The sequence below is a fragment of the Streptomyces canus genome, from assembly GCF_041435015.1.
GTDB classification, from domain to species: Bacteria; Actinomycetota; Actinomycetes; order Streptomycetales; family Streptomycetaceae; genus Streptomyces; species Streptomyces canus_G.
On record NZ_CP107989.1, the window covers coordinates 5,306,347 to 5,362,492 of the forward strand.

The following is a 56,146-nucleotide window of genomic DNA, read 5'->3' on the forward strand; positions in this document are numbered from 1 at the left end:
CGATGTGGCGGGCGATCATGAAGCTGCCGGCGCGGCAGCGGGCGATGGTCGTCCTCAGGTATTACGAGGACCTCAGCGAGGTGCAGACGGCCGAGGTGCTCGGGGTCTCGGTCGGGACCGTGAAGTCGGCGGTGTCCAGGGCGCTGGGCAAGCTCCGCGAGGACCCCGAGCTGGTGCTCGCCCGGTAGGGAACCGTTCGGGACGATCGGCCGTTGTGAGGGCATCGTGACGTGATCGATCGCCCGGCTCTAGTGACATACCGCGCGGTATGTGCGCAGAATCGGCGCAACCCTTACTACCGCGTAGGCAATGTCGCCCCGGGAGGACGCCGTGCTGAGCACGATGCAGGACGTACCGCTGCTGATCTCCAGGATCCTGACCCACGGGTCGTCGATCCACGGCACCTCACAGGTGACCACCTGGACCGGCGAACCGGAGCCGCACCGCCGCTCCTTCGCCGAGGTCGGCGCCCGCGCCGCCCAGCTGGCGCACGCCCTGCGCGAGGACCTCGGGGTCGCCGGGGACGAGCGGGTGGCGACCCTGATGTGGAACAACGCCGAGCATGTCGAGGCCTACTTCGCGATCCCCTCCATGGGCGCGGTCCTGCACACCCTCAACCTCCGCCTCCCGGCCGACCAGCTGGCCTTCATCGTGGGCCACGCGGCCGACCGGGTCGTCATCGCCAACGGCTCGCTGCTCCCCCTGCTCGCCCCGCTGCTCCCGCACCTCAAGACGGTCGAGCACGTGGTGGTCTCCGGCCCCGGTGACCGCACGGCTCTCGAGGGCTCCCACGCGCGCGTGCACGAGTACGAGGACCTGATCGCCGGCAAGCCCACCACCTATGACTGGCCCGAGCTGGACGAGCGCCAGGCCGCCGCCATGTGCTACACCTCCGGCACCACGGGCGACCCCAAGGGCGTGGTCTACAGCCACCGTTCGATCTATCTGCACTCCATGCAGGTCAACATGGCCCAGTCGATGGGCCTGACCGACCAGGACACCTCGCTCGTGGTCGTCCCCCAGTTCCACGTCAACGCCTGGGGTCTGCCGCACGCCACCTTCATGACCGGCGTCAACATGCTGATGCCGGACCGCTTCCTGCAGCCCGCGCCCCTCGCCGAGATGATCGAGCGCGAGCGGCCGACCCACGCGGCCGCGGTCCCCACCATCTGGCAGGGTCTGCTCGGCGAGCTCACCGCCAAGCCCCGTGACGTCTCCTCCCTCACCCAGGTCACCATCGGCGGCTCGGCCTGTCCGCCCTCCCTGATGGAGGCCTTCGACAAGCTGGGCATGCGGGTCTGCCACGCCTGGGGCATGACGGAGACCTCCCCGCTCGGCACCATTGCGCGCCCGCCGGCCCACGTGGCCGGCACGCCCGAGGAGTTCGCCTACCGCCTCACCCAGGGCCGCTTCCCGGCCGGCGTCGAGGCCCGCCTCAGCGGCCCCGGCGGCGAGCGCCTTCCCTGGGACGGCGAGTCCGCGGGCGAGCTGGAGGTCCGCGGCCCCTGGATCGCGGGCGCCTACTACAACGGCCCGGACGCCGAACCCCTGCGTCCCGCCGACAAGTTCAGCGAGGACGGCTGGCTGAAGACCGGCGACGTCGGCACCATCTCCGCCGACGGCTTCCTCACCCTCACCGACCGCGCCAAGGACGTCATCAAGTCCGGCGGCGAGTGGATCTCCTCGGTCGAGCTGGAGAACGCCCTGATGTCCCACCCGGACGTCACCGAGGCCGCCGTCGTCGCCGTCCCCGACGACAAGTGGGGCGAGCGCCCGCTGGCCACGGTCGTCCTCAAGGAGGGCTCCACCGCGGACTTCGCGTCCCTGCGCGCCTTCCTCGCGAGCGACGTCTGCAAGATCGCCAAGTGGCAGCTCCCGGAGCGCTGGTCGATCATCGAGGCGGTCCCGAAGACGAGCGTCGGGAAGTTCGACAAAAAGGTGATCCGCAAGCGCTACGCGGAGGGTGAGCTGGACGTCACCCAGCTCTGAGAGAGCGAGGGGTACGGGGAGCAGGACGCCGCAGCCGGGCCAGGCGTCCTGCTCCCCGTACAGAGCCGAGTGCCGTCACCCGGCAGCGGTTGCTGAGCAACCGTCACCCCACAACCCTCACCGCCGTACCGAAGTGGCGAGCCACCCCAACCCCAGCCACACTCCCGCCACGGCGCACACCCCGCCCCAGCCCCACCATCCGAAGGCCGACCCGGCGAGCGCGGACGCCGTCGCGCCGCCGGCGAACCCCGCCACGACATACGCCGTGTTGGCGGTGGCCGGGGTCGAGGTCGTCGTCAGGGCGACGGTCTGGTTGGCGACGTGGGAGGCGACCAGGGCCGCGTGGACGGCGATCGCCGCGACGAACAGGGCCCCCATGGCATGTCCGCCGAACCAGAACAGCGGCACGGACACGGCGGCGAGCAGATACGCCGACCGTACGACCTTGGCGGCGCCGAAGCGGTCCACGAACCCCCCGGCCAGGGGCGCCACGACGCTGGCCGCCAGCCCGAAGAGGCCGAAGAGCCCGGCGGTCGCGGTCGACAGGCCGTAGGACGAGCCGGTCAGCAGGAGGGCCAGTGAGGTCCACAGCGCGCTCCAGGCGCCGTACATCCCCGCCTGCCGCACGCACGCGCGCCACAGGTCGGGCGAGCGGCGGACGACGGACGGCAGGGCGGTGAGGCCCGAGAAGAGCGGGCCGGAGCGGTGGACTCGTTCGACCGGCAGGGCGTAGGCCGTCGCGAGGCCGAGGACGGCGGTCAGGGCGGCCGCGCCCACGAAGACCACCCGCCAGCCGTAGGCCTGACCGATCAGGCCGCCGAGCACACGGGCCGCGACGATACCGGTGAACAGGCCCGCGATGACGGCCGCGACATGGCGGGCCCGGCGGTCGGCGGGGGCGCGCTGGGCGACCAGCGGGACCAGCAGCTGGGGGACGACGGTCGCCGCGGAGGCGACGAGGACGGCGGCCGCGAGGGCGGTGGTGCCGGTGGCGAGCGCGGCGGCGGTCAGGGCCGCGGTGGTGACGAGCGAGAGGACGGCGACCAGGCGCCGTCGGTTCACCCTGTCGCCGAGCGGGGCGAAGACGAGCAGCCCGAAGGCGTAGCCGAACTGCGCGACCGAGGCGACCCAGGCCACCGCGGAGGGCGTCGAGCCGTAGTCGCGGGCGATGAGGGGGAGCAGCGGGGCCGCGAGGTAGATGTTGGCGGCCGTGACGGCGGTGCAGACGGCGATGAGGACGAGGAGGAGCGAGCCCGCGCGCCGGGCGGGGGCCTGCGTGGGCCGTCCTCGGGTGACGGTTGCTGTCGGCATGACCGGGGGACTCCTTCGAGCCAGGTCTCACAACTAACTGGTTGGTTGGAACAGTCCCAACAGTCTGGGTCGCTCGTCGATTCCCTGTCAACCAAATAGTTGGTTACTTGACCCACCCGCTCTACCCTGGCCCCATGGCAGCAGTAAGGGACCCCGAGGCCACCCGGGCCCGGATCTTCGAGGCGGCGGTCGCCGAGTTCGCCCGCTACGGCATCGCGGGCGCCCGCATCGACCGCATCGCGACCGAGGCCAAGGCCAACAAGCAGCTGATCTACGCCTACTTCGGCAACAAGGCGGAGCTGTTCACGAAGGTCCTCGGGAAGGTCATGCTCGACCTGGCCGCCGCCGTCCCCGTCGACCCGGACGACATCGAGGGCTGGATCGACCGCGTGATGGACTACCACGCCGCCCACCCCGAGGTGCTGCGCCTGCTCTTCTGGGAGGGAATGGAGTACGGCGCCGACGAGCTGCCCGACGAGACCGAGCGCCAGGAGCACTACCGGCACAAGATCGAGGCCCTCCAGGACGCCCAGGACCGAGGCGCCCTCAGCGACGCGATCCCGGCCCGCGACCTGCTGTTCCTGCTGATCGCCCTCGCCAACTGGGCCGTGGTCGTCCCCCAGATGAGGCGGATCGTCGTGGGCGCCGAGGAGAGCGACCATGAGCGGCTGCGGGCCTCGGTGCGGGAGGCGGCGCGGAGACTGGTCACGAAGTAGGGAGTCGTGCGGTGAGTGCGCACACTGCACCGCAACGACCGCCCGGCCATGTCCTCAGGCCGTACGCGGCCCCGCGGGCTACGCCGCGAGAGCCGATGACGGCGGAGATCACGAAGCCCCGCGCCGAGCCGGCGGAACAGCCGCCCGCGGCGGCCGTCGGCCACGCGACCGTCCGATGGCGGCCGGAACGCGACGTGGTTGTCCCCGCACCGCGACCGGGCCGACGACCGTCCTAGTTGGTGCCGATCCGCGCCAGCAGGTCCACGATCCGTGACTGCACCTCGGCGCTGGTCGACCGCTCGGCGAGGAACAGGACCGTCTCACCGGAGGCCAGCCGAGGCAGATCGGCCTGGTCCACGGCCGCGGTGTACACGACCAACGGGGTGCGATTCAGCTGCCCGTTCGCCCGCAGCCAGTCCACGATCCCGGCCCGCCGCCGGTGCACCTGCATGAGGTCCATCACCACGAGGTTCGGCCTGAGCTGCCCCGCGAGCGTCACGGCATCCGTGTCACTCGCGGCACGCGCCACCTGCATCCCCCGCCGCTCCAGCGTCGCGGTCAGCGCCAGCGCGATCTCCGCGTGCTCCTCGATCAGCAGCACGCGTGGGGGGTGCTGCTCGCTGTCCCGCGGCGCCAGCGCCTTCAGCAGTACGGCGGGATCGGCGCCGTACGCCGCCTCCCGCGAGGCCTGCCCGAGCCCGGCGGTCACCATGATCGGCACCTCGGACGCCACCGCCGCCTGCCGCAGCGACTGGAGCGCGGTCCGCGTGATCGGCCCGGTCAGCGGGTCCACGAACAGGGCGGCGGGGAAGGCCGCGATCTGCGCGTCGACCTCCTCGCGCGACTGCACGATGACCGGCCGGTACCCACGGTCGCTGAGCGCCTGCTGGGTCGTCACGTCCGGCGCGGGCCACACCAGCAGCCGCCGCGGGTTGTCCAGCGGCTCCGGGGGCAGTTCGTCGTCCATCGGCTGCGGCCGGGGGGTGTGCGGGATCTCGACGGCTCCGCCGGGACCGTCCAGCGGCTCGGGCCCCTCGGCGGCGTTCTCGTCGGGCGCCCCTATGGCGTACGACCGTCCGGCCGCCTCGGTGGCGTGCGCGAGCCGCGACTGTCCGGCCGGCGACGGCTGCGGGCTCTGCGCCGGTGCCGCTGCGGCCTGCTCGGCCGCCGGATGCGGACGTGCTCCCGGCTCCGGGGCCGCGGCGGCAGCGGGGTCGGGCCGGGTGCCGAGCTTGCGCCGCCGCCCCGAACCACCGGGCTGCTGCGGGGGAGGCGTGGCCGTCCCCGGCTGCTGCACCTGAGCCGCCTGCCGGGTGAACGGGACCCCCTGACCGAGGGTGCGCACGCTGATCGCCCGGCCCTGGGTGGAGTTGGGGTCGACGGGTGCGGCCGCGGCCTCGGCGGGCAGCGGCTGCGCGACCCGGGCCTGCAGGGGCGTGCCGGGCGCCGGAGTGGACTGACCGGTTTCGGGGGCCTGCGCGGGCTGGGGGGCGGGCTGGTTCGGGGGTACGGCGGTGGCGGCGCCGTTCGCCGGTACGGGGGTGACGGCGCCGGAGGCGTGGCTGGTGGGCCACGGCTGGGGAGCGGGCGTGGCCTGCGCCTGGTCCTGCGTCGGTGCCGGTGCCGGTGTCTGCGGCTGGGGCGTCTCGGCGGGGAGGGGCTGGTTGGGCGCGAGGCCGGGCTGGGCCGGGGCCGCCTGAAGGGGCGAGGCCGGGGCGGGGGCGGTCTGCGCGACCAGGCCGACCTGTCCGGTCGCGTTCTGCACGGGGACACCCGGGAACTGGGCCGACGACACCGCGCCCGGGGCGGCTGCTTGGACACCCTGTCCGGGCGCCTCGGCGGGCTGGGCCACGGCCCGTCGGCGGCGGCCCGTCGGGGCGTTGGTGGGGTGCGGCTGCGGCGGGGTGTGGTCGTCGGCCTGGTCGTGCGGCACGGCGTCATGCCGACCGTCGTCACCGTGACCGTCGGCGGGGACGGCGTGACCGGGGACCTGGGCGAGACCGTTGACCGGAACGGGGGCCGAGGCCTGGCCGGGGGGCTGCACCTGACCCGGGACCTGTGCCTGACCCGGGACCTGTGCCTGACCCGGGATCTGTGCCTGCCCCGGGACCTGGACCTGGCCGGGTACCCGTACCTCACCCGGGAGTTGTGCCGAGCCCGGGGCCTGACCTTGGCCGGGGACCTGAGTCTGACCCGGGGACTGAAGCTGTCCGGGGGCCTGTACCTGACCCGGTGCCTGGATCTGGCCGGATACCTGGATCTGCCCAGGTGCCTGCATCTGGCCCGGGAGCTGTCCTGAGCCCTGGCTCGGGACGTGTGCCGGGTCGGCGATCTGGTTCGGGAGCCGGCCTTGGCTCGGGACCTGAGGCTGGACTGGTGCCTGGATCTGCCCTGGTGCCTGCATCTGGCCCGGGAGCTGTGCTGAGCTCTGGCTCGGGTCGTGTGCCGGGTCGGCGATCTGGTTCGGGAGCTGGCCTTGGCTCGGGACCTGAGCTTGCCCCGGGACCTGCATCTGGCCCGGAATCTGCCCCGAGGCCGGCCCCGTCGTCTGTCCCTGTTCCTGTCCCTGCACCGGCGTCAGTCCCGCCGCGGCCGCGGCGGCGTCGGACGGTCGGTCCGCGTCGGCGGGCGGGAGCGCGAACACCGCGCGGGGGGCCGCCTCCTGCGCGGCCGCGCGCTCCGACGCGGCGGCGAGGGCGCGCCGTCGGCGCCCGTCCTGCTGCGGGGCGCCGGTGCCGGAGGAACCCTGCCCGGCGACCGGGAGCTCCCCCTGCGCCTGGCCCGGCTCGGCGGAGCCGCCCGCGGGCAACGCCGCCGGCAGCGCGTGCTGTTCGCCGCCGTCGCTCAGGGCCCGGCGCCCGGCCGGCACGGGCACGCCCTGCGGAGGCACGGTCCCGCCGAGACCGGTACCCGCGGCGGCGGACCCGGCGCCATGCTCGCCTGCCATCACCACGGCACCCTCGGACACACCGGCCTCGGCGGGCCGGGCACGGCGCCGACCCGTACCGCCGGGGCCGTCCCCGTCGTCGCCGGAGGCCTGCGCCGGCAGGGACACCGACTGCTCCCGCTCGGCCGCCGCCCGCCGCCTGCGCCGCCCGGTGGGCGCCACCGATTCGTCGGTCTCGGCCGGGACGTCGGCGTCCAGGAAGGCGTCGGTGGAGGAGCGCCGGGCCCGCCGCCGCCCGCCGCCCTCGGCAGGGGCGGTCTCCACGGGGACGGTTTCCAGGGGAGCGGCCTCCAGCGCGGCCGGACCGGGAGCCGCGACGGCCCCCGCCCCACCGCCGATGGGCACTTCGAGGACGTACGCGCTGCCGCTCATGCCCGGCACCTCGTGCGTCTGCAGCACGCCGCCGTGGGCGCGCACGATCCCGCGCACGATCGGCTCGTGCACCGGGTCTCCCCCGGCGTACGGCCCGCGCACCTCGATCCGTACGCCCTCGCCGCGCTGCGCGGCCGCCACCACGACCGTGTTGTCCATGTAACCGCCTGCGGACACGGGAGAGTTCCCGGTCGCGTCGACCCCGGCCACGTCCGCGATGAGATGCGCGAGCGCCGTCGCGAGGCGCTGGGCGTCGACCTCGGCCTCGATGGGCGGCGCGTGCACGGCGAACTGGACGCGCCCCGGCCCGATGAGTTCGACCGCGCCGTCCACGCCGGCGGCGACGACCGCGTCGAGCATGACGTTCGTACGGACGATGTCGTCGGTGCCCGCGTCGAGTCGCTGGTAGCCGAGGACGTTGTCGATGAGGTTGGTGATGCGGGAGTAGCCGGCCGAGAGGTGGTGCAGGACCTGGTTGGCCTCGGGCCACAGCTGGCCGGCGTCGTCGGCGGCGAGGGCGGCCAGTTCGCGGCGCAGTTCGTCGAGGGGGCCCCGCAGGGAGCGGCCGAGGAGGGTGAGGAGCTGGTCGTGGCGCCCGGCGAGCGCCTCGTAGCGGTCCTTCTCGCGCTCCCCGAGCGCGGCGTACCGCTCCTCACCGGAGGCGATGTCCTCGTCGTGCTGCTCCTGGAGCTCCTCCAGTTCGGTGATGTGCTTCTGGCGCAGCGCGGTGAGTTCGGAGGCGTGCTCCTCCTCGATCCGCTCCAGCTCCGCCGCGTGGGCCTTCTCGGCGGCGGTCTTCTCGTCGGCGAGCGAGTCGTAGGGCCGCCGGTCGGTGAAGGTGAGCACGGCGCCGACGAGCTGGTCGCCGTCGCGCACCGGCGCGGTCGTCAGGTCCACCGGGACCTTCTGGTCCTTCTTCGACCACAGCACCTGTCCGCGCACCCGGTGCTTGCGCCCGGAGCGCAGGGTGTCGGCGAGGGGGGACTCCTCGTACGGGAAAGGGGTGCCGTCGGCGCGGGAGTGCAGGATGAGGTCGTGGAGCTCGCGGCCGCCGAGGTCACTGGCCCGGTAACCCAGTATCTGGGCGGCGGCCGGGTTGACGAGCACGATCCGTCCGTCGGTGTCGGTGCCTACGACGCCCTCCGAGGCGGCCCGCAGGATCATCTCGGTCTGCCGCTGCGACCGTGCCAGCTCGGCCTCGGTGTCCACGGTCCCGGTGAGGTCGCGTACGACGAGCATGAGCAGCTCGTCGCCGCTGTAGCCGTAACCGTCGTAGGCCTGCTGGCCGTTCTCCAGATTGGCGCTGGTGACCTCGACGGGGAACTCGGTGCCGTCGGTCCGCCGGGCGACCATCCGCGTCGGCTTGGTGCGCCCGCGCGGGTCCATGTGGTCGGGGCGCCGCATGGAGCCCGGAATGAGCCGCGAGTCGAAGTGCGGCAGCAGATCGAGCAGCCCGCGCCCGACCAGCGCGGTGCCCGGCGCCTCGAACGCCTCCAGCGCGATGGTGTTGGCGTTGACGACGGTCCCATTGGCGTTGACCAGCACCAACGCATCGGGAAGCGCGTCGAGTATGGCTGCGAGGCGAGCAGCACCTCGGGATGGCCTGCTGCTCACGAGACGCTTCCTCCCTGTTACCGCACCTTGCCGACCGCTCGGGCCATCTTGCCAAGGGGCCCGCGACGTGTCACGCGAGGGAGTCTAAGCGCTGCCGTTGTGCCGGGGTGCTGGATGAGAGGGAGGTCGCACGACGAAGTGAAGTAGAACGTGTGACCGCCCCTCGGGGGCTAGGTGTCCATGCTGGGGAGGAGCGGCACGAACCGGTCCCAGCGCGCGATGTCGCACCCGTCGCTCCGGTCGAACCAGGTGTCCACGGGGCGCCCGGCCCAGGTGCCCGTGACGTGGGCGGTGGCGGGGCCGCCGTAGAGCATGGTGCAGAGGCTGCCCTCGGGGACGGGGGCGAAGGTGTCCTTCCCCCACCGCGTGTTCCGCTCCAGGACGGCGCAGGCGCCGGCGGGGTCGGGGTGGGTGCCGTGCGTGGGGTGACAGCCGACCTCGAAGGTCCCGTCGGCTCCGCTTCCCGCGTCCCGGACGGTGACGGTGAGATGGTCCCCGCCGTCGGTGTACGCCGACGCGGGGCTGGGGGCCAGGGCGGCGAGGAACAGGGGGAGGGGGCTTAACCGTGCGAGCCGGCCGAGCCGGGTGACGTATGACATGCCCTGACTAACGCCGGACGGCGCCGTACGTTGCGCGGAAGCACTTTGCCCTGCGCCCCGCCCGCCTAGTACCGTGGGAACCGATTGGTGGCACGACCTTCGACTGTGTCATCATCTGCACGCACCACTCGCGCTCGCGCGGGCGGCTGTGCTGGAGGCGTCGCCTAGTCCGGTCTATGGCGCCGCACTGCTAATGCGGTTTGGGACTTCAATCCCATCGAGGGTTCAAATCCCTCCGCCTCCGCGCAAGATCACCGAAGCCCCGGTCCGAGCGACCGGGGCTTCGTCGTTGTCCCCCCGCTCTGAGGGGTGTTTTCGCAGGCCACAAGGGCTACGGCAAACGGATTTCACATGCGAGCGGCAGTCATGTAATGTTCTTCCTGTCGCCGCGAGCGGCCCGGAAGGGCAAGGAACGGCGAGAAAACAGAACAAGCACTCGTAGCTTAACGGATAGAGCATCTGACTACGGATCAGAAGGTTGCAGGTTCGAATCCTGCCGAGTGCACACAGATCAAAGGCCCCGCCGGTTGAACCGGCGGGGCCTTTGACATCAACGCCGTGTACGTCGCTGCGTCCTCAGAAGCCTGAGCAGGTAGCCGCCGCTGACGGTCCTGACGCCGTGGAGGTCTTCGGGGGGCCGTGGTCCACAGTCACGGAACAAGTGGCGGTTCCTCCCGATCCGCTGAGGCTGATGAGCAGCGATCCCCCCTTCATGAAGCCCTTCGTCTTCACGACCTTCCGCCACGGCAAGGTCTTGGTGGTCTCGGACCTTGAAGAGATGCCGTCGTCGTTCCATACGGAGTACGCGATAGTCACGTCTCGCGCATTGCCGGTGACCGTGTACTCGACCTCGACTGTCTTCGAGACCTCGTGCGAAACGCCAGCGAGGACGGCCGCGCACCCGCCCGCCACCAAAAGGACGAGCACGAGCAGCACCCACGGCCACTTGCGTCTCTTCTTCCTCGGCGGTGCTCCGTACGGCGGCGAGGCACCGTACGGCGGCTGGCTCCATCCCTGCGGCTGGCGCTGCTGCGCGCCCTGTCCCCACTGTTGCTGTGATGGATCAGGACGGGGCGGCTGCCCGGGGGTGGGTTCGCTCATGACCTCAGCGTCTGGCACGCCCTTCGCGTGCGCGACTCAGGGACTCCACTCGTGGGTTCCGTCGGCCCGGCAGCCGAGTGCTAGCAGGCCGTCACTCACCGCCCTGTGCGACCGGATTGCCTGAGTCCTCGTCTGAGTCGTCTTACGTCTGTGGGCTTGAGGGCGTCCAGGTCGATGACCCGCAGCCGGCCGGCCGCGGGCACATCGTGGCGAGCGCGGTGGGCTCCCATCCCGTCCACCATCGGCCCAGGCAGAGCCGAGCAGATGCGGCCCCTGGCGTCCAGGTCGTTCGTACAGTGGCGCGCTCCACCTGGACGCCATGAACCACGCCCGCTCCACGGTGTGTGGGTCGACGGCGGACGGGATCGGAGCAGGGGGGAGTGAGGGGTTGAGGCGTGGGGTGCACCTTCGATCCAAGGTCGATAGACAACTCGCCTTTGGTCCGCCATGCTGCCCGAGTGATCACGCGCCCACGTTGGCTGCGTTGAGTAGGGGTAGGGATCGTGGAGCAATCGCACGTCGTAGCCAGACAGCCGGAGCCTATTCGCTATCGGTACACGCTTCTCCAGTCCGTAATGCCTGCTCTGCCGCTTCTTGTCATCGTCTGGGGTGCGAAAATCTGGGACTGGATGACTGGGATGCCCGTCGGGGCTGAGATGACCGAGTCGTTTGGCATGTGGGGCGGCATGCTGCTCGTGCTCTTGATCGCCGGGCGGTATTTCGGCGTCACTCTCACGGAGTCGACAGCCAACGTGCACAGCCTCCGCCGCCGGACCATCCGGTGGTCAGACGTCCAGGCCATCTGCATCGAGGGCTTCCAGGGGGCCCAAGTCGTTGTGATCTACGAAGCGGGTGGCCGTCGCACTCGCCTACGGGCACCCATCACGGGCTTCTTCTGCTGGGATCGCGGGTTCGAGGACAAGTTCCAGACCATCGGCAGGTGGTGGCAGGAGCAGCGCGGTCCGGACTGGGCGCCGGTCCTGCTCCCGGGAGTGCCCTTGAGTGGCCCGGCGCCTCTTGACGGGAATCCGTTCGCCTCCCCCACCCAGTAGTCGGCGTACGGCTGTAGACGCAGGTTGGAGCGGCGGCCGGAGTCAGCAGTCCGCATGTCAAGGCGGCGTCTGTACCTGACATCAGCTACTGACACCAACAAGCGCGCACTCTCGCGGTCAACATCGGACCTACACGATTGATCATTGGGCAAGTCCACCGGGAGAAGCGGCGATCGAGAGCCCTTTCGATCGACCTGATAAGGATGAGGCCAGACCTCAAAACCTGTGCCCGTGACGGCCGCCGTCCTCAAGCGATGGATGGCGGCCTACCCATCTGCCCAGTCACTCAGGGTCCACCGACGTCCTGCCTATGACAGCTGCCTCAGCTCCCACGGCAGCGAAGTGCCTACGAACCACGGCAAGGGCGATCCATCCAGGCAGCAGCACGAGTGCGCCAGCCGCCGGCCACATGTCACCCGCCAACAAGCCAAAAGCCGTCACAGAAGCACCGAGCATGGCTACGGCAGCAGCGGCCGACTCGGCCCGAAGCTGTCGAGGGGAGCGTCTGCTGGCCGATGGCTTGACGAACTGACGCCCGAAGAAGACCTGCACGCCGTTCACGACGGCCAGCAGAGCGGCAAGAGCGCCGAAGACGCTGAGGGCGAGGACGAAGGCGAAGGGTATGGCGTGAAGCTACACATTCAGAGTTCGCACCCCGCGCTCGGGTAAGGACGCACGCCAGGTCCAAGATTCACCGACTCCCGGTCGCGGCCGTGACCTCGTGCCAAATGCCTGCCAGATCCCGTGGGGAATCACGGGGAACAGCGGGGAGCACATAGGGAAGACGCACCAGCACCGTCTGCAAATCGACGCAGGTCAACCCAGTAACCGTTGCCAAGAAACCCGAGCTTCCCAAGCTCATTGCGCAGGTCCTGCTGTGTCGCGGTATCGACAAGAGGAACCGTGTTGCTGAGGATCCTGGGGTGACTGATGACGAACTCGTCCTGGCGGTCCGTTCGCATGTGGCCGACCGGGGGCTGCCCAGGCCCGCATCTGCTGAGGACGTCACGGCCTTCGAGCGGGTAGTAGGTAATCCGATGCCCGACTTGTTGAAGCGGATGTATCTCGAAGTCGCCAACGGTGGCTTCGGACCCTGGCGGGTGGTCTCGCTGACCGAGGCCGACGACTGGTTCAGCGACTGCGCGGACATCACCATGGCCTTCCACGCGTTCGGCGGTCCCGATGGGGACGCCCTCCCGTCGGGACTCGTCCCGCTGATGGACCGAGGCTGCGCGAAGTGGACACTGATCGACTTCCGTACGTCCGACGGCCAGATGTGGGACTGGGACCCCAACCTGTGCTGCATCCGGCACGCTCCTGGACCGCTCGGACAATCACTCGCGCAGTGGCTCACCGACTGGTTGCGCGGCGAGGCGCACGAGGGCCCCTATCCGCACCGCGTGCCGGCCGACTCCGCATGTCACAACCCATGAGGCTGAAGGCGGCCCCGTCTCATTTTCCGTCTCATTCATCGGCGTTCACAGCCGTAGAGGCAAGACCACAAGCCCCGTAACGCATGGGCAAGCGCGATGGCAGAGAGCCGAGTTACTCCCCGACATGGCGCCGGGTGGTGTGCGTCTCGATGAGGCGGACCGCCATGTCATGGCGTGATGGGAAAGCAAGGTGGAGCGGGGTGAGCCCGTCCTGGGAAGGACGCTCGAGGTCGGCACCATATGCCAACAGGACTGCGGTGCAGGCAGCTTCGAGGGGTTCTCCTGTCTGGACGGCTCCGTCAGCCTCACCGTCGATCGCATGGAGCAGTGGAGTCCAACCGCTGTAACCATCGAACTCACCCGGATCGGCACCCGCGTCCAGGAGGCGCGTCAGCTCCGCCAAGGCGTCCGAGCCCGGGCTGTACAGCAGCGAAGTACAGCAACCCCAGCATCCCACCACGCACGACTGACCGATGTCCGTAGAGCTACGGGTCAGAAGGTTGCAGGTTCGAATCCTGACGAGTGCACACAGGGCAAAGGCCCCGGATCGCTCCGGGGCCTTTGGCGTTCCGGGGGGGGGTACAGCGGCGAAGTACAAGAGGACGGACCCGGCCCCGTCCAAGAGGAGAGGGCCGACCGGCTGACCGCCTCCGCCTACTTGAGCGCCACGCCACCCGCGTTGTGGTAGGCGATCGTCTTGTTGATCAGGTTCCCGCCGTCGGTCTCGACCGATGTCTGTTCGCCATGCCCCGCGCCGAACAGCAGGCCGGCGATATGGGCGTTCGCCACCTGGTCCATGTGACCGAGGAGCCAATCCACCTTGTCGTCCTTGTAATGGTTGAGGGTGTTGTTCTGCGCCATGTTGCCCACGGGGATCTGCCACAGGACCACCGGCTTGCCCACGGACTCGGCCATCGTCTTGTAGAACCCCATCTGGGCAGCGGCCTTCTGGTCGGTCCAGAAGGTGTCCAGGCCACCGTGCTCCGGCTTTGCGTACCAGCCGGCGTCGCGGTCCGACACATCGGCGACCAGGAAGTCGGCGTTCTGCGCACCGAGGTTCGCGTAGTCCTTGGCGCATCCCTGCATGTTGCTCTGCCAGTCCCAGCAGGAGAGGTGGAAGCCCACGGTGGTGTTCGGTGCGTATGTGTGCGCCATCGAGATCAGGCACCGGGAGAGTCCGGCGGCGCTGTCCTCCTGTGATCCGCAATCCGTCGGATTCGCGGCAGAGACCTTCGCGGCAACCGTGTGCGGATCGCCGAGCGATCGGACGTAGCCCCAGAAGTCGGGCTCGAGGTCGATCATGTTCTGCGCGTTGCCGATCTTCTGGAGGAAGAAGCGGTAGTCGTTCATGTACCGGGTGAGCAGGTCGACCCTGTTGATGGCCTCGACCTCGCCCGGACCGTCGCCCTGACCTGCCAGATCCCCGAGGTCGCGCAGTGAGTACCAGGTCCAGAAGAACTTCTGCGGGCGCGGGCTTCCCTTGTAGGTCGCCTTGGCCACCTGGCCGTTCAAATAGGTCACGTAATTGCCGGGTGGCGTGGTGCTGCCTTGCCAGCAGCCCCACCAGCTCTTCCACTCATCCTTGCATTTCGATGCCGAGTAGTAGTCCGACGAGGGCGCGGGCTGGCTGTGCACGTAGGCGTATCGCACGTCGAACGGCGCGGCGTCCGCCGACTCGTCGGACATCGAGCCGCCGATGAGCACCTTGTTGCCACCCATGAAACTCTTCGTCGAGCTGCCGCCGCCGGCCGCGGCCGCGGGAGACGACGCCGGCGACGGGCTCGTGCCACTCGAAGCCTTGCTCGAGGGAACACTGGTTGCCGTCGCGCTGGGCGTCGGCGTCGGCGTCGGCGTCGGCGTTGCGGCGCTGCCGACGCTCCCGGCCGGGACGAGTTGCCACTGCTGATTGGCGCCGCCCCAGTCGCGGTACTGGACGACGTCGCCCCCGTTGGCCTTGGAGGCGTTGTGGACCTCGACGGCCATGCCGCTGAAGCGATTGATCAGACGCATGTAGCCGTCCGACGACTCGGCCAGTTTGAACTGCTGGTTGGTGCCGTTCCGGTCGCTCCACTGCACGATCTCGGAGCCGGCGGTCTTCGACCAGTTGCGGTTGTCCAGCACCTTGCCGGAGTTCCGGTTCTGCAGCTTGTAGTACCCGTCACCTGCGTCGATGAACCGCCACTGCTGGTTGGCCCCGCCGTGACGGGCCCACTGCACCACCGCCGCGCCGTCGTTCGTGGCGAACTCCCGGCCGTCCAGCACCTTGCCGCTGTTGCGGTTGACCAGCACGTACCACGACTTCGAATCCACGGTTCCCGCCGAGGCCGTGTTGATCACGACCGCGGAGCCGGCCACGACAGCCATGACGATGGCCGCCCAGACACCCCGACGTGCGAACAACCGACGGCCACGATGGGTCACTTGTGGTCCTCCGGTGTCGGCCGAGCGGGACGACCGGCGACGACCGCGGCCGCGCGGCATGGCGGCGGCCAACGCGGTACGCCACCGATGACGTGGGTGGGCGTGGGACATGTCTGTGCTCTCTTTCAGCCGTTGCATCTGACCGGACCACCGGGCCGGACAGCACTGAGTGGTCCGGGAGGCCGAAAAGGTTGCCGTGCATCAGAAGATCCACAGATTTCACTTCCGGAGCTGTGCTCGGGGTTGGGGCGACGCCGGCCGGTGAGCATCTGCGATGGCGGCGGACGGTCAGGGACAACAGGCGTGGGAGCGGCTTGTTCTGACACCCCGGAGTGGGATCTCCGGGGCCTCTTGCGGTAGAGGGACGGCGTGGCAGCGCGGTCATGCGGCGGTCATGGCCAGGCCATGGAAGGCCTGGGTGGTGCGGGGGTGGGCGAGTTCGTCGAGCAGGTGGCGCCAGTCGGGGTCGGCCGCGGCGGGGTGGGCCAGGTCCCAGGCGGTGAGGAGGGGGGTCAGTTCGCTCTCGGGGGAGGTCTCTATCGACGGGGAGGACAGCAGCGGGGTCATGGGAGTTCCTTCCGGAGGGCGACGCACAGAGGAGGGCGGTGAACTCGGGGGCGGCGCCCGGGGATCCGGGATCCGATGGCTTCTACGATGCCGTCGATTCCGGGACGGCGACATGGAGCCCGCCGCCCAGTCCGGGGTGGGGGCAGCTGTACCGTTCCTAGGGACTGAGCGGGAGTGAGTCCTGTTGCCAGGTCTCGTGCTCGGCCGAACGCCCCGAACGGTGTTGGGCGTTCTGGTTGCCCGCGTTCGTTCCGCATCCGGGCGGCACGGATCGTGGCCGTGGTCCGGGGATGCGGGGGCGGGGTCCCTCACGCCCGGGAGCTCACCCCTACCCGAAGATCCCGTCGCCATGGGAAACGAGCGCCTCCCGTGAAGGTCACGCATTCGATGAGGGAACGCCAGTTCCCTGCTAACCGACACCACTACCGAGGCGCGTGACACAACACAGACGAGCACCACTCACTCCCGCTCACCAAAACGCTCTTGAACGCACTCCAGTGGCAGAAGCTCCAAGCCCTCTGCCATCGTGACCGTCATGGGCGAACTGGTGGAGCGGGTGGACGAGGAGGACCGGGTCATCGGGGTGGTGGACCGGGCGGAGGCCATCGAGAAGGGGTGGCTGCACCGGATCGCGACCACGGTCTGCCGTGATCCGGACGGGCGGATTCTGGTGCATCGGCGGCCGGAGAACGATTCCCGCTTCCCGGGGCAGTACAACTGGCTGGTGGGCGGGGCGGCGGAGGCCGGGGAGTCGTACGAGGAGGCGGCGGCCCGGGAACTCGCCGAGGAACTGGGGGTGGTCGGGACACCGCGCTTCCTCTTCAAGTTCCTGTGCCGCGGCGAGATCAGCCCCTACTGGCTCGGGGTGCACGAAGTCGTCGTGACCGGAGCGCTCGTGCCCGATCCGGCGGAGATCGCTTGGCACGCCTGGTTCGGCGAGGGCGAGTTGCTGGAGGCGGCCGGGAGGCCCACGTTCGTGTCCGACGGGGCGGAGGCCCTGCGGCGTCACCTGGCGGCCCGAACGCCCGGATCGTCGGCAGTGCCTCCCACCGACGGGGCGGCCGCCTCGGGTTGAGCGGCAAGACATACCCCTGCAGGTACCCCGCCGGCCCGTCGTCGAGGTGGATCGCGAACTCCCCGAAACCGCGGCCCGGTTCGTCGTCGCAGGAGATGCCGGGCACGTTGCGCCAGTAGGCGTGCACGACAGCTCCCTTCGGGGCGAGCGGCCGTGGTGACCGTACGTCAGCAGGTGGCGCCGACGGCGGCCTGGGTGAGGACGGGGCGGGGCAGGGGGAGCACGGGGCGCCGGGGCCGGAGCGGGCTCTTGCGGCCGCTCGTGAAGACGAACAGGCGCAGGACCAGGAAGCGGCCGATGCCGGCCAGACCGGACGCGGTGAGGTAGACGGCCTGTTCCGTGAGCATGCCGGGCGCCGACTGGATGACGTGGAGGAGGAACATCGCGGCGCAGGTGACGGCGTACGCGGCCGCCGCGGAGCCGGAGGACTGGAGGTGCCGGCGCCAGCCGGGGCGGCGGCCGGTGCCGAACGTGAACAGGGCGTGGAGCTCGGTGCACAGGAGCGTGGAGACCACGGTGATCACCGCGTTCGCGACCGCCCACGGCATCGTCATCGCCACCAGCGGTACGGCGAAGCTGGAGAGGACGCCTATCCCGCCGCCGCAGACGACGAAGCGGACGAAGGAGGCGAGGGGGCCGGGGGCGGCCGGGGAGGACAGGGAGGACAGGGAGGGCGAGGACGGGGACTGTGTCGTGTCGGCCGTCTGCGGCTCCATGGTGTTTCCTCCGGCTCGGCGCGGGCTTCTCGATCCGCCTGATCCGGGGGTGGATCGGCTGAGATCAACGATGCCGTCGCGGGCTCGCCGGAACGATGGAGTGCCCTCCCGAATGGGAGGTGGGGCTAGCTCCACCTCCGGGGTGGGGCGGTCCCGCTACTCGCCGTCGTTCGGGGCACGGGCGAAGGACAGCAGGTCGATGACGTTCGGGTCTCCGGCTCCCGCGATCGGTCTCCCGCTCCCCCGGACCCGTCTCCGGTTCCTCGCATGATCCCCGTTGTCAGTGGTGACGCCTACTCTCGGGAGGGATGGCACAGGCATGGAAGTGCTCGGGGCTGCGGTGGTCGGCGGGTGGGCCCGTGCTGCGGTGGGTCGGCGGTCGGCGCAGTGCGCTGACCTGGGGGAAGCGGGTGGCCTTCGGGGTCGCGGAGGGGGGTGTGCGGACATGTGTGGGAGCGCGGGGGCATGCGTGCCCGGCGCGGGCCGCGGTGTCGGGGCGGACCACGGGGGCGCGCTGCGAGGAGTGTGCGCGGCTGGACCGGGCGCACTCCGTGGCCGCCGACACCCTCGCGGACGACCCCCGTCCGTACCGGGTGTACCTGGCGTGGTTCGGGCCCGGCATGGTCAAGGTCGGCATCACGGCGCACGAGCGGGGGAGCGCGCGCCTGTGGGAACAGGGCGCCGTCTGCTTCAGCTGGCTCGGCACCGGTCCGCTCATGGCCGCCCGGCGCGCCGAGGAACTGCTGCGGGCGGCCCTCTCGGTACCGGATCGCATTCCGTACGGCGACAAGCGGGCCGTCCGGTCCGCCCTGCCGGCGTCGGCCGCCGAGCGGGCCGCCGAGATCGGCGAACTGCACGCGCGGGCGGTGACCCTGGGCGGCTGGCCCGAGTCCCTGGAGCGCGCGGCGTACGAGCCGGTCGATCACGTCGAGGTCTTCGGCCTCGCCGGCCTGCCCACCGCCGTCGGTGAGGTGAGCGAGCTCGTCGCGGGCGGGTCGGTGGGCGGCAGGCTCATCGCGGCCGCCGGCCCGGACCTGCACCTGGAGACGGAGGGCGGGGGAGTCGTCGTACTGGACACACGGCTGATGACGGGGTGGGATCTGGTTCCGGCCGACGGGTCGGAAATCACCGTGCCGATGAGAGAGTTCAAGGAGAAGCCGGGGGTTCAGGACGGGTTGTTCTGATGAGGGGGAGGGCCGGGGATGGACGTCACCGTGCAGTGGATCCGCACGTCGTGGACGAAGCAGTCCCGTGGCGGCGAGGCCGCGACCAGGAGGAACGCGGCTCCGGTCGGCTTCGTTCTGCCGCCGTCCGCGGTGGGGCGCGACGGAGAGCCGTTCGTCCACGCGGTCCGGATGGACGAGCGGGACGACTTCGTGCCGCACGACCACCAGGGCGACAACCTCAGAGGTGTCGACGTCCAACTCCGTGAGGCCGACGGGCGGTTGCGGGTCCTGCCCAGGGTGAGACCGATGTTCGGGGTGCCGCCCCGGCCGCGGCGGCGTCCGGGCGTGCGGCTCGAGCCCGGACAGTGGGTGCGGTGGCGGCTCAACTACCGCTTCAGCAGTGCCGTCGGGTTGCGGGACTGGTCGTACTGGCTGGACACCTTCAACATCGCCTACGGCCCGGTCGGCGCCGAGGTGTTCCTCGGAGCGCCGACGGTTCATGTGGACGAGCAGGGGCCGGTCCGGTAGAGGTCCGGAGTCTCGAGCGGGTGCCTCCCCGCCCGTCGAACAAGGGATTCCCCAGGGGTTCCCTGAGAGCCGCCTGTGCGTTTCTCAGGGAAATCACAGATAGCCGAAAGGGTGCTCTCAGGGGGCCCCGACATGGTGTTCACCATGACCACGACCTCGCCCCAGGGGCGCACCGAACTGCTGAGGCCGGACGGGAGCCCCGTCCGAGTGCTTGTGGTGGACGACGAGCTGTCGATCACCGAACTGCTGTCCATGGCCCTTCGCTATGAGGGATGGCAGATCCGGAGTGCGGGAGACGGCCAGGGTGCCGTTCAGACCGCGCGGGAGTTCCGGCCCGACGCCGTCGTTCTCGACATGATGCTTCCCGACATGGACGGACTGGCCGTCCTCGGGCGGCTTCGGCGTGAGCTGCCGGACGTGCCGGTGCTGTTCCTGACCGCGAAGGACGCCGTCGAGGACCGCATCGCCGGGCTCACCGCCGGTGGCGACGACTACGTCACCAAGCCGTTCAGCCTCGAAGAGGTCGTGGCCCGGCTGCGTGGGCTCATCCGCCGGTCGGGTGCCGCCGACCGCCGCAGCGACTCCGTGCTGGTCGTCGGTGACCTCACCCTCGACGAGGACAGCCACGAGGTCTCGCGCGCCGGAGAGAACATCCACCTCACCGCGACCGAGTTCGAACTGCTGCGCTTCCTCATGCGCAACCCCCGGCGGGTGCTCAGCAAGGCGCAGATCCTCGACCGCGTGTGGTCGTACGACTTCGGCGGCCAGGCCAACGTCGTCGAGCTCTACATCTCCTACCTGCGCCGGAAGATAGACGCGGGACGTGAGCCGATGATCCACACCCGGCGCGGAGCCGGCTATCTGATCAAGCCCGCCGCGTCATGAGCGGACGACGACGGCCGCGGGCGCAGAAGCGAGCAGGGCGAGCAGGCAAGCCGCGCACGCTGCGGACACGGCTCGTCGTCGCGTCGGTGGTGCTGATCGCCGTGGTCTGCTCGGTGATCGGCACGGTGACCACGCTGGCGTTGCGGTCACATCTGTACGACCAACTGAGCGGCAAGCTGAACGAGGCCTCGTCACGGGCGGCGCCGCGCGACTTCCCGCCCGGGAAATTCGGGAATGGCAGCAACGGCGGCACCGGCAACGGCGTCGACAAGAACGGCCGGCCCGTCGCGCAGGGCAACCAGCAGAACACCCCCGCCAAGTTCGTCATCGGGCCGGGGCCGGACGGCACGATCGCGGCCAAGGTGGAGAAGGGCCAGATCAGCGACGCCAAGCGCGGGGTGAAGTCCGGCTCCGACCAGAACTTCGGGATGGCCGCCGAGAGCCTCACGGCCGCCCAGATCAAGGTGCTGAACACCGTCCCCAAGGACACCAAGCAGCACAAGGTGGAGCTGCCCGGCCTCGGTGACTATCTCGTCCGGTACTCCAGCAACGAGACCTCCGCCTATTACGTCGCCCTCCCCACCAAGGACGTCGACGCCACCATCGACACCCTGATCCTCGTGGAGATCAGCGTCACCGCCGCCGGTCTCGGCGCGGCCGTCATCGCCGGGTACGTCCTGGTCGGGCTCGCCACCCGCCCCCTCCGCAGGGTCGCCAACACCGCCACCCGGGTCTCCGAACTCCCGCTCCACACCGGCGAGGTCAACCTCAGCGAGCGGGTCCCCGAGGCGGAGTGCGATCCGCACACCGAGGTCGGACAGGTCGGCTCCGCGCTCAACCGCATGCTGGACCACGTCCACGGCGCCCTGCACGCACGCCAGCAGAGCGAGATGCGGGTGCGCCAGTTCGTGGCCGACGCCAGTCACGAGCTGCGGACCCCGCTCGCCTCCATCCGCGGGTACGCCGAGCTCACCAGACGCGGCAGAGAAGAGGTCGGCCCCGACACCCGGCACGCCCTGGGCCGTATCGAGTCCGAGGCGGGCCGTATGACGCTGCTCGTGGAGGACCTGCTGCTGCTCGCGCGCCTGGACGCCGGGCGGCCGCTGCAGTTCGAGCAGACCGACCTCATCCCGCTCGTCGTGGACACCATCAGTGACGCCCGAGCGGCCGGCATGGACCACAACTGGCGCCTGGACCTGCCCGACGAACCCGCCCTCGTCTCCGGTGACGCGGCCCGTCTCCAGCAGGTGCTCATCAACCTGCTCGGCAACGCCCGCAAACACACCCCGGAGGGCACGACCGTCACGGCGCGGATCCAGCGGCGCGGCCCCTGGATGTGCGTGGACGTCGAGGACAACGGCCAGGGCATCCCGTCCGAGCTGCTCCCGCACGTCTTCGAACGGTTCGCTCGCGGGGACTCCTCGCGCTCGCGTGCCTCCGGCTCGACGGGTCTCGGCCTCGCCATCGTGGAGGCCGTCGCGACCGCGCACGGCGGCGCCGTGACCGTGGACAGCGTTCCCGGGCGCACCGTGTTCACGATGCACCTGCCCGCTCTCGGTCCCGTGACCCCGCGTCCGGCGCCCGAAACGAACTGGCAATCGCACTCACAGGCACAGCACAGCGCCGCCATATGGGTGCAACAGGGGGCTTGACCAGAGTCGTTCCCATGCGAACCGACTCTTCTCCCGGCACCCTGCCGGCGCGGGAGCACCTCCCGGCCGGCGACGCCGGTACGCCTGTCCTGGACGTAGTGATCCCCGTCTACAACGAGGAGAAGGACCTCCAGCCGTGTGTGCTGAGACTGCACGAGCACCTCAAGCGCACGTTTCCGTACGCGTTCCGCATCACCATCGCGGACAACGCGTCGACGGACACCACTCCCCTGGTGTCGCAGCGGCTGGAGGCGGAGATCCCGGAGGTCAAGGCCTTCCGGCTGGAGCAGAAGGGCCGCGGCCGGGCCCTTCGGACCGTCTGGTCCGCCTCCGACGCCCCGATCCTCGCGTACATGGACGTGGACCTGTCCACCGACCTGAACGCCCTGCTGCCACTGGTGGCCCCGCTGATCTCGGGCCACTCCGACCTGGCGATCGGCTCCCGGCTCGCCCGCAGCTCCCGGGTCGTACGCGGCCCCAAGCGCGAGTTCATCAGCCGCGCCTACAACCTCATCCTGCGCGGCTCGCTCCAGGCCCGTTTCTCCGACGCGCAGTGCGGCTTCAAGGCGATCCGGCGTGACGTGGCGCAGGTCCTGCTGCCGCTCGTCGAGGACACCGGATGGTTCTTCGACACCGAGATGCTGGTCATCGCCGAGCGCGCGGGCCTGCGTATCCACGAAGTGCCCGTCGACTGGGTCGACGACCCCGACTCCACCGTGCACATCGTGAAGACGGCGACCGAGGACCTCAAGGGGGTGTGGCGGGTGGGCAAGGCCCTGGCGGGCGGATCGCTGCCGCTGGACCGGGTCGCCCGGCCGTTCGGCGACGACCCGCGCGACCGCGAGATCCAGGACGTGCCCAAGGGGCTGGCCCGCCAGCTCGTCGGGTTCTGTGTCGTCGGCGGTCTGTCGACCCTCTTCTACCTGGTGCTCTACAGCGCCTTCCGCCAGTTCGGCGGCTCCCAGATCGCCAACGCGCTGGCCCTGCTGGTCTCCGCGGTCGCCAACACCGCCGCCAACCGGCGCCTGACCTTCGGGGTGCGCGGGCGGGGCGGCGCCGTCCGGCACCAGGCGCAGGGCCTGGTCGTCTTCGGTATCGGCCTCGCGCTGACCAGTGGCTCGCTCGCCGCGCTCAACGCGGCCAGCAGCGACCCCGCGCACTCCACCGAGCTGGCGGTGCTGATCGCCGCCAACCTCGCGGCGACCGTGCTGCGCTTCCTGCTCTTCAGGGCCTGGGTCTTCCCCGACCGCGACGACGACCAGCCCCGCACCACGGTGGTGGCCGGCCACACCCCGTCCTCGCCGGCCTACGCCACCCAGCAGGCGTACGCGCCGCTGCCCCAGCGCCCCACCCCGCACCACCCGTACGCCACGGCGCCGCAGTCGCCGTACGGGACAACCGAGTTCCGCGCCGGTGAAGCCGCGGAGCAGCGCTCCTGGAGGGACGCCACCGTGCAGGTGCAGCCGGTGCGCCCGACCGACACCGACCCGAGGAACTCCTGATGACCACGCAGACCGACCTTCCGACCCAGCAGGGTTCCGGGTGGGGTCCGGCGGCGACGGCCCCCGAGGCGCCGGTCGCTGCCCCGGCCCCTGAGTCCGGCGAACCCCAGCAGCCCCTCGTACGGAGACTGTGGCGCGGCCGCCCGGAGGACCCGCGCTGGGCACGCCCGGCCTTCTGGGGTCTGCTGCTCGCCACCGCGGCGCTCTACTTCTTCAACCTGAGCGCGTCCGGCTACGCCAACTCCTTCTATTCGGCGGCCGTCCAGGCCGGCACGAAGAGCTGGAAGGCGATGTTCTTCGGCTCGCTGGACGCGGGCAACGCCATCACCGTCGACAAGCCCTCGGCCTTCCTGTGGCCGATGGAGATCGCGGCCAGGATCTTCGGCCTGAACGCGTGGACGATCCTCGGCCCCGAGGTCCTCATGGGCGTCGGCACGGTCGCCGTCGTCTACGCGTCCGTGCGCCGCCGGTTCAGCCCCGGGGCCGGTCTGATCGCGGGCGCCGTGCTCGCGCTCACCCCCGTCGCGGCGCTGATGTTCCGGTTCAACAACCCGGACGCCATGCTGGCCCTGCTGATGGCGCTGGCCTGCTACTTCGTCGTCCGGGCCATCGAGGACGGCAAGACGAAGTGGCTGGTGTGGGCGGGTGTCGCGATCGGCTTCGCGTTCCTCGCGAAGACCCTCCAGGCCTTCCTGATCCTGCCGTCGCTGGCGATCGTGTACGCGGTCTGCGCGCCGGTCTCCCTGAAGAAGCGCTTCGGTCAGCTGGCCGCCGCGACCGGTGCCCTGATCGTCTCCGGCGGCTGGTGGGTGGCGATCGTCGAGCTGTGGCCCGCCTCCTCCCGCCCCTACATCGGCGGCTCGCAGAACAACTCGTTCCTCGAGCTGACCTTCGGCTACAACGGCCTCGGCCGTCTGAACGGCGAGGAGACCGGCAGTGTCGGCGGCGGTGGCGGCGCCGGCGGCACCGGCCAGTGGGGTGAGACCGGCTGGGACCGGATGTTCAACTCCGAGATCGGCGGCCAGATCTCGTGGCTGCTGCCGGCCGCGCTGATCCTGCTGGTCGCGGGCCTGGTGGCGACGCGCAGGCTCAAGAGGACGTCGGTGACCCGCGGTTCGTTCCTCGTCTGGGGCGGCTCGCTGCTGATCACCCTGGTGGTCTTCAGCTACATGGCGGGCATCTTCCACCAGTACTACACGATCGCCCTCGCTCCCTACATCGCCGCCGTGGTCGGCATGGGCGCCGGGATCCTGTGGGAGAAGCGCGCCGAGATGTGGGCCTCGCTCACCCTCGCGGCCTCCGTCGTGGCGGCCTCGGCCTGGGGGTACGTCCTCCTCAACCGCACCCCCGACTACCTGCCCTGGCTGAAGTGGCTGGTCCTGACCGGCGGCCTGGTCGCCGCGCTCGGCCTGATCTTCGTGGCCAGGCTCGGCCGGCAGCTGGCGCTCGGTGCCGCCGCCCTGGGCATCGTGGCCGCGCTGGCCGGTCCGACGGCGTACACGCTGAGCACGGTGAGCTCCGCGCACACCGGCTCCATCCCGACGGCCGGTCCCGCGGGCGCGAGCATGATGGGCGGCGGTCCCGGTGGCGGCGGGCGCGGCGGCTTCGGCGGCGGCACCGGCGGCCCGGGCGGCCAGACCCGGAACGGCAACGGCACCACCCAGGGCCAGGGCGGCCAGGGCCAGGGCTTCCCCGGCGGCGGCACGGGCGGTACCGGCGGCTTCGGCGGCGGGATGCCCGGACAGAACGGCAACACCCAGGGCAACGGCACCACGCAGAACCAGCAGGGCGGCATGCCCGGCGGCGCCATGGGTGACGGCGGCGGCATGGGTGGTGGCGGCGGTGTCGGCGGCCTGCTCAACGGTGCGACCGTCTCCGCCGAGGCCAAGAAGCTGGTGAAGGCCGACGCGGACGACTACACCTGGGCGGCGGCCGCGATCGGCGCCCAGAACGCCGCGAGCTACCAGCTGGCCACCGACGAGTCCGTCATGGCGATCGGCGGCTTCAACGGTACCGACCCGTCCCCGACGCCGGCCCAGTTCAAGGAGTACGTGGCGGACGGAAAGATCCACTACTTCATCTCCAGCGGCTCCGGCGGCGGCATGGGCGGCAGCAGCAGCGGTACGTCCTCGCAGATCACCTCGTGGGTCGAGGCCAACTTCAAGAAGGTGACGGTCGGTTCGGCCACCTTCTACGACCTCACCCAGAAGGCGAGCGGCTGACGTAGGACCGGATCGGGGCACAGGGGCGGTGACCGCGTGGGTCGCCGCCCCTTCGTCATGTCCGCGTGACCGGAAAGTTTGTTGTACAGCGTATGGGAACTGTTCTACGGTGTATGGCATGTCCGCTCCCGTCACCGTCTCCCAGGGCCATCCCCAGCGCTGGCTGATACTCGGCGTCATCTGTCTCGCGCAGCTGACCGTGCTGCTCGACAACACCGTCCTGAACGTCGCGATCCCCTCGCTCACCCGGGAACTGGGCGCGGCCACCTCCGACATCCAGTGGATGATCAACGCGTATTCGCTGGTGCAGTCCGGTCTGCTGCTCACCGCGGGCAGCGCCGCCGACCGCTACGGACGCAAGAAAATGCTGATGGCGGGCCTGGCCCTGTTCGGCGTCGGCTCCCTGGTGGCCGGTCTCGCCAGCACCAGCGAACAGCTGATCGCGGCCCGCGCGGGCATGGGCGTCGGCGGCGCGCTCCTCGTCACCACGACGCTCGCCGTCGTGGTCCAGATCTTCGACGACAGCGAACGCGTGAAGGCGATCGGCCTCTGGGCGACCGTCAACTCGCTCGGCTTCGCCGTAGGACCACTGCTCGGCGGTGTGATGCTCGACCACTTCTGGTGGGGCGCGATCTTCCTCGTCAACATTCCGGTCGCGGCCATCGGCCTGGTGGCCGTCCTGGCCCTGGTGCCCGAGTCCAAGAACCCGCAGGGCGACCGCCCCGACCTGCTCGGCGCACTGCTCTCCACGATCGGCATGACGAGCCTCGTCTACGCGATCATCTCCGGCCCGGACCACGGCTGGACCTCCGCCACCACCCTCACCTCCGCCGCGATCGGAGCCGTGGTGATGACCGGGTTCGCCGTATGGGAACTGCGCGCCCCGTACCCCATGCTGGACCTGCACTTCTTCCGCAACCAGCGGTTCACCGGGGCCGTCGCGGGCGCGATCCTCGTCGCCTTCGGCATGGCGGGCTCGCTCTTCCTGCTCACGCAGCACCTGCAGTTCGTCCTCGGATACGACCCGCTGCAAGCCGGACTGCGGACGGCGCCGTTCGCCCTCACCATCGTCGCCCTCAACCTCACCGGGGTCAGCGCGAAGCTCCTGCCGAGGGCCGGCACACCGCTCACCATCGCCCTCGGCATGACCTGTCTGGCGGTGGGCCTCGCGGCGATCGCCGTGCTCGGCCGTCACGGGTACGGCGGCATGCTGGCCGGCCTGGTCGTCATGGGCGCCGGGGTCGCCTTCGCGATGCCGGCCATGGCCAACGCCGTCATGAGCGCGATCCCTCCGGAGAAGGCGGGGGTGGGCGCAGGTATCAACGGAACGCTCGCCGAGTTCGGGCAGGGGCTGGGGGTCGCCGTGCTGGGCGCGGTGCTGAACTCCCGCTTCGCGGCGCTGGTCTCGGTGGCTGCGGCCTCCTTGCCGGCGGCGCTGGCGCAGGCGGGCTCGGCACAGGAGCGGGCGCGGATCACCGAGGCGTTCGCCTCCGGCCTCGAGAGCAGTCAGTTGGTGGGGGCGGGCGCTGTACTGCTGGGCGGAGTGGTCGCCGCCGTGTTGCTGCGGCGGGCTGAGCGGGCAGAGGGAGCTTAGGAGCTCGGGGCTTCGGGCCTCGGCGGTGCGCGGCCGTCGTGGCTGGTCGCGCCCACGCGGCGGAGCGCCATCGATACGGCTCGCACCCCGGTAAGGCCTAGCATCTTCGCAAGTGGACGGATGTACTCGAAAGGTGCGCCATGCCTAACGCAGGCCAGAAGGCCTCGAGTCGGACCAGTGTGTGGCTGGAGGGCAAGGTGCGCCGGAGCGGGCGCGGCGGCGGGCAGCCGTCCGGACTGGACCGGGACCGGATCACCGAGGCGACGGTCCGTCTCCTGGACGCCGAAGGGCTGGCCAAGTTCTCCATGCGGCGGCTGGCCGCCGAGCTGAACGTGACCGCGATGTCCGTCTACTGGTACGTCGACACCAAGGACGACCTCCTCGAACTCGCCCTGGACGCGACCTTCGGCGAACTGGAGCTGCCGGACCCGGAGGCCGACGAGGACTGGCGGGACCAACTGCGCACGGTGGCCAAGGAGTACCGGAGCCTGCTGGTCCGGCACCCCTGGGTCTCACCGCTGGCCGGCACCTTCCTCAACATCGGCCCCAACTCCCTGGCGCTCTCCCGGATCGTGCACCGGGTCATCCGCAAGACCGGCCTGCCCGCACACGGCATCACCGGCGCGATCTCCGCCGTCTTCCAGTTCGTCTACGGCTTCGGCACCATCGAGGGCCACTTCATCGCCCGCTCCGCCCAGGCCGGCATGACCCAGGAGGCCTACTTCCGCCACGCCATGAGCACCGCCACCCGGGCCCCGGGCGCCGCGGAGATCCTCAAGGAGAACGAGGAGATCATGACGGCGAGGGGAGGCGACACGGTGGAGGAGATGAGGGACAGGGACTTCACGTTCGCCCTGGACCTGTTGATCAAGGGAATCGAGGCGATGGTCGGACCCGCTTAGGGGCGCCGGCCCACGGCCCCTCAGGCGTCCGGCGAGGCCAACCGCTCAGGAAAACCACCGGTAGCCACAGGACCCCACCGCACCGGCGTCACCCGAATGATCGACTTGCCCTGCTTCACCATCGCCGCCCGGTACTCGTCCCAGTCGGGATGCTCCCCGGCGATGTTCCGGTAGTACTCCACCAACGGCTCCACGGACTCCGGAGAGTCGACGACCTCCGCGGTCCCGTCGACCTGCACCCACGGTCCGTTCCAGTCGTCGCTCAGCACGATGACGCTGACCTGGGAGTCCCGCTTCGCGTTCCGCGTCTTGGCCCGCTCGGGATATGTCGAGACGACGATCCGCCCGGAGTCGTCCACCCCGCAGGTCAACGGAGAGGCCTGCGGTGACCCGTCCCCCCGCCGCGTCAGCAGGATCGCCCGGTGCCGGGGCCGTACGAAGTCCAGCAACTCGTCCAGCGAGACGGCTTTGTTGGTCGCAATGTTCGGTGCCATGGAGTCAGCCTAGTTGGAGCGCCACGGCGTTCCAGTGCACCGCGTCACGGCCGAGTCGGTCCGCTTTCTCGTCCACGATCCGCAGCAGCGTCAGCCCCGCTCCTGTCCCGTGCCCGGCGACCTCCTCCGGCGCGATGTCGAACATCCGCCGGTCCACCGGCGGCTCACCGCGCCGCAGGGTGATCAGCAGGATGCCGCCGGGGGCGAGCAGTCCGGCCAGGCGCCCCATGGCGAGGGGCCGTTCCTCCGGCCGCAGGTGCATCCACACCGCGGACAGCAGGACGACGTCGTACGGCCCCTGGAGGCCGGGTATCCCCGGGAGCGCACCCGCCCGCCAGGTCACCCCGCTGCCGGGATGCAGCCGCCCGGCCAGGTCCCGCAGCTCCGCCACCGGCTCCACCGCGTCGACCGTGAACCCGCGCCGGGCCAGCGCCGCCGCGTCCCGCCCCGTCCCCGCGCCGATGTCCAGCGCCCGCGCGGGCGCCTCCGGCAGCAGGTCCAGCAGCGCCTCGTGCACCGACTCGAAGGAGACGCTCTCGTACACCCTTCCCAGCCGCTCCGCCGACTCGGCGTAGTAGGCCTGCACCCCCGCGGTTCGCTCCATGCCAGAACGGTACGACCCGCCACTGACAACGGCCTCAGGCCTGCGGCAGCGACTCCCCCTGCACCGCCTGGACATCGAGCTCGACCTTCAGCGTCGTACCGATCGCCGCGATCCCCGCCTGCACCACCTGGTTGTAGTTCATGGCGAAGTCCTCCCGCCGAAGCTGGGTGGTGGCCCGGAAGGCGGCACGGGTCCCGCCCCAGGGATCGGACCCCGTCCCCAGATACGCGAGGTCCAGGTCGACGGGGCGTACGACACCACGCATCGCCAGCTCACCCCGTACGGTCCACCGGTCCGTGCCGGCCACGGCCAGCCCCGTGGACCGGTACGTGATCTCCGGGTACCGCTCGACATCCAGGAAGTCCGCCGACCGCAGGTGCTCGTCCCGCATCGCGTTCCCCGTGTCGATGGAGGCCGCCCGGATCACCGCCTCCACCCGCGACTTGGTCACGTCGTCCGGGGCGACCTCGATCGCCGCCGTGAAGTCGGTGAAGCGGCCGTGCACGCTGGAGATGCCCAGATGCTGGGCGACCGCGCCCACGCCGGAGTGGGCCGGGTCCACGGTCCAGGGCCCCGGCGGCGGAAGTTCCGCCCCGCCGATACGGGCCAGTGTGACCGTGCCGACCTCGGCCCGGCCGCTCGCGGTGACGATCGCGCTCGACGCGGCGGGCGCGTAGCCGACGGCCGTGACGATGACGGTGTACGGCCCCGGCTCCAGCGGTGTGCCGTCCCGTACCGCCCCTTCGGCGTCCGCCTCCGCGCGCAGCACCTGCGTCCCGGTCATGTCGGTCACCGTGACGACCGCGTGCGACACGGCCCATCCGTCCCGGGTCCGGATCCTCGCGCTCAGTCCCATTTCACGTAACTCCTCGAAGAAGACCGGCCCGTGGCGGGCGCGCACCTCCGCTCGGAGCGCGCTCCCTGCCACGGGCCGGAGTCGGTGGACTACTCGCCGGGGTGGGCGAGTTCGATGTCGTGGCCGTCGACCGCGGGGCCGTTCACCGTCAGGGCGGTCGCCTGCGGCGGGTAGCCCGTCGCGATGACCGTGTACTCGCCGCCGTCCAGGTCGGTGAAGGCGTACGCCCCGTCCGTCCCGGTGGTGGCGGTACCGACCACGCTGCCCGCCGCGTCCACGAGGGTGACCCGCGCGTCGGCCAGCGGACCGTGCGGCGCCCGTACGACACCCTGGAGGCGGGCCCCCGAGTCGAGGTCGACCTCGATACGGGTGACGCCGGTGCCACCGACCTCGACGGGCAGTGCGCGCGGCCGGAACCCGGCGGCGTTCACGGCGACGGTCACCGCACCCGGCACCAGCTCGCCGAAGGCGAACTCGCCCTGCTCACCGGTGGTCCCGGTGGCCAGCAGATCGCCCCGCACATCGGTGACGATCACCATCGCGTCCTTGACCGGCTCCCCGCTCTGCGCGGCCCGCACGAGCCCGTTCAGCCCGCTGGTGCCGCTGAGGAGGACGTCGTAGGCCACCGGCTCGCCGTTCACGAGCACCGTGGACGCCTGCGGCTGGAAGCCGTCGGCGGAAGCGATCAGGACGTACGAGCCCACGCTCGGCGCCTCGACCGCGTAGGAACCGTCGGCCTGGGTCACCGACCGGCCCAGCTGCCGTCCCGCGAGCGAGATCAGCGTGACCGCGGCCTGCGGGACCGGCGCGCTCTCGTTGCCGCGCACGAAGCCGCGGACCGGGATGCCGCCGGAGCCGGCCGAGGACTCCTCGGGGCGGGCCAGGGTGGCGACGGCGGACAGCCGCTGCGTGCCGTCGGGAGCGGTCTCGGTGTCGGAGGTGGCCGTGGCCCAGCCGGGCGTGTGCCCGGCAGCCGTCGGAGCCGCAGCTTCCGCGGGGGCCTCTGCGGGCGAGTCCTCGCCGGCCGCCTGCGCCAGTGCGCCCTTGGTCTTCAGCGGAACCTCCTTGATGAACAGCGTGATCAGGAACGCGACGGCCGCGAGGCCACCGGCGATCAGGAAGACGTCCGCGATGCCGTGGCCGTAGGCGCTCTCCATGAGGGTGCGCACCGGGGCCGGCAGCTTGCCCAGGTCCGGGATGCTGTCGGTGGACGAGCCGGAACCGGACAGCGCGGCCTGGTACTTGGGGTCGAGGGCGGCGATGCCGTCCGTGACGTAGTGCGTGATCCGGTGGGACATGACCGCGCCGAGCGCGGAGACGCCGACCGCACCACCGAGGGAACGGAAGAAGGTGACCGTCGAGCTGGCCGAGCCGAGGTCGCTCGCGTCGACCTGGTTCTGCGTGCACAGCACCAGGTTCTGCATCATCATGCCGATGCCGAGACCCAGCAGGGCCATGAAGATCGACATCTTCCAGTACGCCGTGTCGTACCGGATGGTGCCCAGCAGGCCCAGGCCGGCCGTCACCAGCACGCCACCGCTGACCAACCATGCCTTCCAGCGCCCGGTGCGGGTGATGAACTGCCCGGAGACGGTGGAGGAGATGAAGAGCCCGCCGATCATCGGGATCGTCATGACGCCGGACATCGTCGGGGACTTGTCGCGGGCCAGCTGGAAGTACTGGCTGAAGAAGACCGTGCCGGTGAACATCGCGACACCGACGAACAGCGAGGCCAGCGAGGCGAGGGTGATCGTGCGGTTCTTGAACAGCCGCAGCGGGATGATCGGCTCGCGCACCTTGGACTCGACCAGCACGAAGATCAGACCGAGGACGATCGAACCGCCGACCATCGCGTACGTCTGCCAGGAGATCCAGTCGTACTTGTCACCGGCGAAGGTGACCCAGACCAGCAGCAGCGAGACAGCGGCGGCGATGAAGAACGCGCCGCCCCAGTCGACCTTCACGTCCCGCTTCACGACGGGCAGGTGCAGGGTCTTCTGCAGCACGATCAGCGCGATGACGGCGAAGGGGACGCCGACGTAGAAGCACCAGCGCCAGCCCAGCCACGAGGTGTCGGTGATGACACCGCCGAGCAGCGGGCCGCCGACGGTGGCGACGGCGAAGGTCGCGCCGAGGTAGCCGGAGTAACGGCCACGCTCACGCGGGGAGATCATCGCGGCCATGACGATCTGCGCCAGGGCGGACAGACCGCCGACGCCGATGCCCTGGACGACGCGGCAGGCGATCAGCATGCCGGCGTTCTGCGAGAGACCGGCGGCCGCGGAGCCCAGGACGTAGATGACCAGGGCTATCTGGACGAGCGCCTTCTTGCTGTACAGGTCGGCGAGCTTGCCCCACAGAGGGGTGGCCGCGGTCATCGACAGCAGGGCGGCGGTGACGACCCAGGTGTAGGCGGACTGGCCGCCGCCGAGGTCGCTGATGATGTGCGGGAGCGCGTTGGTGACGATCGTGGACGACAGGATCGCCACGAACATGCCGAGCAGCAGGCCGGAGATGGCCTCCATGATCTGCCGGTGCGTCATGGGGGCGTACTCGGTGGAGCCTCCCCCGTGCTTGGCGTGAGCCCGCACACCGGTTGGTGTGGTCGTAGCCATGGACTTCCTTCTCTTACTGGGTGGTCGCGGGTGTACGGGTGATCTGTTCGCGTACGGGGGGTACGGGCGGCCGTGGTTCGGGGCCGTGGGCGCGGGTGTCGTCGAAGCTCGCCCGGAGGCGGGCCATCAGCGCGGTCAGCTGGGCCACCTCGTCGTCGCTCCAGTCGCTCAGCCGTTCGGCGAGCAGATGGCAGGTCCGGCGGGACAGCTGGTCCAGGAGCGCCTGGCCGGCCGGCGTCAGCCGCAGGATGCGTGAGCGCTTGTCCGCCGGGTCGGGGGAGCGTTCGATCCAGCCGCGCTCGGCGACGTGGGCCACGTGCCGACTGGTCACGGACATGTCCACGGCGAGCAGCTCGGAGAGCCTGCTCATGCGCATGTCTCCGTAGCGCCCGAGCAGGGTCAGCACGGCGGCGGAACCGGAGGGGCACTCGGACGGCATCATCCGCCCGATCTCCCTCTTCACGGCGCCGAAGGCGCTGAACTGACGGATCAGCTCCTCGTAGCGCGTCTGCTCGGCCATCACACCTCCCGTATTCGTTGCTTAGGGCAACCATAGATGTGCTTGGTTGCTACAGGCAAATGAAACCGGGTGAGTGCGGCATAAAAACTTGGCAAAGGCAAGTATTGCGAACGTAAACCTGCGGGTGAGGGGCCGTACTACGCCCTTGAGCCCCGCACTTGGGCCCGGCTCCCGGATTCGCTAGGGTCTCTGGGCATGGCTGAGAACCAGGTCCCCCAGGGCAACCACGACCCCGCCGGCAGCACCCAGATGTTCCGCGCATTCGTGGACGAGGGCCCGCAGGGCCGCCGGCAGCAGACGGCTCCCGCCGCCTCTTCGGGCGGCCCGCGCATCGGCCTCATCATCGGCGTGGTGGTCGCAGTGGCGATCGTCGCGGCGGTGGCCTGGCTGGCGCTCAAGTAGCGGGTGCCTGCGGGTGCCTGCGGGGTGCCTGCGGCGCCTGTGCGGGTTGGGTGGGGGCGGGCGTTGTGCGCAGTTCCCCGCGCCCCTGGATGCCTGCGGCGCAGCTGCGGGCCCGGTGGGGGCGGGTGTAGCGCATGCGGGTGTGTTGTGGGTCGGGGCCGGGGTGGGGGGTGTCCGTCCTCGGTCCGGCGGTTGCTGCTGCTGTGAGATGTGCCCGGTAACGGACGCGGGCCGCTGCGGGCGGACACCCCCCACCCCGTCCCCTGCGCGCCGTACGCGGCTACCGGCCCATCGTGGCGCGCGGTGCGGCGAACGGCCCGCCGGGGCGGGCGGGGTGGCGAGCGGTCCGTTGTGGTGCGGGTGACTGCAACTCCCCAGGGGCGCGGGGAACTGCGCGATCAGCCCCCACTCACCCGCAGCCGCCCGACGGCATGGCGAGGCACCTCCATAGGCGCCCCGCCCAAGCCCAGCGCAGCTGCCGGCACCCGGTTCGGTCAGGTCAGTCCGAGATGAGTCCCTCGCGCAGTTGCGCCAGTGTGCGGGTCAGCAGGCGCGAGACGTGCATCTGGGAGATGCCGACCTCCTCGCCGATCTGTGACTGCGTCATGTTGGCGAAGAAGCGCAGCATGATGATCTGCCGCTCACGGGGCGGGAGTTTGGCCAGCAGCGGCTTCAGGGACTCCCGGTATTCCACACCCTCCAGGGCCGTGTCCTCGTAGCCGAGGCGGTCCGCGAGGGAGCCCTCGCCGCCGTCGTCCTCCGGGGCCGGGGAGTCCAGCGAGGAGGCGGTGTAGGCGTTGCCGACCGCGAGGCCGTCGACGACGTCCTCCTCGGACACGCCCAGCACGGAGGCGAGTTCCGCCACCGTCGGGGAGCGGTCCAGCTTCTGGGAGAGCTCGTCGCTGGCCTTGGTGAGCGCCAGCCGCAGCTCCTGGAGCCGGCGCGGGACGCGCACCGACCACGAGGTGTCGCGGAAGAACCGCTTGATCTCGCCCACGACGGTCGGCATCGCGAACGTCGGGAACTCCACGCCGCGTTCGCAGTCGAAGCGGTCGATCGCCTTGATCAGGCCGATGGTGCCGACCTGGACGATGTCCTCCATCGGCTCGTTGCGCGAGCGGAAGCGGGCCGCCGCGTAGCGCACCAGCGGGAGGTTGAGTTCGATGAGGGTGTCCCGGACGTAGGCGCGCTCCGGGCTGTTCTCGTCGAGTGCGGCGAGCCGCAGGAAGAGGGAGCGGGACAGGGTGCGGGTGTCGATGGCTCCGGACACCGTCGGGGGAGCCGGGAGGACCGGGGCCGGTGCCGCCTCGACGGCCGTGATGTCGTCGAGCACTGGCTCAGCCTCGCTCTTTGTGAGCGTAAGCACCTTCGAGCTGCCCTGATCTGCGGACATGCCACCCCCTTTGGGTCGCGGGACGGTCGTGGCGAACGCCCCGTGGTGGAACGTCAGCCTTCACCTGAATACCGGAGCCGAAGCCTCGGCAAACGCGCTTCCGGCAGAATGTCACATGTCGGCAACACGCTGTAGTGACATGTCGACATGTGAGACCCGAATACGCCCTGGATAAAGGGGGTCTGACGGTCTTTCGGTACAGAAGTGTCAGGAACGGCGCTGGTGAGCGATTCGCTCGTGCCGGTTACGCCTCGATACTGCTTGCGAACTGCGGCGTTCCGGAACGTGCGCCCGTGCGCCCCTTATGCATCGGCTATGCGTCGATCCGATTGGCGGATCGCAGCCGCTGGAAGCTACGCGCGAGTAGCCTCGAAACGTGCATCTGCGAGACGCCGAGTTCCGCGCTGATTTGCGACTGGGTGAGATTGCTGTAGTAGCGCAGTAGCAGGATTCGCTGTTCCCGTTCCGGGAGTTGGACCAGCAGATGGCGGACCAGGTCGCGGTGCTCCACGCCGTCCAGGGCCGGGTCCTCGTAGCCGAGCCGGTCGAGCAGGCCCGGCAGTCCGTCGCCCTCCTGGGCCGCCTCGAGCGAGGTGGCGTGGTACGACCGTCCGGCCTCGATGCAGGACAGCACCTCGTCCTCGGTGATGCGCAGCCGCTCGGCGATCTCGGCGGTCGTCGGGGTCCGTCCGAAGGCGGTCGTCAGGTCCTCCGTCGCGCCGTTGACCTGCACCCACAGCTCGTGCAGCCGACGCGGGACGTGGACCGTGCGGACGTTGTCGCGGAAGTACCGCTTGATCTCGCCGACGACGGTCGGCATCGCGAAGGTCGGGAACTGCACGCCCCGGTCCGGGTCGAAGCGGTCGATCGCGTTGATGAGCCCGATGGTGCCGACCTGGATCACGTCCTCCATCGGCTCGTTGCGGGAACGGAAGCGGGCGGCCGCGTAGCGCACGAGCGGGAGGTTGGCCTCGATGAGCGCCGTCCGTACCCGGCTGTGTTCCGGTGTGCCCGGCTGAAGCTCTTTCAACTGGCCGAAGAGCACCTGGGTGAGCGCCCGGGTGTCGGCGCCGCGGCTGCGTGGAGCGGCCTCCTGGGTGGCCTCCTGGGGAGGCGCGGTACTGGCCGACACGGTCAACGCCACCTCTTCGTTGATCAACCCATCCGTCAAAAGCGGTCATAGCATCACAAGACATGTGCACTGTGTGCAAGCACCGCATAACGTTGGGTTACGCCGTGTTGAGGGGCAAGTCGGGTGAAGACACGGAAAAGCCTCCCACCGTTCCCGGCGGGAGGCTTCGGAGTGCTCGGGCTCAGTACGCGTAGTCCGCGATCACCCAGGTGGCGAACTCCTTCCACAGCGCCACGCCCGCCTGGTGCTCCGGGTGCTCGACGTACGTCCGCAGCGCGGTCGCGTCCTCGAAGCCGGAGTTGATGGCGAAGTCGTAGGCGATGGGCCGGTCGCTGAGGTTCCAGCCCAGCTCCCAGAAGCGGATCTCGGGGATCTTGCCCTCCAGCGCGCGGAAGGCCTCGACGCCCGCCACCACGCGTGGGTCGTCGCGCTCGACGCCCTCGTCGAGCTTGAAGAGGACGAGATGGCGGATCATGAGCGCTCCTTCGGGTCTGTCAGTGCGCCCCGTCGGCCAGCCAGGTGAAGAAGTCGCCGACGGCCCTCGCGGCGTCCGATATGCCCTCGAACCCTATCTGCACGTAGTCCGCTGCCTTTTCCGGGTCCGTGATGATCACATACAGCACGAAGACCACGAGCACATAGACGGCGATCTTCTTTCCGTTCACCGCCACCGCGGCCTCCCCCGCTTCTGGTGTGTCTGTTCCTTCTGGGGCGCGAGTGTAACCGGGGTGATCAGCACGCACGAAGGGCCCCGTCTCTCGACGGGGCCCTTCTCAAGCGGTAGCGGAGGGATTTGAACCCTCGGTGACTTGCGCCACACTCGCTTTCGAGGCGAGCTCCTTCGGCCGCTCGGACACGCTACCGAGGGAGACCTTACAGCAAGGTGGGGCGTGCTTTGAAATCGGAATTCAGCGCTCGCGGAAGAACTCCGTGAGGAGTCCGGCGCACTCCTCCGCGAGGACGCCTTCGATAACTTCGGGCCGGTGGTTGAGGCGCCGGTCGCGGACGACGTCCCACACGGAACCGGCCGCGCCCGCCTTCTCGTCCCGGGCGCCGTAGACCACCCGGTCCACCCGGGACTGGACGATCGCGCCCGCGCACATCGTGCAGGGCTCCAGCGTGACGACGAGCGTGCAGCCGGTCAGCCGCCACTCGCCGAGCTCCGCCGCCGCCCTCCTGATCGCGAGGACCTCCGCGTGCGCGGTCGGATCGCGGCCGGCCTCACGTTCGTTGTGGCCGGCCGCGAGCACGGTCGTACCGTCCGGGGACAGTACGACGGCGCCCACCGGCACGTCCGCGCCCGCCTTGCCGGCCTCCTCCAGGGCGAGCCGCATCGCGGTCCGCCAGCGATCACGTACCGGATCCGCCGCGGTGGTTCCGGTCAGCGGACGGTCTCCAGGACCTCCGAGGCGCCCAGGGACTCGGCGATCTCGTTGACGGCGTCCTCCGACAGGGACTTCAGCTGCTTCTCGCTGACGCCCAGGTCGTCGAGGACCTGGGCGTCCCCGACCGGGCCGTGCGGCACGATCTCTCCGGAGGCGCCCGCCTCGGCGGCGGGGTCGTCGTCGTCCTCGTCCTCACCGTCCTCGGTGCCGTCGAGGTCGAGGGCGTCGAGATCGGGGTCGTCGTCGCCGGGCTCCCTTCCGAGCAGTTCGTCGGTGAGCAGGATCTCGCCGTACGAGCTGCGGGCAGCGGCGGCGGCGTCCGAGACATAGATGCGAGGATCCTCCTCGCCGTCGATGCGGACGACGCCGAACCAAGCGTCTTCCTGCTCGATCAGTACGAGCACCGTGTCGTCCTCGGCCGCGGCTTCCCGGGCGAGGTCGGCCAGATCCGACAGGGTCTCCACATCGTCGAGCTCTGTGTCGCTCGCTTCCCACCCGTCTTCGGTGCGCGCGAGCAGTGCGGCGAAGTACACCGTGACTCTCCCACTGGTCATAGGCGTGCCGGTTGGGGGTCCCCCCGGCGGAGGTTGTGGGCGGGGAGAGCTCGGCTCCGAGTCCCGCCCACTCGGAATCGTGGCAGAAACAAGGCGTTCAGGGGACGTCTTCGGCACCCTGTGTCCGGTGGTTTTGATCGCACGTGCGTCGGCACGTCGGTGAAGGACTCACCAGCGCACTCGTCGCCGCCACGAGCGGGATCGTACGCGTCTTCCCCAAGGGCCCACGCACGGCCACCTGTTCAGCGAGCGCACCGTCGGTGCGCCGCCGGGCTCGGGGCGCGTGATCTTCCTTACCAGCGGAAGGTCCGCATACGCATCGCGTGTCGCAGCCGAGCCACTTTCGCCCGGCGTGGCTGTACCCGGTCGCGCAGTTCTCTGGCCTCCGCGAGATCGCGCAGGAACTGCGCGCGACGGCGCCGGCGCTCGGCGTCTGTCTCGTGTGACGACGGTTCGTGCTCAGGCAGGTCAGGCATCGGTTCACCACCCCAGTCCGTCCCTCCCACTTTCCCCCGGTCGGGCGGTTTGACGCCAGCGTGAGGCGTGCGGTGGACCCGGCTACTGTTGTGGCCATGCGTCTCCACGTCGTCGACCATCCTCTGGTCGCCCACAAACTCACCGCGTTGCGCGACCAGCGCACCGACTCCGCGACCTTCCGTCGTCTCGCCGACGAGCTGGTCACCCTGCTCGCCTACGAGGCCACGCGCGACGTGCGCACCGAGGCGGTTGACATCCGCACGCCGGTCGCCCCCACGACCGGTGTGAAGCTGTCGTATCCGCGCCCGCTGGTCGTGCCGATCCTCCGTGCCGGGCTCGGCATGCTGGACGGCATGGTCCGTCTGCTGCCGACCGCAGAGGTGGGTTTCCTCGGCATGATCCGCAACGAGGAGACGCTGCAGGCCACCACGTACGCCGCGCGCATGCCGGAGGACCTCTCCGGGCGGCAGGTGTACGTCCTCGACCCGATGCTGGCGACCGGTGGCACCCTGGTCGCCGCGATCCGTGAGCTGATCAAGCGCGGTGCGGACGACGTGACGGCGGTGGTCCTGCTGGCCGCCCCGGAGGGTGTGGAGATCATGGAGCGCGAGCTGGCGGGGACTCCGGTCACGGTGGTCACGGCCGCGGTCGACGACCACCTCAACGAGCACGGCTACATCGTCCCGGGCCTCGGCGACGCGGGAGATCGCCTGTACGGCGCGGCCGAGTAGGGGTTGCCTGCGGGGTGCCTGCGGCGCCTGTGCGGGTTGGGTGGGGGCGGGCGTTGTGCGCAGTTCCCCGCGCCCCTGGATGCCTGCGGCGGCCTGTGCGGCTTCGGTGGGGGCGGGTGTAGCGCGTCTGGTTCGGTGGGTGGGTCGGGGCCGGGGGGGGGGGTATCCGTCCTCGGTCCGGCGGTTGCTGCTGCCTTGAGATGTGCCCGGTAACGGACGCCGGCCGCTGCGGGCGGACACCCCCCACCCCGTCCCCTGCGCGCCGTACGCGGCTACCGGCCCGTCGTGGCGAGCGAGGTGGCGATCGGTCGGTTGTGGCGCGCGGTGCGGTGAGCGGTCCCGTCGTGGCGGGCGGGGTGGCGAACGGTCCGTCGTGGCGCGGGTGACTGCAACTCCCCAGGGGCGCGGGGAACTGCGCGATCAGCCCCCACTCACCCGCAGCCGCCCGGAAACCCGACCCGGCCCCCTCATCGGCGCCCCGCCCTACGACACCTCAGCAGCTCTTCTTCGACGCCGTGGCCGTCGGCTCGGGTGCGCTCAGGGCGGCCAGTGCCTTGTCTGCGGCCGCCTTGCTGGTCAGGCTCTTGAAGCCCGTCCCGATGATCAGGTCGACCTCGGCGCCCTTGCGCGTGTCCGTGCGGGTCTCGGCGGAGCCCAGCTGTGTCGCGAGGACCGGCAGCGAGGTCTTGAGGGCGGACGACGGACCGAGCAGTATCCCCGTGCCCTTGACCTTCTTGTCGTAGGTCGCCGTCGCGTTGCCCACGTCGCCGATCTTGAAGCCCCGCTTCTTCAGCTCGTCCGCCGTCTTCTTGGCGAGCCCGCCGCGCGCCGTGGCGTTCAGGACGTTGACGGTGATCTGGCCCGGCTTGGGGAGAGGGGCCGCGGAGGCGGAGGGGGACGCGTCGGCCTTCGTCGTGCAGTCGCCCTTGGAGCCGACCGCGGAGGCCTCGTCCCCGCCGCCCGTGAACACGTCGATGAGCTGGAGCGTGCCCCAGCCGACCAGGCTCAGCGCGGCCACGGAGGCCACCACGCCGAGCACGAGCCTGCCGCGCCGCCGGCGCCGACGCATCCGGGGGTACTTGTCGCCCGTGATCCGGTACTTACGGCCCATGCCGGGGGGCGTCAGCATGCTCATGGGCGCAGCGTAGTGCGCCCGGACGGCAATGCCTACTAGATGATCATTGACCACGGCGCAGGTGAACCCGAAAGGGCCAAACCTTTACAGCGCGGTCACTCAGTCCAGTTCGAGCACGCGCGCGTGCAGCACCTGTCGCTGCTGGAGCGCCGCCCGCACCGCGCGGTGCAGCCCGTCCTCCAGATACAGGTCGCCCTGCCATTTCACGACGTGCGCGAACAGGTCGCCGTAGAACGTGGAGTCCTCGGCGAGCAGGGTTTCCAGGTCGAGCTGGCCCTTGGTCGTCACCAGCTGATCGAGGCGGACCGGGCGCGGTGCGACGTCCGCCCACTGCCGGGTGCTTTCCCGGCCGTGGTCGGGGTACGGCCGGCCGTTTCCGATGCGCTTGAAGATCACACGGAAAGCCTACCGGTCAAGACCTTCCGGGCGCAGCCATGGCGACCGAGTGCGACGCTGGAAAAAAGCCGCGAAAAGGAGCGTAACGGGAGCAGGGGTTTGGCATGAGCGAGCGAAAGACCCCGCCGGAGGGCGCCAGGGGGGCCGCGGCGGGAACCACCGACCGGTCCATGCCGGAGGCACAGTCCGGCTCCGCTGCTCTGCCCCGGGAGGCCCTGAAGATCGCCTCCGGCTACGCCTTCACCGGCCCCGCCCTCGAGCTGGGCGCGCTGCTGTGGGACGGCGTCTGTCTGCCGGACGCGCAGGTCAGGATCCCGCTGCCGATGCTCAACCGGCACGGGCTCGTCGCCGGTGCCACCGGCACCGGCAAGACCAAGACGCTCCAGCTCATCGCCGAGCAGCTGTCGGCCCAGGGGGTTCCGGTCTTCCTCGCCGACATCAAGGGCGATGTCTCGGGGATCTCCGAGCCGGGTGTGCGCAACGAGAAGGTGCAGGCCAGGGCTGCGGAAGTGCATCAGGCGTGGGCCGCCACCGGGTGTCCCGCCGAGTTCTACGCCCTCGGCGGCATCGGCCACGGCATCCCCGTCCGGGCCACCGTCACCAGTTTCGGGCCGGTGCTGCTGTCCAAGGTGCTCCAGCTCAACCAGACCCAGGAGCAGTCCCTCGGCCTGATCTTCCACTACGCCGACCAGAAGGGGCTCGAACTCGTCGACCTCAAGGATCTCAGGGCCGTCGTCGCCTTCCTGACCTCCGACGAGGGCAAGGCCGAGTTGAGGAACATCGGTGGCCTCAGCACGGCCACGGCCGGGGTGATCCTCAGGTCCCTCACCGCTTTCGAGGCGCAGGGCATGGCCGACTTCTTCGGGGAGCCGGAGTTCGACACAGGTGAGCTGCTCCGGACGGAGGACGACGGGCGCGGGCTGGTGTCCGTGCTGGAGCTGGCCGCCGTACAGGACCGGCCGCAGCTCTTCTCGACCTTCCTGATGTGGCTGCTCGCCGATCTGTTCCACGATCTGCCGGAGGTCGGTGACGCCGACAAGCCGAAGCTCGTCTTCTTCTTCGACGAGGCGCATCTGCTCTTCAACGGGGCCTCGAAGGCCTTCCTCGAGTCCCTCACGCAGACCGTCCGGCTGATTCGCTCGAAAGCGGTCGGCGTCTTCTTCGTCACGCAGACCCCGAAGGACGTACCCGCCGACGTCCTCGCCCAGCTCGGCAACCGGGTCCAGCACGCGCTGCGGGCCTTCACCCCCGACGACCAAAGGGCGTTGAAGGCGACCGTGAAGACCTTCCCCGACTCCGCGTACGACCTGGAGGAGCTGCTCACCGGTCTCGGGACGGGGGAGGCCGTGGTGACGGTGCTGAGCGAGAAGGGGGCTCCCACTCCCGTCGCCGCGACCCGCCTGCGCGCTCCCGAGTCCCTGATGGGCCCTGTCGACGCCGGTGTGCTGGACTCGGCGGTCAAGGCCTCGCCGCTGTACGCGCGTTACGCACAGGCTGTGGACAGGGAGTCGGCGTACGAGCAGCTCAGCTCGCGTGGCGCCAAGGGCCCGGACGAGATGAAGGCCGCGCCCACGTCCCGTCGGAAAGACCCCTCCGTCGTCGAACAGGTCGTCGGCAGTGGGATGTTCACGTCGCTCACGCGGTCGCTGGGCACGCAGATCGGGCGTGAGATCACCCGCTCGCTCTTCGGTACGGCCCGGAGGAGGCGGTAGCCCCGCCTCCTCCGGAGGATCAGCCGCGCTTCTCCTCTCCTGACGGCGGCTTCTTCTTCGTGTTCTGCGGTTTCGGCGCGCTGCGTGCGGCCTCCGCGCGCAGCAGGGCGCGCAGGATCGCGTACGGGTCGTTGGGCATGGCGGTGTTCCTTGCGTGAGTGCTGAGCAGGCTTGCGGGAAGCGGGCTCTGTCAGCAGCGCAGGACCACGGAGCGCAGGGCGCGCGGCACGTACGGCGGCCGCGGCGACGCCGGGACGGGACGGTCCGCCGGCACTCCGGGAGCCGTCTCCGGTCGCGGAGCGGGGCGCAGGGGTACGGCCGTACGGTGGATGGCCCGGGCCGGTGGCCGCAGGGGCGTGTCGAGGACGTCGTACTCGACGAGTTCCCCGGCCGGAACGGGCGGCATCGCATGCGCCTGGAAATGCGCCCCGGGAACCAGCAGCGCGAGCAGCAGCACGAGCGTCCGCAGCCAGTCATGGCGGCACGGGGCACGTCGTACGGAACTCACACAGGTCGTCTCCCCGCCCGGCGCCCGGGATTCATCACTTCGGCGGCGGGATTCACCCGGTCGCAGCAACGGGCGCGTCGGTTCCTGTCCGGAGGGCGAGGACGTAGCGGTTGCCGCGGGTGTGGCTCGACATCGGTCGGGGGCTCACCGGGTCGCGGCCGCACGCATGCTGGTGGTGCGGCGGTTGGGTGGCCCGGTTCCTGCCCGGCGCGCGGTTCGTGATGTCGGCTGTGGGGTTCGTCCGGTCGAGGTGGCGTGCCTGTCGGTCGTGCGGCGAGGGCGTCGGGGGTTGCGCCCCGCGGGTTGCCGTCCGTGGATGTGGCTCGTCATCGGTCGCGGTGCTCACCGGGTCGCGGCAGCACGCAGCCGGTGGTGCGGCGGTGGCTGGATGGCACACATCGGTTCCCGGCAGGCGCGCGATTCGTGATGTCGGCTGCGGGCGTTCCTCCGGTCGAGGCGGCTCGTAGGTCGGTCGTGGCGACCGGCGAGTGCCACCCAGATCCTCGGCACGCCGGCCACCACCGTCCTCCACGGCCACAGCCCCGCCAGTGCGGCCGCAGGTCATGCCGTGCCGTGGTCTGCCGTCGCCGTCACACCGCGCGCGGTACTTCCCGGGCCCGGGTGCGGATGCTGAGCGCGGTGATGATCTCCACGGCGCCGACGACGACCAGCCAGATGCCGCCGACCAGGGTGAGTACGGCGACCGATTCGAAGGGGGAGTCGATCAGGACGATCCCGGCGGCGAAGGTGAGCGCGCCGAGGAAGATCTGCCAGCCGCGGGCCGGCATCGACCGGTCGGACGCGGCGGCCAGGGCCTGGGTGATGCCGCGGATCAGCCAGCCGATGCCGATCCACAGGGCGAGCAGCAGGATCGACCGCATCGGGCCGCGCAGACAGAACAGGCCCAGGAGGATGGAGAGCGCGCCGCTGATGAAGGCCAGGACGCGCAGCGCCGTCGTCGTGTGGGTGCCGAAGGCCGCGACCAGCTGGAAGACACCGCTGATCAGGAGGTAGACGGCGAAGAGGACACCGACCGCGAGCAGAGTGGCGTCGGGCCAGACCAGGACCAGGACGCCCAGGACCAGGGAGGCGACACCGGTGAGCAGGACGACCTGCCAGGCGGCCTTCGCGAGGGCGTGCAGGGGCCCCTCGAAGGGCGGTTCGGGTGCGTGCGGCGAGACGCCCGGCGGGCGGCCCGCGTGGACCTTGCGGTCGTCGAAGCGGTCGTCGAACTCGGTCATGGTCCATGCTGGGACCGCCGGACACCGCACGGCCACCGGGGCGGGCCACCCGGCTGACTAGGACTTCTTGGCCGCCTTCGCCGCCGCCTTCATCTCCTGCTTGTGCGCCCGGACCTTGGTCAGCGACTCGGGGCCGGTGATGTCGGCGACGGACCGGAAGGACTTCGGCTCGCCGTACGCGCCCGCGGCCTCGCGCCAGCCCTTCGGCTCAACGCCGAGCTGCTTGCCCAGCAACGCCAGGAAGATCTGCGCCTTCTGCTTCCCGAACCCCGGCAGCTCCTCCAGCCGGCGCAGCAGTTCGCGGCCGTCGGCCACGCCCTTCCACACCAGCTCGGCCTGACCGTCGTAGTGCTCGACCAGGTACTGGCACAACTGCTGGATCCGCTTGGCCATCGAGCCGGGATAGCGGTGCACGGCCGGCTTCTCGGAGAGCAGCGCGGCGAAGGCCTCCGGGTCCTGGGCGGCGATCTCGTGCGCGTCGAGGTCGTTCGCGCCGAGGCGGTCCGCGATGGTGCGGGGGCCCTTGAACGCCCACTCCATCGGTACCTGCTGGTCCAGCAGCATCCCGACCAGCGCGGCGAGCGGGGAGCGGCCGAGGAGTGCGTCGGCCTCGGGGTCCTGGGCGAGGTGAAGGGTGACGTCCATGTCCCCGATCATGCCTGCGCCGACGGCTCGCCTCTACCGGGAGCCGGCGGACTGTTCCCTCCAGTAGCCGAGCGCGTTCACCCGCTCCTTGGGAACGCCGAGGTCCTTGCGGACGTACGACGACAGCGCCCTGGTCGTCGCCGTGTCGCAGGCGATCCACACATACGCGTCCGGGTGGCTGTTCAGCAGACCGGGCAGGTCCGCCTTCACCTGGGTGACCAGATGCGCGCCGGAGTCGAGGCGGAGGACCCGGCGGACCTCGTGGCGGGACGGGTCGGTGCGGAAGGGGAGGTCCTCGTCGCCGCCCTCGAACCAGACGGTCGCGGGGGAGGAGTCCAGGGCGCCGAGGAGGGAGTTGAGGGCGGGCAGGGAGGCCGGGTCGCCGATGGCGAAGACATGGGTGGGCTCGGGGTCGGGGCGCTCGAAGCCGGTTCCGTGGACGGTGGCCTCGACGGTGTCGCCGGGCTTCGCCGTCCGGGCCCAGTCGCTGGCCACGCCGTCGTGCAGCGCGAACTCCAGGGTGAGGGTGCCTGCCGCGGGGTCCGGGTCGACCAGGGTGTACGCGCGCTGGTGCGGTTTGCCCGCGCTGGAGAACCACAGGCGCACCCACATCGTCGGGTGGACGCCGGTGACCGCCAGCATCCCGCCGTCGGTGAGGTGCACCCGCCGGTACGTCCCGGTGACGTCCTCGGCGCCCGTCACGGTGAACACGAAGTCCTTCGCGCGCAGCAGTCGCAGGACCGCTCCCTCCCAGCCGTGCCCCTGCCCCATGACCTTTCACCCCTCGCGTACGATTCCCTCACCGAGCAAACTTAGGTAAGCCTAACTTAAAGGGAAGCGGGTCCGAGGGTGAGCATCGAGATCTACCGCGACGCCTGGGGGATTCCCCATCTCCGCGCGGGCAGCGCGCGTGAACTCGCCCGCGCCCAGGGCCGGGTCACCGCCCGCGACCGTGCCTGGCAGCTGGAGGTCGAACGGCATCGCGCCCAGGGCACCTCGGCCGCCTTCCTCGGCGCCGGGGCCCTGTCCTGGGACACCCTCGCGCGACGGGCCCGCCTGGACGACACGGCGAGACGCTGCTTCCGAGCGCTGGAGAGACGGGACCCGGAGACGGCCGACTGGGTGCGGGCGTACGTCGACGGCGTGAACGAGGAGCTGCCGGGCACGCGGGCCCCGGAGTTCGCCCGCGTCGGCCTCACCCCCGGGCGCTGGGAGCCCTGGACCCCGCTCGGCGTCTGGCTCGCCACCCACATCCTGTTCGCCGGCTTCCCGGCCAAGCTCTGGCGGGACGAGGCGCTACGGCACCTGGGCCCGGACGCGGTCGGCCTGTTCGCCGCCGACGGCCCGGGCACCTCCGGCAGCAACGGCTGGCTGGTCGCCGGCGCCCGCACCACCACCGGCCAGGCCGTCCTCGCCGGCGACCCGCACCGCTACATCGAGGAACCCGGCGTCTACCAGCAGATCCGGCTCTCCTGCCCCGAGTTCGACGTCCTCGGCCTCGCCGTCCCCGGCGTCCCCGGCATCGCCCACTTCGGCCACACCGGCACGGTCGCCTGGTCCATCACCAACGCCATGGCCGACTACCAGGACCTGTACCGGGAGCGACTGCGCCGCACGGGGGCCGGGGTGGAGGCCCTCGGCTCGGACGGCGTCTGGCACCGTGCCACCCGCCACACCGAGACGGTCGAGGTGGCGGGCGAGGGGCCGGTCGAGATCGAGGTGATCGAGACCGGGCGGGGGCCGGTGATCGCGGGCGGTCCGGAAGGGCTGGACGGGGGAGCGCCGGAGCAGGAGCGGCCGGGTTTCCCGGGTGTGCCCGTGGCCCTCTCCCTCCGCTACCCGCCCCGGGTCACCGAGGACCTCGGTTTCAGCGCCCTGCTCCCTCTCCTCCGGGCCCGCCGTACCGCCGACGTGGACCGGGCGTTCGACCTGTGGGCCGAGCCCGTCAACGTCGTCCAGGCCGCCGACACCGAGGGCGGGCTGCTGCACCGGGTCGCCGGAAGGGTCCCCGTGCGCGCGGAGGCCAACCGGCTGCACCCCGTCCCCGCCTGGGAGCCCGGCCACGACTGGCAGGGCCGGCACGACTCTCCCCGCGCCGCTCTCACCGACGGCATCGCCGTGATGGCCAACCAGCGCGGCCCCGCCGCCCCGCTCGGCGTCGAGTTCGCCCCGCCCCACCGGGCCGACCGCATCACCGCCCTGCTGCAGGAGAAGGAGCGGTGGTCGTCCGCCGACATGCCCCGGATCCACATGGACACCCATCTCGCCTCGGCGCAGCCCCTGTTGGATCACCTCGAGGCCCTGGACGGACTGAGCCCCGAGGCCGTGACCGCGAGGGAAACGATCCTTCGCTGGGATCGCCGCATGGCCGCGAGCAGCCGGGAGGCCGCCCTCTACGCCGCCGTCCGCAGCGCGGTCGTCCGACGGCTCGCCGCCCACCCCGCGTTCGCGGCCCTGACCGCCCCGCCCGCCTACCCGGACGTCCTGCTCCCCTGGCTCGGCCTCGTCCCCCGTATCGCCTTCGCGCTCGAACACCTCCTGCGCGCCGAGGACTTGTACGGCATCGACCGCGCCGGGATCGTGCGGGCCGCCGTGGAGGAAGTGGCCGCCGAGCCGCCGCGGGGCACCTGGGGCGACACCCATCGCCTCGCCCCCTGGCGGGCGCTCCCCGACGACGAGTGGCAGGCCGCCGCCCTCTCCGGCGACCACGACTGCGTCCTGTGCACCTCCGCGGTCCCCGGACTCACCGACCTCGCCGCCCGTGGCCCGGCCGCCCGTTACGTCTGGGACCTGGCCCGCCGCGAGGACAGTCTCTGGGTGGTCCCGCTGGGCGCCTCCGGGGTGCCCGGCTCACCCCACCACCGCGACCAACTGCCCTTGTGGCTCAGGGGAGATCTCGTCCCCGTCGGCACCGACTGGCAGCAGCTGAAGAAGGAAGACTGAGGAAACCGATGTCCGACACCCCCACCCGTGAAGCGGTCCACACCCAGACGGTGGACGGTTTCGGCACCGTCCGCGTCCTGCGTCTCGACCCGCACGCCGACGCCGCGACCGTCCACGCCTGGGTGCGCGAGGAACGGGCCGCGTTCTGGGGCATGAACGGCCTCACGAAGGAGCAGGTGGCCGGGATCTACGCCCACTTGGACACCCTCGACACCCACCACGCCTGTCTGCTGGAGAAGGACGGCGAACCGGCCGGACTCCTGCAGACCTACGAACCGGAGGCCGACCGGGTCAGCGAGTGCTACCCCGTGGAACCCGGTGACATCGGCATCCACCTGCTCCTCCCGCCCCCCGGCCCGCACGGCACGCACACCGGCTGGTCGTCGGCGCTGCTGTCCGCCGTGGCCTCGTACGTGCTGCTGGTCCTGGACAGACGACGGGTCGTGGTCGACCCGGACGTGCGCAACGAGAAGGCCATCGCCCGTTTCCTGAAGCAGGGTTTCGTGGCCGGAGCCGCGGTCGTGCTGCCGGAGATCGACCTCCCGGACGTGTACCTGCCCGAGAAGCACGCTCAACTGGCGTTCCTGACAAGGGAGGTAGCCTTCCCGGGTGACGCCTGACGACCTCGTCGCCCACTACGGCCTGATACCGATTCCCCGCGAGGGCGGGCTGTTCCGGCAGACCTGGGCGGGCGAGGAGCGTGGCGACGGCAGACCGCACGGCACGGCGATCGTCGCCCTCCTCACCGCCGACGACTACTCCGCCCTGCACCGCCTGCCCAGCGACGAGATCTGGCACCACTACCTCGGCGACCCGCTGGACCTCCTGCTCCTCGCCCCGGACGGCACGACGGCCACGCCCGTCCTGGGCCCGGACATACGCGCCGGCCAGCACCCCCAGCTGACCGTCCCCGCGGGCACCTGGATGGGGGCCAGGACCCGCGGCACGTGGACCTTCTTCGGCTGCACCATGGCGCCCGGCTTCACCTACGAGGACTACGAGCACGGGAACGCGGCCGAACTGACGGCGCGTTATCCGTCCCAGGCCGCGCGCATCGCGGGACTGTCCCGCCCATGAGACTCCTCGAAGGGCAGGTCGCCCTGGTCACGGGCGCGAGCGGCGGCATCGGACGGGGGATCGCGCTGCGGTTCGCCGAGGAGGGCGCGGCGGTCGCGGTCCATTGCCGTACGGCGGTGGAGGCGGCCCGTGACGTGGCGTCCCGGATCGAGGACTCGGGCGCCCGGGCCGTCGTACTGGAAGCGGATCTGCGGGACGAGGACGCGTGCCGGCGGATGGTCCGGGAGGCCGCCGTGTGGGGTGGCGGACTGACCGCGCTGGTCAACAACGCCGGCGTGCAGCCCACTCAGCCGCTGCCCGGGATGACGGCGGCGGACTGGCGCGCGGTCGTGGAGACCAACCTGACCGGAGTCTTCGCGTGCACCCAGGCGGCGGCCGAGGTCATGGGGCCGGGCGGCTGCGTGACCCACATCGCGTCCATCGAGGCGCGTCACCCCGCGCCCGAGCACGCCCACTACTCCGCCTCCAAGGCCGCGATCGTGACGCACGCGAGGTCGGCGGCCCTGGAGTACGGACCGCACGGCATCCGCGTGAACACCGTCTCGCCCGGGCTGATCGACCGGGCGGGGCTGGCGGAGGCCTGGCCGGAGGGGGTGGAGCGGTGGGTGCGGAAGGCGCCGCTCGGGCGGCTCGGGCGGCCCGAGGACGTGGCCGACGCGTGTGTGTTCCTGGCCTCACCGCTCGCGTCCTGGGTCACCGGGCACGACCTGGTGGTGGACGGCGGGATGTCCGCCCGGCCGACGTGGTGAGCGCTCGGGGGTTCGCGTGCGTACCTATCGGGAAGACCGCGAGCCCAGGTACGGAGTAGTGACGTGAGGTGTGAGCGTGCAGGCAGCAGCACAGGCCGGCGAGGGCGAGGACTTCAAGGGCTGGTGCTGCTGGGCACCGTGCTGGTCCTGCTCCTCTTCGGCGGTGCGGGAGCGGCGTCGGCCCACGCGGCCCTACGGGCCACCGATCCCGAGGACGGAAGCGTCCTCAAGTCCGCCCCCCGGGACATCACCCTGACCTTCACCGAGTCCGTCGGCCTGCTCGACGACTCCTTCCGGGTGCTCGACCCCGACGGCAAGCGCCTGAAGGTCACGGACGCCGGACACGGGGCGGCCGGCTCGGACACGGCCCGTGTCTCGCTGCCCGCCAAACTCGCCCAGGGCACCTACACGGTGGCTTGGCGGGTCGTCTCGGCCGACAGCCACCCGGTTTCCGGCGCCTTCACCTTCTCGGTCGGCAAACCCTCCCCGGCCACCGTGATCATGGACACCGGCCCGACCGAGGACCCGGCCACCGAGAGCCTCTTCAACATGGGCCGCTACCTGGCCTACCTCGCCGTCGCCCTGCTCATCGGCACGGCCGTCTTCCTCCTCGCCTGCCGCCCGCCGGAGCCCTCCCGTCTGCGCCGGCTCCTGTGGGCGGGCTGGGGCACCCTGCTCGGCTCCACCGTGTTCCTGCTGGTGCTGCGGGCACCGTACGAGTCGGGGGCGGGCCCGGCCTCCGCCTTCTCGCTGAAGGCCTTCGAACGCACCCTGACCACCCGCCCGGGCGAGGCGCTCCTGGTCCGCCTGGCGCTGCTGCTCGTCGGGTACTTCTTCGTCGTACGACTGCTGCGGCTCGGGGAGTCGAGGCTGCCCCGCGCCTGGCAGGCGGCGGGCGGCGCGCTCGCCGTGGGTCTCGCGCTGACCTGGGCCTCCGCCGAGCACGCGTCCGCCGGAATCCAGGTGCCGGTGGCGATGACGTCCGCGGTGCTGCACGTCCTCGCGATGGCGGTCTGGCTGGGCGGCCTCGCGGCCCTGCTCACCACGCTGTACCGGGCGTCGTCGCAGATCCCGGCCGCCGTGGTCGCCCGTTTCTCGCGGCTGGCCTTCGCCTCCGTGACCGTCCTCGTCGCCACCGGCGTCTACCAGTCCTGGCGCGGCCTCGGCTCCTGGGACGCGGTCACCGGCACCACGTACGGCCATCTGCTCGTCTTCAAGCTGCTCGCGGTGACGGGGCTGCTGGGGGCGGCGCGGCTGTCGCGGCAGTGGACGGGACGGCTCGTGACGGCCGGGGCGCAGGTCGAGTCGGAGTCCGTCGTACGGGAGCGGGTGCCGGAGCCGGTGGGGGGACCTCCGGCCGCCTCCGACGCGGAGCGGGAGCCCGCCGCCCCCGGGGGAGACTCCCCGGCGTACCGGCGTGGCCTGCGCCGTTCCGTCCTCGCCGAAGTGGCCGTCGGTGTCGTCGTCCTGGTGCTCAGCACCGTGCTGAGCGGCACGCTGCCCGGCCGGGCGCAGGCCGAGGCGGCCGAGGCGGGCCCGGCCACCGGCGGACTGCCCGCCGCGTCCCTGACCGACGTCCCCTTCGCCGTGGGCGGCGCCACGGGCCGGGTGCAGATCACCCTCGACCCGGGCCGCACCGGCGACAACTCGGTCCAGGCCATCGTCTACGCGGCCGACGGAGGCCTCGCCGCGGTCCCCGAACTCCGGCTGTCCTTCACCCTCCCGGCCAAGGAGATCGGCCCGATCGACGCCGAACTGAAGGACAAGGGCGGCTACTGGGGCACGAACGACCTCACCCTGCCCCTCGCGGGCGAATGGCGGATGAAGACGACGATCAGGGTCTCCGACGTCGACCAGGTCAGCGTGACGAAGACGGTGCGGATCGTGGGCTGAGCAGGCCGGCCATGGTCTCGGCGGCCTGTACGGCGGCGGCTCCGCAGCAGTTGTTGAACAGGACGTGGAGCTCGTCCACCTGCTCGGCCAGGGCGTGCAACCGCGGTAACCACTCCGCGAGTTCGGCGCGCCCGTAGTCGTACCGGAAACGCTCCTCCTTGCTGCCGCGCCCCCAGGAGGCGCTGCGTCCGTGGAAGCGCACGACGGACAGCCGGGGTGCGGTGACGGGGGTGACCGGCGGCAGGGAGGTGGGCAGGTCCTGGCTCATGTCCACGGCCACGGCGGCGAAGCCGTACATGCTCAGCAGCGCACGGGTGAGGTCCCGCTGCCGCTCCCCCCACCAGGCCGGATGCCGGAACTCCACATGGACGGGCCATCCGGCGGTCCGCGCCGCGGTCTCCTCCAGGAACCGCTCCGCCCGCGCCCCCGGCCGAAACCACGGCGGGAACTGGAACAGCACCCCACCGAGCCGCCCGGCCTCTCGCAACGGCTCGATCCCGGCGGCGAACCGCGCCCACACCTCGTCAGGAGCCGCGTCCGCGAGGGCGGCCTGCTTCACCGGATGTCCCGTGAGCGGTGCGTACGCCTTCACGTCGAACACGAACCCCGCAGGCGTGCGCTCCACCCACAGACGGCTGTTGCGCTCGCTGGGCAGGGCGTAGAACGTGCCGTCCACCTCCACCACCGGGAACCGCTCGGCGTAGTACCGCAACCGCCCCTCGGCGTCCCGCCGGCCGGGCGGGTACCAACCGCTGCGGACGAGCGCGGGATCGGTCCAGGAGCAGGTGCCGACGAGGATGCTGGTCATGGGGAGTGGGTACCGATTTAGGGTTCGGCCATGACTTCCCAGGCGTATCTGTCGGAACTGTTCTCGCTGGACGGCCGTGTGGCGCTGGTGACCGGCGGGAGTTCGGGCATCGGCAGGGCGATCGCGGGGGCGCTGGCGCGGGCCGGGGCGAGCGTGGTGATCGTGGCCCGCAGCGAGCCGGAACTGACTGCGACGGTCGGCGAGTTGACGTCCAGTGGCTGCCGAGCGGGCTGGGTGAGCGGCGACGTGAGCACGAGGGAGGGTGTGCGTACGGCGGCGGAAGCGGCCGCCGGTGTGTTCGGTGAGCCGGACATCCTGGTCAACTCCGCCGGGATCAACCTGCGTCCGCCGATGACCGAGCTCACCGACGACGTGTGGGACACCACCCTGGCGGTCAACCTGGAGGCCCCCTACCTCCTGGGCCAGCGCTTCGGCCCCGGCATGGCCGAGCGCGGCTTCGGCCGGATCATCCACATCACCTCCCAGCAGGCCCACCGCGCCTTCGTCCAGAGCGGCGCCTACGGCGTCTCCAAGGGCGGCCTGGAGTCCCTGGCCCGCTCCCAGGCCGAGGCCTGGTCCCCGCACGGCGTCACCTGCAACACCCTCGTCCCCGGCTTCGTGCTGACCCCCCTCAACGCCCGTCTCGCCACCGACCCGGAGAAGGTCACGTCCCTGGCCGCCCGCACCATGACCGGCCGCAACGGCCTCCCCGAGGACTTCGCGGGCGCCGCGGTCTTCCTGGCGAGCGGGGCGTCGGGCTATGTCACGGGGCAGTCGATCTTTGTGGACGGGGGGTTGTCGGTGCACTGATCTCCCAGCGTCCCGGATCACCTCGCCGGTCCCAGTTCACGCCTGCGCCAGGCGCCGAGCAGTTCCTCGGGGCCGTAGACCGCCTGGAGCCCGGAACAGCTGATCCCGTTGAAGGAGACCGCCACGAGCGGTACGGGCTCGTCGAGTGCGCCGACGCCGGTGCCGATGGGGAGGGCATGGGCTACGTGTTCGCCTCGCCGACTGGCGGACCGCTGAGCCCGAACACCGGGGCGCGGGCGTACGTGACGGTCGTCTGCCAGATGCTCGGCACACGGCGGGCACAGTCCTCCTCTTGCTCGGTGTCCCCGATGTGATCGTGGACGCAGTCATGGGCTGGGAGCCGGGCGGCGCCGCGCGGATGCGGGCTCGCTCCATGCACGTGACCGGGCCGATGCTCCGCAAGGTCGCGGACCAGGTCGGCGAGAAGCTGTGGGGCTCCTCCGGAGCCGAATGAGACCAAAACTGAGACCACGCACGACGAAGGGCCCCACCTTGCGGTGGGGCCCTTCGACATCGTGCCCGGTGAGGCACTGGCGGAGGATACGAGATTCGAACTCGTGAGGGGTTGCCCCCAACACGCTTTCCAAGCGTGCGCCCTAGGCCTCTAGGCGAATCCTCCGCCGCAAACAATACAAGACGTTGAGGAGTGCTCGCGAACTCGTTCCCACCCGCTGCCATCGGGTACTGTTTGGGCAGCCCCTCACGCGGCGCTATCTGACTGAACTCCCCCAGGGCCGGAAGGCAGCAAGGGTAGGTCGGCTCTGGCGGGTGCGTGGGGGGCGCTTGCGTTCCCGGCGGAGCGCACGCGCGGGCCCGGGTGTCAGTGGGCGCCTATAACCTCGTATGCGTGTCGTCTCTCGCGTTGTACCGCCGCTATCGCCCGGAGTCCTTCGCCGAGGTCATCGGGCAGGAGCATGTCACCGACCCGCTGCAGCAGGCGCTGCGGAACAACCGGGTCAATCACGCGTACCTGTTCAGCGGTCCGCGCGGATGCGGCAAGACGACCAGCGCCCGCATCCTCGCCAGGTGCCTGAACTGCGCACAGGGGCCCACCCCCACCCCCTGCGGTGAGTGCCAGTCCTGCCAGGACCTCGCACGCAACGGCCCCGGTTCCATCGACGTCATCGAGATCGACGCCGCGTCCCACGGTGGTGTGGACGACGCCCGTGAGCTGCGCGAGAAGGCCTTCTTCGGGCCCGCGAGCAGTCGCTACAAGATCTACATCATCGACGAGGCCCACATGGTCACGTCGGCGGGGTTCAACGCGCTGCTGAAGGTCGTCGAGGAGCCCCCGGAGCACCTCAAGTTCATCTTCGCCACCACCGAGCCCGAGAAGGTCATCGGGACGATCCGGTCGCGAACCCATCACTACCCCTTCCGGCTCGTCCCGCCCGGCACCCTGCGGGAGTACCTCGGCGAGGTGTGCGGCAAGGAGAACATCCCCGTCGAGGACGGCGTGCTGCCCCTCGTCGTGCGGGCAGGCCAGGGCTCCGTGCGTGACTCCATGTCCGTCATGGACCAGCTGCTCGCCGGGGCCAAGGAGGAGGGTGTGACGTATGCCATGGCCACGTCCCTCCTCGGCTACACCGACGGCTCCCTTCTCGACTCCGTCGTCGAGGCCTTCGCCACCGGTGACGGTGCCGCCGCCTTCGAGGTCGTCGACCGCGTCATCGAGGGCGGCAACGACCCCCGCCGTTTCGTCACCGACCTGCTGGAGCGGCTGCGGGACCTGGTGATCCTCGCCGCCGTTCCCGACGCCGCCGAGAAGGGCCTCATCGACGCCCCCGCCGACGTCATCGAGCGCATGCAGGCCCAGGCCGGCACCTTCGGCGCGGCCGAGCTGAGCCGCGCCGCCGACCTCGTCAACCAAGGCCTGACCGAGATGCGCGGCGCCAACTCGCCCCGCCTCCAGCTGGAACTCATCTGCGCGCGCGTGCTGCTCCCCGCGGCCTATGGGGACGAGCGCTCGGTCATGGCCCGCCTCGACCGCATCGAGCGGGGCGTGAACTTCTCGGCCGGCGGCGCCCCCGCGATGGGGTACGTGCCGGGGCCGGAAGCCCATGGAGGGGCGGCCCTGGGCACCCCGGGAGTCCAGGGCGTCCCTGGTGCCTCGGGTGCCCCCGTCCCGCCACCGGCAGCGGTCCCGCCCGGTGGCGGCCCGGCCGCGGCGCGTGCGGCGGTCCGGGCCTCGGGCGCGGGCACGCCCAGCGGCGCAGCGCAGGGGGTCGGCGTCCCGGGTGGCGGCGGCCCGGCCGGAGCGGGTGGCACGGGCGGATTCCCCGGCGCTACGGCCGACTCGGCGCCGCCCGCCGACCCGTCCGCGCCCGCAGACCGGACCTCTGACTCGCCCGCCGGCCCGGCGCACGGTTCACCCACGGCCCAGCCCCCCGGTGCTCCCTCCGGCCAACCCTCCACCGCCTACCCGGACCAGCCTCAACCGCCCCACCAACAGCCCTCCGCCACACCGTCCCCGGCGGCTCCCGCTACCGCCCCCGGAGCCTGGCCCGCCGCCGCCCCCGTCGGCGGCGGCCGGCGTCCCGGTGGCTGGCCCACCGCGACCCCGGCGGGCGGTGGCGGCCAACCCCAGGCGCCCGCATCGCACCGGCCCGCGGCCGCCTCGGCACCGGCCCAGCCCGCGCCCACGGCCTCCGCACCCGGACCGGGCGCCTACGCCCCGCCGACCGGCGGCCCCGACCCCCGCC

General features: G+C 71.0%; 51 protein-coding genes, 4 tRNA genes, 1 other RNA gene and 1 pseudogene (2 of these 57 running past the window's edge). 28 read left to right on the forward strand and 29 right to left on the reverse strand.

All coding sequences use genetic code 11. The features are described 5' to 3' along the window. Positions 1 to 188 carry the final stretch of a SigE family RNA polymerase sigma factor gene (locus tag OG841_RS24175; protein WP_328639591.1) on the forward strand. 370 nt of this gene lie to the left of the window's left edge, so only the last 188 of its 558 coding nucleotides appear in the window; its start codon lies off the left edge, out of view; the stop codon is at positions 186 to 188. A 121-nt stretch (positions 189 to 309) separates the two neighbouring features. Further along, the gene (locus OG841_RS24180; protein WP_328639590.1) at positions 310 to 1,989 is read left to right on the forward strand and encodes a long-chain fatty acid--CoA ligase; all 1,680 of its coding nucleotides are present in this window, start codon (positions 310 to 312) and stop codon (positions 1,987 to 1,989) included. 117 nt (positions 1,990 to 2,106) lie between these two features. Here OG841_RS24180 and OG841_RS24185 read toward each other — a convergent pair whose 3' ends face one another. After that, positions 2,107 to 3,300: an MFS transporter gene (locus OG841_RS24185; protein ID WP_328639589.1), complete on the reverse strand. Its 1,194-nt coding sequence runs from the start codon at positions 3,298 to 3,300 to the stop codon at positions 2,107 to 2,109. A 134-nt stretch (positions 3,301 to 3,434) separates the two neighbouring features. Between OG841_RS24185 and OG841_RS24190 the strand changes: the two genes are divergently transcribed. Next, a complete protein-coding gene (locus OG841_RS24190) occupies positions 3,435 to 4,016 on the forward strand; it encodes a TetR family transcriptional regulator (protein WP_328639588.1) in 582 nt (193 codons plus the stop codon). Between the two features lie 232 nt (positions 4,017 to 4,248). On the opposite strand, the gene OG841_RS24195 is transcribed toward OG841_RS24190, so the two are convergent. Together OG841_RS24195 and OG841_RS24200 are read right to left on the reverse strand one after the other, a co-directional pair. Continuing rightward, on the reverse strand, positions 4,249 to 8,949 hold the full coding sequence (locus OG841_RS24195) for a PAS domain-containing protein (protein ID WP_365116337.1): 4,701 nt from the start codon (positions 8,947 to 8,949) through the stop codon (positions 4,249 to 4,251). 170 nt (positions 8,950 to 9,119) lie between these two features. After that, positions 9,120 to 9,548 carry an SSI family serine proteinase inhibitor gene (locus OG841_RS24200; protein ID WP_365116334.1) on the reverse strand — a complete coding sequence of 143 codons (429 nt, stop codon included), beginning with the start codon at positions 9,546 to 9,548 and terminating at the stop codon, positions 9,120 to 9,122. 153 nt (positions 9,549 to 9,701) lie between these two features. Here OG841_RS24200 and OG841_RS24205 point away from each other — a divergent pair. Beyond that, a tRNA-Ser gene (locus OG841_RS24205) sits at positions 9,702 to 9,792 on the forward strand. A 188-nt stretch (positions 9,793 to 9,980) separates the two neighbouring features. Next, positions 9,981 to 10,053 (forward strand) — tRNA-Arg (locus tag OG841_RS24210). Between the two features lie 71 nt (positions 10,054 to 10,124). On the opposite strand, the gene OG841_RS24215 is transcribed toward OG841_RS24210, so the two are convergent. Further along, the gene (locus tag OG841_RS24215) at positions 10,125 to 10,649 is read right to left on the reverse strand and encodes a hypothetical protein (protein WP_328639585.1); all 525 of its coding nucleotides are present in this window, start codon (positions 10,647 to 10,649) and stop codon (positions 10,125 to 10,127) included. A gap of 656 nt (positions 10,650 to 11,305) precedes the next feature. Between OG841_RS24215 and OG841_RS24220 the strand changes: the two genes are divergently transcribed. Beyond that, positions 11,306 to 11,701: a hypothetical protein gene (locus tag OG841_RS24220; protein WP_328639584.1), complete on the forward strand. Its 396-nt coding sequence runs from the start codon at positions 11,306 to 11,308 to the stop codon at positions 11,699 to 11,701. Between the two features lie 923 nt (positions 11,702 to 12,624). Beyond that, positions 12,625 to 13,134, forward strand: coding sequence for an SMI1/KNR4 family protein (locus tag OG841_RS24225; protein WP_365116329.1), 510 nt, complete (start codon positions 12,625 to 12,627; stop codon positions 13,132 to 13,134). A 654-nt stretch (positions 13,135 to 13,788) separates the two neighbouring features. Here the strand turns inward: OG841_RS24225 and OG841_RS24230 are convergent. The 3 genes and pseudogenes from OG841_RS24230 to OG841_RS24240 all read right to left on the reverse strand — a co-directional run. After that, on the reverse strand, positions 13,789 to 15,498 hold the full coding sequence (locus OG841_RS24230; RefSeq protein WP_365116326.1) for an RICIN domain-containing protein: 1,710 nt from the start codon (positions 15,496 to 15,498) through the stop codon (positions 13,789 to 13,791). Positions 15,499 to 15,936: 438 nt separating this feature from the next. Continuing rightward, entirely contained in the window at positions 15,937 to 16,122 is a 186-nt protein-coding gene (locus tag OG841_RS24235) for a hypothetical protein (protein WP_328639581.1), read from the reverse strand. A gap of 157 nt (positions 16,123 to 16,279) precedes the next feature. Continuing rightward, positions 16,280 to 16,441: pseudogene (locus tag OG841_RS24240) on the reverse strand (transposase); the annotation flags it as partial. A gap of 216 nt (positions 16,442 to 16,657) precedes the next feature. Here OG841_RS24240 and OG841_RS24245 point away from each other — a divergent pair. After that, positions 16,658 to 17,197: an NUDIX hydrolase gene (locus OG841_RS24245; RefSeq protein WP_328639580.1), complete on the forward strand. Its 540-nt coding sequence runs from the start codon at positions 16,658 to 16,660 to the stop codon at positions 17,195 to 17,197. A 167-nt stretch (positions 17,198 to 17,364) separates the two neighbouring features. Here the strand turns inward: OG841_RS24245 and OG841_RS24250 are convergent, their stop codons facing one another. Next, positions 17,365 to 17,913, reverse strand: coding sequence for a GtrA family protein (locus tag OG841_RS24250; RefSeq protein WP_328639579.1), 549 nt, complete (start codon positions 17,911 to 17,913; stop codon positions 17,365 to 17,367). 308 nt (positions 17,914 to 18,221) lie between these two features. Between OG841_RS24250 and OG841_RS24255 the strand changes: the two genes are divergently transcribed. The 8 genes from OG841_RS24255 (at position 18,222) to OG841_RS24290 (ending at position 28,364) form a co-directional block, all read left to right on the forward strand. Further along, positions 18,222 to 19,097 (forward strand): DUF2797 domain-containing protein, encoded by an 876-nt coding sequence (locus OG841_RS24255; protein ID WP_328639578.1) that lies wholly within the window; start codon positions 18,222 to 18,224, stop codon positions 19,095 to 19,097. A gap of 18 nt (positions 19,098 to 19,115) precedes the next feature. Beyond that, positions 19,116 to 19,607: a hypothetical protein gene (locus OG841_RS24260; RefSeq protein WP_266516988.1), complete on the forward strand. Its 492-nt coding sequence runs from the start codon at positions 19,116 to 19,118 to the stop codon at positions 19,605 to 19,607. Between the two features lie 144 nt (positions 19,608 to 19,751). Beyond that, positions 19,752 to 20,492, forward strand: coding sequence for a response regulator transcription factor (locus tag OG841_RS24265; RefSeq protein WP_179332490.1), 741 nt, complete (start codon positions 19,752 to 19,754; stop codon positions 20,490 to 20,492). Next, positions 20,489 to 22,144, forward strand: a complete 1,656-nt coding sequence (locus OG841_RS24270) for a HAMP domain-containing sensor histidine kinase (RefSeq protein ID WP_328639576.1) — start codon at positions 20,489 to 20,491, stop codon at positions 22,142 to 22,144. The genes OG841_RS24265 and OG841_RS24270 overlap by 4 nt, the downstream gene beginning before the upstream one ends. 14 nt (positions 22,145 to 22,158) lie before the next feature. Further along, positions 22,159 to 23,646 carry a bifunctional glycosyltransferase family 2/GtrA family protein gene (locus tag OG841_RS24275; protein ID WP_328639575.1) on the forward strand — a complete coding sequence of 496 codons (1,488 nt, stop codon included), beginning with the start codon at positions 22,159 to 22,161 and terminating at the stop codon, positions 23,644 to 23,646. Then, on the forward strand, positions 23,646 to 25,868 hold the full coding sequence (locus OG841_RS24280) for an ArnT family glycosyltransferase (RefSeq protein ID WP_365116316.1): 2,223 nt from the start codon (positions 23,646 to 23,648) through the stop codon (positions 25,866 to 25,868). Before OG841_RS24275 ends, OG841_RS24280 begins: the two co-directional genes overlap by 1 nt. A 118-nt stretch (positions 25,869 to 25,986) precedes the next feature. Next, positions 25,987 to 27,462 carry an MFS transporter gene (locus OG841_RS24285; protein WP_371566853.1) on the forward strand — a complete coding sequence of 492 codons (1,476 nt, stop codon included), beginning with the start codon at positions 25,987 to 25,989 and terminating at the stop codon, positions 27,460 to 27,462. Between the two features lie 140 nt (positions 27,463 to 27,602). Further along, on the forward strand, positions 27,603 to 28,364 hold the full coding sequence (locus OG841_RS24290) for a TetR/AcrR family transcriptional regulator (RefSeq protein ID WP_328639572.1): 762 nt from the start codon (positions 27,603 to 27,605) through the stop codon (positions 28,362 to 28,364). Between the two features lie 20 nt (positions 28,365 to 28,384). Here the strand turns inward: OG841_RS24290 and OG841_RS24295 are convergent, their stop codons facing one another. The 5 genes from OG841_RS24295 to OG841_RS24315 form a co-directional block, all read right to left on the reverse strand. Beyond that, the gene (locus OG841_RS24295; protein ID WP_057609263.1) at positions 28,385 to 28,858 is read right to left on the reverse strand and encodes a PPOX class F420-dependent oxidoreductase; all 474 of its coding nucleotides are present in this window, start codon (positions 28,856 to 28,858) and stop codon (positions 28,385 to 28,387) included. 4 nt (positions 28,859 to 28,862) lie between these two features. Next, positions 28,863 to 29,462: a class I SAM-dependent methyltransferase gene (locus tag OG841_RS24300; protein WP_328639571.1), complete on the reverse strand. Its 600-nt coding sequence runs from the start codon at positions 29,460 to 29,462 to the stop codon at positions 28,863 to 28,865. Positions 29,463 to 29,496: 34 nt separating this feature from the next. After that, on the reverse strand, positions 29,497 to 30,318 hold the full coding sequence (locus OG841_RS24305; protein ID WP_328639570.1) for a YceI family protein: 822 nt from the start codon (positions 30,316 to 30,318) through the stop codon (positions 29,497 to 29,499). 89 nt (positions 30,319 to 30,407) lie between these two features. Then, on the reverse strand, positions 30,408 to 32,933 hold the full coding sequence (locus OG841_RS24310; RefSeq protein WP_371566854.1) for an MFS transporter: 2,526 nt from the start codon (positions 32,931 to 32,933) through the stop codon (positions 30,408 to 30,410). Between the two features lie 13 nt (positions 32,934 to 32,946). After that, positions 32,947 to 33,453, reverse strand: a complete 507-nt coding sequence (locus OG841_RS24315; RefSeq protein ID WP_328639568.1) for a MarR family winged helix-turn-helix transcriptional regulator — start codon at positions 33,451 to 33,453, stop codon at positions 32,947 to 32,949. 195 nt (positions 33,454 to 33,648) lie between these two features. On the opposite strand from OG841_RS24315, the gene OG841_RS24320 reads away from it, so the two are divergent. Beyond that, complete coding sequence (locus OG841_RS24320) at positions 33,649 to 33,855, forward strand: hypothetical protein (protein WP_371566855.1); 207 nt, start codon at positions 33,649 to 33,651, stop codon at positions 33,853 to 33,855. Between the two features lie 499 nt (positions 33,856 to 34,354). Here OG841_RS24320 and OG841_RS24325 read toward each other — a convergent pair whose 3' ends face one another. From OG841_RS24325 to OG841_RS24360, 8 genes are all read right to left on the reverse strand, one after another. Then, positions 34,355 to 35,248, reverse strand: coding sequence for an RNA polymerase sigma factor SigF (locus tag OG841_RS24325; RefSeq protein WP_328639566.1), 894 nt, complete (start codon positions 35,246 to 35,248; stop codon positions 34,355 to 34,357). Positions 35,249 to 35,561: 313 nt separating this feature from the next. Continuing rightward, on the reverse strand, positions 35,562 to 36,419 hold the full coding sequence (locus OG841_RS24330; protein WP_266562703.1) for an RNA polymerase sigma factor SigF: 858 nt from the start codon (positions 36,417 to 36,419) through the stop codon (positions 35,562 to 35,564). A gap of 142 nt (positions 36,420 to 36,561) precedes the next feature. Further along, a complete protein-coding gene (locus OG841_RS24335; RefSeq protein ID WP_062041312.1) occupies positions 36,562 to 36,855 on the reverse strand; it encodes a Dabb family protein in 294 nt (97 codons plus the stop codon). Positions 36,856 to 36,874: 19 nt separating this feature from the next. Beyond that, entirely contained in the window at positions 36,875 to 37,051 is a 177-nt protein-coding gene (locus tag OG841_RS24340; protein ID WP_167363004.1) for a hypothetical protein, read from the reverse strand. A 107-nt stretch (positions 37,052 to 37,158) separates the two neighbouring features. Beyond that, positions 37,159 to 37,243: transfer RNA gene (locus tag OG841_RS24345), tRNA-Ser, on the reverse strand. 45 nt (positions 37,244 to 37,288) lie between these two features. Then, positions 37,289 to 37,714 carry a tRNA adenosine(34) deaminase TadA gene (gene tadA, locus OG841_RS24350; protein ID WP_328639548.1) on the reverse strand — a complete coding sequence of 142 codons (426 nt, stop codon included), beginning with the start codon at positions 37,712 to 37,714 and terminating at the stop codon, positions 37,289 to 37,291. Between the two features lie 47 nt (positions 37,715 to 37,761). Next, positions 37,762 to 38,298 carry a tRNA adenosine deaminase-associated protein gene (locus tag OG841_RS24355; RefSeq protein WP_328643585.1) on the reverse strand — a complete coding sequence of 179 codons (537 nt, stop codon included), beginning with the start codon at positions 38,296 to 38,298 and terminating at the stop codon, positions 37,762 to 37,764. Positions 38,299 to 38,612: 314 nt separating this feature from the next. Continuing rightward, positions 38,613 to 38,795, reverse strand: a complete 183-nt coding sequence (locus OG841_RS24360) for a hypothetical protein (RefSeq protein ID WP_062041367.1) — start codon at positions 38,793 to 38,795, stop codon at positions 38,613 to 38,615. Positions 38,796 to 38,891: 96 nt separating this feature from the next. Between OG841_RS24360 and upp the strand changes: the two genes are divergently transcribed. After that, entirely contained in the window at positions 38,892 to 39,527 is a 636-nt protein-coding gene (gene upp / locus OG841_RS24365) for a uracil phosphoribosyltransferase (RefSeq protein WP_057609479.1), read from the forward strand. 493 nt (positions 39,528 to 40,020) lie between these two features. On the opposite strand, the gene OG841_RS24370 is transcribed toward upp, so the two are convergent. Beyond that, complete coding sequence (locus OG841_RS24370) at positions 40,021 to 40,662, reverse strand: LytR C-terminal domain-containing protein (protein ID WP_328639547.1); 642 nt, start codon at positions 40,660 to 40,662, stop codon at positions 40,021 to 40,023. A gap of 99 nt (positions 40,663 to 40,761) precedes the next feature. Next, on the reverse strand, positions 40,762 to 41,058 hold the full coding sequence (locus OG841_RS24375; RefSeq protein ID WP_003999914.1) for a type II toxin-antitoxin system VapB family antitoxin: 297 nt from the start codon (positions 41,056 to 41,058) through the stop codon (positions 40,762 to 40,764). Between the two features lie 104 nt (positions 41,059 to 41,162). On the opposite strand from OG841_RS24375, the gene OG841_RS24380 reads away from it, so the two are divergent. After that, the gene (locus OG841_RS24380) at positions 41,163 to 42,770 is read left to right on the forward strand and encodes a helicase HerA-like domain-containing protein (protein WP_371566856.1); all 1,608 of its coding nucleotides are present in this window, start codon (positions 41,163 to 41,165) and stop codon (positions 42,768 to 42,770) included. A gap of 190 nt (positions 42,771 to 42,960) precedes the next feature. Here the strand turns inward: OG841_RS24380 and OG841_RS24385 are convergent, their stop codons facing one another. From OG841_RS24385 to OG841_RS24400, 4 genes are all read right to left on the reverse strand, one after another. After that, positions 42,961 to 43,278 (reverse strand): hypothetical protein, encoded by a 318-nt coding sequence (locus OG841_RS24385; protein ID WP_371566857.1) that lies wholly within the window; start codon positions 43,276 to 43,278, stop codon positions 42,961 to 42,963. Between the two features lie 590 nt (positions 43,279 to 43,868). Next, entirely contained in the window at positions 43,869 to 44,519 is a 651-nt protein-coding gene (locus OG841_RS24390) for an HdeD family acid-resistance protein (protein ID WP_328639545.1), read from the reverse strand. 57 nt (positions 44,520 to 44,576) lie between these two features. Next, positions 44,577 to 45,164: an HhH-GPD-type base excision DNA repair protein gene (locus tag OG841_RS24395; protein ID WP_328639544.1), complete on the reverse strand. Its 588-nt coding sequence runs from the start codon at positions 45,162 to 45,164 to the stop codon at positions 44,577 to 44,579. 33 nt (positions 45,165 to 45,197) lie between these two features. Further along, a complete protein-coding gene (locus OG841_RS24400) occupies positions 45,198 to 45,935 on the reverse strand; it encodes a siderophore-interacting protein (RefSeq protein WP_328639543.1) in 738 nt (245 codons plus the stop codon). Between the two features lie 78 nt (positions 45,936 to 46,013). Here OG841_RS24400 and OG841_RS24405 point away from each other — a divergent pair, with 78 nt between their 5' ends. The 5 genes from OG841_RS24405 (at position 46,014) to OG841_RS24425 (ending at position 51,826) form a co-directional block, all read left to right on the forward strand. Continuing rightward, positions 46,014 to 48,107, forward strand: coding sequence for a penicillin acylase family protein (locus OG841_RS24405; RefSeq protein ID WP_371566858.1), 2,094 nt, complete (start codon positions 46,014 to 46,016; stop codon positions 48,105 to 48,107). Between the two features lie 8 nt (positions 48,108 to 48,115). Next, positions 48,116 to 48,727 (forward strand): GNAT family N-acetyltransferase, encoded by a 612-nt coding sequence (locus OG841_RS24410; RefSeq protein ID WP_371566859.1) that lies wholly within the window; start codon positions 48,116 to 48,118, stop codon positions 48,725 to 48,727. Next, a complete protein-coding gene (locus OG841_RS24415) occupies positions 48,717 to 49,184 on the forward strand; it encodes a cupin domain-containing protein (RefSeq protein WP_328639540.1) in 468 nt (155 codons plus the stop codon). The genes OG841_RS24410 and OG841_RS24415 overlap by 11 nt, the downstream gene beginning before the upstream one ends. After that, positions 49,181 to 49,933: an SDR family NAD(P)-dependent oxidoreductase gene (locus OG841_RS24420; RefSeq protein ID WP_371566860.1), complete on the forward strand. Its 753-nt coding sequence runs from the start codon at positions 49,181 to 49,183 to the stop codon at positions 49,931 to 49,933. The genes OG841_RS24415 and OG841_RS24420 overlap by 4 nt, the downstream gene beginning before the upstream one ends. 123 nt (positions 49,934 to 50,056) lie before the next feature. Further along, on the forward strand, positions 50,057 to 51,826 hold the full coding sequence (locus OG841_RS24425; RefSeq protein ID WP_371566861.1) for a copper resistance CopC/CopD family protein: 1,770 nt from the start codon (positions 50,057 to 50,059) through the stop codon (positions 51,824 to 51,826). Here OG841_RS24425 and OG841_RS24430 read toward each other — a convergent pair. Next, on the reverse strand, positions 51,792 to 52,634 hold the full coding sequence (locus OG841_RS24430; RefSeq protein WP_371566862.1) for a DUF72 domain-containing protein: 843 nt from the start codon (positions 52,632 to 52,634) through the stop codon (positions 51,792 to 51,794). The two genes, OG841_RS24425 and OG841_RS24430, sit on opposite strands and share 35 nt — an antisense overlap. Before the next feature lie 30 nt (positions 52,635 to 52,664). Here OG841_RS24430 and OG841_RS24435 point away from each other — a divergent pair, with 30 nt between their 5' ends. Further along, a complete protein-coding gene (locus OG841_RS24435; protein ID WP_371566863.1) occupies positions 52,665 to 53,444 on the forward strand; it encodes an SDR family NAD(P)-dependent oxidoreductase in 780 nt (259 codons plus the stop codon). Positions 53,445 to 53,736: 292 nt separating this feature from the next. After that, entirely contained in the window at positions 53,737 to 53,898 is a 162-nt protein-coding gene (locus OG841_RS24440; RefSeq protein ID WP_371566864.1) for a hypothetical protein, read from the forward strand. A gap of 77 nt (positions 53,899 to 53,975) precedes the next feature. On the opposite strand, the gene OG841_RS24445 is transcribed toward OG841_RS24440, so the two are convergent. After that, positions 53,976 to 54,063, reverse strand: a tRNA-Ser gene (locus OG841_RS24445). Positions 54,064 to 54,135: 72 nt separating this feature from the next. Here OG841_RS24445 and ffs point away from each other — a divergent pair. Then, an RNA gene (gene ffs / locus OG841_RS24450) (signal recognition particle sRNA small type) lies at positions 54,136 to 54,234 on the forward strand. A 57-nt stretch (positions 54,235 to 54,291) separates the two neighbouring features. Beyond that, positions 54,292 to 56,146, forward strand: partial view of a DNA polymerase III subunit gamma and tau gene (locus tag OG841_RS24455; protein ID WP_371566865.1) — the 5' portion only. 605 nt of this gene lie beyond the right edge of the window; the window shows 1,855 of its 2,460 coding nt (coding positions 1-1,855); the start codon lies at positions 54,292 to 54,294; its stop codon lies beyond the right edge, outside the window.

Bases quoted from the DNA above. Each gene is read 5' to 3' on its own strand.
- OG841_RS24295 (WP_057609263.1), bottom strand. From the start codon at position 28,858: ATGGCACCGAACATTGCGACCAACAAAGCCGTCTCGCTGGACGAGTTG.
- OG841_RS24230 (WP_365116326.1), bottom strand. From the start codon at position 15,498: ATGGCTGTCGTGGCCGGCTCCGCGGTCGTGATCAACACGGCCTCGGCG.
- OG841_RS24180 (WP_328639590.1), top strand. From the start codon at position 310: ATGTCGCCCCGGGAGGACGCCGTGCTGAGCACGATGCAGGACGTACCG.
- OG841_RS24315 (WP_328639568.1), bottom strand. From the start codon at position 33,453: ATGGCCGAGCAGACGCGCTACGAGGAGCTGATCCGTCAGTTCAGCGCC.
- OG841_RS24390 (WP_328639545.1), bottom strand. From the start codon at position 44,519: ATGACCGAGTTCGACGACCGCTTCGACGACCGCAAGGTCCACGCGGGC.
- OG841_RS24325 (WP_328639566.1), bottom strand. From the start codon at position 35,248: ATGTCCGCAGATCAGGGCAGCTCGAAGGTGCTTACGCTCACAAAGAGC.
- OG841_RS24280 (WP_365116316.1), top strand. From the start codon at position 23,646: ATGACCACGCAGACCGACCTTCCGACCCAGCAGGGTTCCGGGTGGGGT.
- OG841_RS24290 (WP_328639572.1), top strand. From the start codon at position 27,603: ATGCCTAACGCAGGCCAGAAGGCCTCGAGTCGGACCAGTGTGTGGCTG.
- OG841_RS24270 (WP_328639576.1), top strand. From the start codon at position 20,489: ATGAGCGGACGACGACGGCCGCGGGCGCAGAAGCGAGCAGGGCGAGCA.
- OG841_RS24420 (WP_371566860.1), top strand. From the start codon at position 49,181: ATGAGACTCCTCGAAGGGCAGGTCGCCCTGGTCACGGGCGCGAGCGGC.
- tadA (WP_328639548.1), bottom strand. From the start codon at position 37,714: ATGCGGCTCGCCCTGGAGGAGGCCGGCAAGGCGGGCGCGGACGTGCCG.
- OG841_RS24400 (WP_328639543.1), bottom strand. From the start codon at position 45,935: ATGGGGCAGGGGCACGGCTGGGAGGGAGCGGTCCTGCGACTGCTGCGC.
- OG841_RS24260 (WP_266516988.1), top strand. From the start codon at position 19,116: ATGGACGTCACCGTGCAGTGGATCCGCACGTCGTGGACGAAGCAGTCC.
- OG841_RS24395 (WP_328639544.1), bottom strand. From the start codon at position 45,164: ATGGACGTCACCCTTCACCTCGCCCAGGACCCCGAGGCCGACGCACTC.
- OG841_RS24310 (WP_371566854.1), bottom strand. From the start codon at position 32,933: ATGGCTACGACCACACCAACCGGTGTGCGGGCTCACGCCAAGCACGGG.
- OG841_RS24335 (WP_062041312.1), bottom strand. From the start codon at position 36,855: ATGATCCGCCATCTCGTCCTCTTCAAGCTCGACGAGGGCGTCGAGCGC.
- OG841_RS24410 (WP_371566859.1), top strand. From the start codon at position 48,116: ATGTCCGACACCCCCACCCGTGAAGCGGTCCACACCCAGACGGTGGAC.
- OG841_RS24255 (WP_328639578.1), top strand. From the start codon at position 18,222: ATGGCACAGGCATGGAAGTGCTCGGGGCTGCGGTGGTCGGCGGGTGGG.
- OG841_RS24245 (WP_328639580.1), top strand. From the start codon at position 16,658: ATGGGCGAACTGGTGGAGCGGGTGGACGAGGAGGACCGGGTCATCGGG.
- OG841_RS24215 (WP_328639585.1), bottom strand. From the start codon at position 10,649: ATGAGCGAACCCACCCCCGGGCAGCCGCCCCGTCCTGATCCATCACAG.
- OG841_RS24190 (WP_328639588.1), top strand. From the start codon at position 3,435: ATGGCAGCAGTAAGGGACCCCGAGGCCACCCGGGCCCGGATCTTCGAG.
- OG841_RS24305 (WP_328639570.1), bottom strand. From the start codon at position 30,318: ATGGGACTGAGCGCGAGGATCCGGACCCGGGACGGATGGGCCGTGTCG.
- upp (WP_057609479.1), top strand. From the start codon at position 38,892: ATGCGTCTCCACGTCGTCGACCATCCTCTGGTCGCCCACAAACTCACC.
- OG841_RS24235 (WP_328639581.1), bottom strand. From the start codon at position 16,122: ATGACCCCGCTGCTGTCCTCCCCGTCGATAGAGACCTCCCCCGAGAGC.
- OG841_RS24370 (WP_328639547.1), bottom strand. From the start codon at position 40,662: ATGAGCATGCTGACGCCCCCCGGCATGGGCCGTAAGTACCGGATCACG.
- OG841_RS24285 (WP_371566853.1), top strand. From the start codon at position 25,987: ATGTCCGCTCCCGTCACCGTCTCCCAGGGCCATCCCCAGCGCTGGCTG.
- OG841_RS24275 (WP_328639575.1), top strand. From the start codon at position 22,159: ATGCGAACCGACTCTTCTCCCGGCACCCTGCCGGCGCGGGAGCACCTC.
- OG841_RS24200 (WP_365116334.1), bottom strand. From the start codon at position 9,548: ATGTCATACGTCACCCGGCTCGGCCGGCTCGCACGGTTAAGCCCCCTC.
- OG841_RS24430 (WP_371566862.1), bottom strand. From the start codon at position 52,634: ATGACCAGCATCCTCGTCGGCACCTGCTCCTGGACCGATCCCGCGCTC.
- OG841_RS24320 (WP_371566855.1), top strand. From the start codon at position 33,649: ATGGCTGAGAACCAGGTCCCCCAGGGCAACCACGACCCCGCCGGCAGC.
- OG841_RS24435 (WP_371566863.1), top strand. From the start codon at position 52,665: ATGACTTCCCAGGCGTATCTGTCGGAACTGTTCTCGCTGGACGGCCGT.
- OG841_RS24250 (WP_328639579.1), bottom strand. From the start codon at position 17,913: ATGGAGCCGCAGACGGCCGACACGACACAGTCCCCGTCCTCGCCCTCC.
- OG841_RS24300 (WP_328639571.1), bottom strand. From the start codon at position 29,462: ATGGAGCGAACCGCGGGGGTGCAGGCCTACTACGCCGAGTCGGCGGAG.
- OG841_RS24380 (WP_371566856.1), top strand. From the start codon at position 41,163: ATGAGCGAGCGAAAGACCCCGCCGGAGGGCGCCAGGGGGGCCGCGGCG.
- OG841_RS24220 (WP_328639584.1), top strand. From the start codon at position 11,306: ATGACCGAGTCGTTTGGCATGTGGGGCGGCATGCTGCTCGTGCTCTTG.
- OG841_RS24185 (WP_328639589.1), bottom strand. From the start codon at position 3,300: ATGCCGACAGCAACCGTCACCCGAGGACGGCCCACGCAGGCCCCCGCC.
- OG841_RS24265 (WP_179332490.1), top strand. From the start codon at position 19,752: ATGACCACGACCTCGCCCCAGGGGCGCACCGAACTGCTGAGGCCGGAC.
- OG841_RS24360 (WP_062041367.1), bottom strand. From the start codon at position 38,795: ATGCCTGACCTGCCTGAGCACGAACCGTCGTCACACGAGACAGACGCC.